37 protein-coding genes, 6 tRNA genes and 1 riboswitch (1 of these 44 running past the window's edge) are annotated in these 57,671 nt (G+C 73.0%); of the genes, 17 read left to right on the forward strand and 26 right to left on the reverse strand.

All coding sequences use genetic code 11. The features are described from left to right. Nucleotides 1–463 precede the first annotated feature (463 nt). Nucleotides 464–1,030: a MarR family winged helix-turn-helix transcriptional regulator gene (locus tag ACIPPS_RS18890; protein ID WP_401433182.1), complete on the reverse strand. Its 567-nt coding sequence runs from the start codon at nt 1,028–1,030 to the stop codon at nt 464–466. Between the two features lie 142 nt (nt 1,031–1,172). On the opposite strand from ACIPPS_RS18890, the gene ACIPPS_RS18895 reads away from it, so the two are divergent. After that, nucleotides 1,173–2,450 carry an MFS transporter gene (locus tag ACIPPS_RS18895; RefSeq protein ID WP_401434587.1) on the forward strand — a complete coding sequence of 426 codons (1,278 nt, stop codon included), beginning with the start codon at nt 1,173–1,175 and terminating at the stop codon, nt 2,448–2,450. Nucleotides 2,451–2,513: 63 nt separating this feature from the next. Here the strand turns inward: ACIPPS_RS18895 and ACIPPS_RS18900 are convergent, their stop codons facing one another. Beyond that, entirely contained in the window at nt 2,514–4,139 is a 1,626-nt protein-coding gene (locus tag ACIPPS_RS18900; RefSeq protein WP_401433184.1) for a SpoIIE family protein phosphatase, read from the reverse strand. A 106-nt stretch (nt 4,140–4,245) separates the two neighbouring features. Continuing rightward, a complete protein-coding gene (locus tag ACIPPS_RS18905; protein WP_401433186.1) occupies nt 4,246–5,646 on the reverse strand; it encodes an NAD(P)/FAD-dependent oxidoreductase in 1,401 nt (466 codons plus the stop codon). Between the two features lie 354 nt (nt 5,647–6,000). Between ACIPPS_RS18905 and ACIPPS_RS18910 the strand changes: the two genes are divergently transcribed. Next, nucleotides 6,001–6,870, forward strand: coding sequence for a TetR/AcrR family transcriptional regulator (locus ACIPPS_RS18910; RefSeq protein ID WP_401433188.1), 870 nt, complete (start codon nt 6,001–6,003; stop codon nt 6,868–6,870). A 261-nt stretch (nt 6,871–7,131) separates the two neighbouring features. Beyond that, the gene (locus tag ACIPPS_RS18915) at nt 7,132–9,222 is read left to right on the forward strand and encodes a sigma-70 family RNA polymerase sigma factor (RefSeq protein WP_401433191.1); all 2,091 of its coding nucleotides are present in this window, start codon (nt 7,132–7,134) and stop codon (nt 9,220–9,222) included. A gap of 338 nt (nt 9,223–9,560) precedes the next feature. Here the strand turns inward: ACIPPS_RS18915 and ACIPPS_RS18920 are convergent, their stop codons facing one another. Together ACIPPS_RS18920 and ACIPPS_RS18925 are read right to left on the reverse strand one after the other, a co-directional pair. Further along, nucleotides 9,561–13,097, reverse strand: coding sequence for an ATP-binding protein (locus ACIPPS_RS18920; RefSeq protein ID WP_401433193.1), 3,537 nt, complete (start codon nt 13,095–13,097; stop codon nt 9,561–9,563). Between the two features lie 247 nt (nt 13,098–13,344). Further along, a complete protein-coding gene (locus tag ACIPPS_RS18925; protein WP_401433196.1) occupies nt 13,345–15,531 on the reverse strand; it encodes an asparagine synthase-related protein in 2,187 nt (728 codons plus the stop codon). 700 nt (nt 15,532–16,231) lie between these two features. Between ACIPPS_RS18925 and ACIPPS_RS18930 the strand changes: the two genes are divergently transcribed. From ACIPPS_RS18930 to ACIPPS_RS18945, 4 genes are all read left to right on the forward strand, one after another. Further along, nucleotides 16,232–17,680 (forward strand): MFS transporter, encoded by a 1,449-nt coding sequence (locus ACIPPS_RS18930; RefSeq protein ID WP_401433198.1) that lies wholly within the window; start codon nt 16,232–16,234, stop codon nt 17,678–17,680. A gap of 124 nt (nt 17,681–17,804) precedes the next feature. Then, on the forward strand, nt 17,805–19,001 hold the full coding sequence (gene lhgO / locus ACIPPS_RS18935) for an L-2-hydroxyglutarate oxidase (RefSeq protein WP_401433201.1): 1,197 nt from the start codon (nt 17,805–17,807) through the stop codon (nt 18,999–19,001). Nucleotides 19,002–19,262: 261 nt separating this feature from the next. Beyond that, nucleotides 19,263–20,054 carry a tRNA (guanosine(46)-N7)-methyltransferase TrmB gene (gene trmB, locus ACIPPS_RS18940; protein ID WP_401434590.1) on the forward strand — a complete coding sequence of 264 codons (792 nt, stop codon included), beginning with the start codon at nt 19,263–19,265 and terminating at the stop codon, nt 20,052–20,054. Between the two features lie 55 nt (nt 20,055–20,109). After that, a complete protein-coding gene (locus tag ACIPPS_RS18945; RefSeq protein ID WP_401433203.1) occupies nt 20,110–21,426 on the forward strand; it encodes a PrsW family intramembrane metalloprotease in 1,317 nt (438 codons plus the stop codon). Nucleotides 21,427–21,579: 153 nt separating this feature from the next. On the opposite strand, the gene ACIPPS_RS18950 is transcribed toward ACIPPS_RS18945, so the two are convergent. The 6 genes from ACIPPS_RS18950 to ACIPPS_RS18975 form a co-directional block, all read right to left on the reverse strand. Next, a complete protein-coding gene (locus tag ACIPPS_RS18950) occupies nt 21,580–22,527 on the reverse strand; it encodes an aldo/keto reductase (protein WP_401433206.1) in 948 nt (315 codons plus the stop codon). 106 nt (nt 22,528–22,633) lie between these two features. Continuing rightward, entirely contained in the window at nt 22,634–23,734 is a 1,101-nt protein-coding gene (locus ACIPPS_RS18955; protein WP_401433209.1) for a M23 family metallopeptidase, read from the reverse strand. An 11-nt stretch (nt 23,735–23,745) separates the two neighbouring features. After that, nucleotides 23,746–23,893: riboswitch (cyclic di-AMP (ydaO/yuaA leader) on the reverse strand. A 308-nt stretch (nt 23,894–24,201) separates the two neighbouring features. Further along, the gene (locus ACIPPS_RS18960; RefSeq protein ID WP_401434592.1) at nt 24,202–25,290 is read right to left on the reverse strand and encodes a PP2C family protein-serine/threonine phosphatase; all 1,089 of its coding nucleotides are present in this window, start codon (nt 25,288–25,290) and stop codon (nt 24,202–24,204) included. Nucleotides 25,291–25,692: 402 nt separating this feature from the next. Then, nucleotides 25,693–26,433 (reverse strand): MerR family transcriptional regulator, encoded by a 741-nt coding sequence (locus ACIPPS_RS18965; protein ID WP_401433211.1) that lies wholly within the window; start codon nt 26,431–26,433, stop codon nt 25,693–25,695. Nucleotides 26,434–26,627: 194 nt separating this feature from the next. Further along, nucleotides 26,628–26,701: transfer RNA gene (locus ACIPPS_RS18970), tRNA-Met, on the reverse strand. Between the two features lie 71 nt (nt 26,702–26,772). Continuing rightward, nucleotides 26,773–27,252: a rhodanese-like domain-containing protein gene (locus tag ACIPPS_RS18975; protein ID WP_401433213.1), complete on the reverse strand. Its 480-nt coding sequence runs from the start codon at nt 27,250–27,252 to the stop codon at nt 26,773–26,775. A gap of 308 nt (nt 27,253–27,560) precedes the next feature. Between ACIPPS_RS18975 and sigJ the strand changes: the two genes are divergently transcribed. Then, nucleotides 27,561–28,439, forward strand: a complete 879-nt coding sequence (gene sigJ / locus ACIPPS_RS18980) for an RNA polymerase sigma factor SigJ (protein WP_401433215.1) — start codon at nt 27,561–27,563, stop codon at nt 28,437–28,439. A 239-nt stretch (nt 28,440–28,678) separates the two neighbouring features. Here the strand turns inward: sigJ and ACIPPS_RS18985 are convergent, their stop codons facing one another. Further along, complete coding sequence (locus ACIPPS_RS18985; RefSeq protein WP_401433218.1) at nt 28,679–31,732, reverse strand: ATP-binding protein; 3,054 nt, start codon at nt 31,730–31,732, stop codon at nt 28,679–28,681. Nucleotides 31,733–31,894: 162 nt separating this feature from the next. On the opposite strand from ACIPPS_RS18985, the gene ACIPPS_RS18990 reads away from it, so the two are divergent. After that, complete coding sequence (locus ACIPPS_RS18990) at nt 31,895–32,365, forward strand: pyridoxamine 5'-phosphate oxidase family protein (protein ID WP_401433220.1); 471 nt, start codon at nt 31,895–31,897, stop codon at nt 32,363–32,365. 24 nt (nt 32,366–32,389) lie between these two features. Here ACIPPS_RS18990 and ACIPPS_RS18995 read toward each other — a convergent pair whose 3' ends face one another. The 7 genes from ACIPPS_RS18995 to ACIPPS_RS19025 all read right to left on the reverse strand — a co-directional run bounded on the left by ACIPPS_RS18995 (nt 32,390) and on the right by ACIPPS_RS19025 (nt 45,136). Further along, nucleotides 32,390–33,967: a DUF2079 domain-containing protein gene (locus tag ACIPPS_RS18995; protein ID WP_401433223.1), complete on the reverse strand. Its 1,578-nt coding sequence runs from the start codon at nt 33,965–33,967 to the stop codon at nt 32,390–32,392. 434 nt (nt 33,968–34,401) lie between these two features. Beyond that, nucleotides 34,402–34,474 (reverse strand) — tRNA-Lys (locus ACIPPS_RS19000). Nucleotides 34,475–34,604: 130 nt separating this feature from the next. Further along, nucleotides 34,605–37,769, reverse strand: a complete 3,165-nt coding sequence (locus tag ACIPPS_RS19005) for an FG-GAP-like repeat-containing protein (protein ID WP_401433225.1) — start codon at nt 37,767–37,769, stop codon at nt 34,605–34,607. A gap of 270 nt (nt 37,770–38,039) precedes the next feature. Next, the gene (locus ACIPPS_RS19010) at nt 38,040–41,294 is read right to left on the reverse strand and encodes an FG-GAP-like repeat-containing protein (protein ID WP_401433227.1); all 3,255 of its coding nucleotides are present in this window, start codon (nt 41,292–41,294) and stop codon (nt 38,040–38,042) included. Nucleotides 41,295–41,548: 254 nt separating this feature from the next. Continuing rightward, complete coding sequence (locus ACIPPS_RS19015; RefSeq protein WP_401433230.1) at nt 41,549–43,831, reverse strand: DEAD/DEAH box helicase; 2,283 nt, start codon at nt 43,829–43,831, stop codon at nt 41,549–41,551. A gap of 212 nt (nt 43,832–44,043) precedes the next feature. Continuing rightward, the gene (locus ACIPPS_RS19020) at nt 44,044–44,571 is read right to left on the reverse strand and encodes a hypothetical protein (protein WP_401433233.1); all 528 of its coding nucleotides are present in this window, start codon (nt 44,569–44,571) and stop codon (nt 44,044–44,046) included. 214 nt (nt 44,572–44,785) lie between these two features. After that, nucleotides 44,786–45,136, reverse strand: a complete 351-nt coding sequence (locus tag ACIPPS_RS19025) for a metallopeptidase family protein (RefSeq protein WP_260230806.1) — start codon at nt 45,134–45,136, stop codon at nt 44,786–44,788. A gap of 104 nt (nt 45,137–45,240) precedes the next feature. On the opposite strand from ACIPPS_RS19025, the gene ACIPPS_RS19030 reads away from it, so the two are divergent. The 3 genes from ACIPPS_RS19030 to ACIPPS_RS19040 all read left to right on the forward strand — a co-directional run bounded on the left by ACIPPS_RS19030 (nt 45,241) and on the right by ACIPPS_RS19040 (nt 45,525). Then, nucleotides 45,241–45,313: transfer RNA gene (locus ACIPPS_RS19030), tRNA-Glu, on the forward strand. A gap of 39 nt (nt 45,314–45,352) precedes the next feature. Continuing rightward, nucleotides 45,353–45,426, forward strand: a tRNA-Asp gene (locus ACIPPS_RS19035). A gap of 22 nt (nt 45,427–45,448) precedes the next feature. Beyond that, nucleotides 45,449–45,525: transfer RNA gene (locus ACIPPS_RS19040), tRNA-Phe, on the forward strand. A 178-nt stretch (nt 45,526–45,703) separates the two neighbouring features. On the opposite strand, the gene ACIPPS_RS19045 is transcribed toward ACIPPS_RS19040, so the two are convergent. The 3 genes from ACIPPS_RS19045 to ACIPPS_RS19055 all read right to left on the reverse strand — a co-directional run bounded on the left by ACIPPS_RS19045 (nt 45,704) and on the right by ACIPPS_RS19055 (nt 47,762). Continuing rightward, nucleotides 45,704–46,537: a cytochrome c biogenesis CcdA family protein gene (locus ACIPPS_RS19045; RefSeq protein WP_401433237.1), complete on the reverse strand. Its 834-nt coding sequence runs from the start codon at nt 46,535–46,537 to the stop codon at nt 45,704–45,706. Further along, nucleotides 46,534–47,313, reverse strand: a complete 780-nt coding sequence (locus ACIPPS_RS19050) for a DsbA family protein (RefSeq protein ID WP_401433239.1) — start codon at nt 47,311–47,313, stop codon at nt 46,534–46,536. The genes ACIPPS_RS19045 and ACIPPS_RS19050 overlap by 4 nt, the downstream gene beginning before the upstream one ends. 65 nt (nt 47,314–47,378) lie before the next feature. Continuing rightward, on the reverse strand, nt 47,379–47,762 hold the full coding sequence (locus tag ACIPPS_RS19055) for a hypothetical protein (RefSeq protein ID WP_401433242.1): 384 nt from the start codon (nt 47,760–47,762) through the stop codon (nt 47,379–47,381). Between the two features lie 132 nt (nt 47,763–47,894). On the opposite strand from ACIPPS_RS19055, the gene hrpA reads away from it, so the two are divergent. The 3 genes from hrpA (at nt 47,895) to ACIPPS_RS19070 (ending at nt 52,331) form a co-directional block, all read left to right on the forward strand. Then, entirely contained in the window at nt 47,895–51,833 is a 3,939-nt protein-coding gene (gene hrpA, locus ACIPPS_RS19060; RefSeq protein ID WP_401433245.1) for an ATP-dependent RNA helicase HrpA, read from the forward strand. Nucleotides 51,834–51,934: 101 nt separating this feature from the next. Next, nucleotides 51,935–52,008: transfer RNA gene (locus tag ACIPPS_RS19065), tRNA-Asp, on the forward strand. A 140-nt stretch (nt 52,009–52,148) separates the two neighbouring features. Beyond that, nucleotides 52,149–52,331 carry a DUF6274 family protein gene (locus ACIPPS_RS19070; RefSeq protein ID WP_401433248.1) on the forward strand — a complete coding sequence of 61 codons (183 nt, stop codon included), beginning with the start codon at nt 52,149–52,151 and terminating at the stop codon, nt 52,329–52,331. Between the two features lie 322 nt (nt 52,332–52,653). On the opposite strand, the gene bldC is transcribed toward ACIPPS_RS19070, so the two are convergent. Further along, entirely contained in the window at nt 52,654–52,860 is a 207-nt protein-coding gene (bldC, locus tag ACIPPS_RS19075; protein ID WP_003949541.1) for a developmental transcriptional regulator BldC, read from the reverse strand. Nucleotides 52,861–53,373: 513 nt separating this feature from the next. Further along, a complete protein-coding gene (locus ACIPPS_RS19080) occupies nt 53,374–54,249 on the reverse strand; it encodes a hypothetical protein (RefSeq protein ID WP_401433251.1) in 876 nt (291 codons plus the stop codon). A 159-nt stretch (nt 54,250–54,408) separates the two neighbouring features. On the opposite strand from ACIPPS_RS19080, the gene ACIPPS_RS19085 reads away from it, so the two are divergent. Then, nucleotides 54,409–55,503, forward strand: a complete 1,095-nt coding sequence (locus ACIPPS_RS19085) for a Leu/Phe/Val dehydrogenase (RefSeq protein WP_401433253.1) — start codon at nt 54,409–54,411, stop codon at nt 55,501–55,503. 357 nt (nt 55,504–55,860) lie between these two features. Then, complete coding sequence (locus ACIPPS_RS19090; RefSeq protein WP_401433256.1) at nt 55,861–56,118, forward strand: DUF3073 domain-containing protein; 258 nt, start codon at nt 55,861–55,863, stop codon at nt 56,116–56,118. A 141-nt stretch (nt 56,119–56,259) separates the two neighbouring features. Here ACIPPS_RS19090 and purM read toward each other — a convergent pair whose 3' ends face one another. After that, complete coding sequence (gene purM / locus ACIPPS_RS19095; RefSeq protein WP_401433261.1) at nt 56,260–57,327, reverse strand: phosphoribosylformylglycinamidine cyclo-ligase; 1,068 nt, start codon at nt 57,325–57,327, stop codon at nt 56,260–56,262. A 45-nt stretch (nt 57,328–57,372) separates the two neighbouring features. After that, on the reverse strand, nt 57,373–57,671 hold the final stretch of the coding sequence (purF, locus tag ACIPPS_RS19100) for an amidophosphoribosyltransferase (protein ID WP_401433263.1). Its footprint extends 1,228 nt past the window's final position; 299 of the gene's 1,527 nt are visible here — the last part of the coding sequence; its start codon lies off the right edge, out of view — the gene reads right to left on this strand; it ends in the stop codon at nt 57,373–57,375.

Raw genomic sequence — 57,671 nt, forward strand, 5'->3', positions numbered from 1 at the left:
TCTCGGGCTTTCCTCCGGGCTTTTTCCCTTCGGTCTTGCGTTTCCGACTCTATCAGATCTTTCCGATCCGATTTCCTCGGTGCTTTCCGGCTTCTTCGGTTTCCCGTTTCGACCTTCCTGCGTTTCCGACTCTATCAGATCCTTTCGGGCCTGATTCCCAGTCAGCGGGGGTTGTCTTCGCGGCTGTTGGGCCGTTCCGACGCTCAAACTCTAGCGGATTTCCCGGGCGCCTCATAATCGAGGCTTTCGAAATGAATTTCGGCATGCCGAAATTCGTCCCGGTTGGGAGATCGTGCTGAGTTGAGGTGCCGCAGTGAGCGGCGGGAGTGGCTGTCGCAGAACCGTTCCGGCCCCGTGACAACTCGGAGAACACTACGGATACGGCGGGGGCGTGTCAACCCCCCTCCGGTGGCCCCTCCCGTGGCCCCCGCGGTGCCGATCGCCAGGCGTCCGGCCGGCCGGATCAGTCCAGGTCGGTGAGACGGCCGCCCGCGTCCGGCTGGGTGTGCTCGACCCTTCGGAGGAGGCGGATCAGCATGTCGCCGAGGCCGGCGCGCTCGTCGACCGTCAGGTCCTGGAGGAGCTCCTCCTCGAAGTCCGTCGCCATGCGCATCGCCTCCAGCCACTTCGTGCGGCCCTCGTCCGTCAGCTCCACGATCACCCGGACGCGGTTGGACTCGTCGCGGTCGCGGGTGACCAGGCCCTCGCCCGCCATGCGGTCGATGCGGTGGGTCATCGCGGCCGGGGTCAGGCCGAGCCGCTTGGCCAGCTCGCCGGGGCCCAGTCGATAGGGGGCGCCGGCCAGGACGAGGGTCTTGAGGACCTCCCACTCCGCGTTGCTGATGCCGAGGTCGGACAGCTGGCGTCCGTACGCCACGTTCATACGTCGGTTCAGCCGGCCGAGGGCCGAGACCACCTTCTCGACCTGGGGGTCGAGGTCCCGGTACTCGCGCTGGTAGGCCGCGATCTGCTCGTCGAGGGTCGGCTCCCCCAGGGACTGCGGGCCGGACTGCTCGGGGTTGTCGGACATGCGGGGAGTGTCCCACAGAGTTCGTTGGCGTTGAAGTCCTTCCATGTGTATTGTTAAGGATCTAATTTTAGTTTCGAAGTCTTCAGGGTTCAGTCCTACAGGGGTGAACCCGCGATCGAAGTGGGTGAGCGTGACCAAGGCGATGGGTGCAGCGATGCGCCGGATCCAGGCAGGCAGCGCGCTGAGCGCGTTCGGACTCGGCTTCACCGTTCCGTACCTCTATGTGTATGTCGCTCAGGTGCGGGACCTGGGCGCGACCACGGCGGGCATCGTGCTCGCCGTCTTCGCCATGGCCGCACTCGTCGTCCTGCCCTTCAGCGGACGCGCGATCGACCGGCGTGGCCCCGTCCCCGTCCTGCTCGTCGCCGCCGTGCTCGCGTCGCTCGGCGCGCTGGGCATGGGGCTCTCGGGCAGCGTGCCCGCCGCCGTCGGCTCCGCCGCGCTGCTCGGCGCCGGTACGGCCGTGATGCAGCCGGCGCTCGCCACGATGATCGTCTGGTGCTCCGACCCGACCACCCGGACCCGGTCCTTCGCCATGCAGTTCTTCCTGCAGAACCTGGGACTCGGCGTCGGTGGCCTGATCGGCGGGCAGCTCGTCGACGCCGGCCGCCCGGGCAGCTTCCTGCTGCTCTTCTCGATCGAGGCGGCGATGTTCCTCGTCCTCGGCGGCATCGTGACGACCGTCCGGATGCCGGGTTCGCCCGCCCTGCGGGACGCCCGTCCCGCCGGCGCGCGGAAGGGCGGCGTCCGGGCGCTGCTCGGCCACAAAGCCATGGTGCAGCTGTGCGTCCTGGGCTTCGTCCTCTTCTTCGCCTGCTACGGACAGTTCGAGTCGGGTCTCGCGGCGTACGGCACCGAGGCCGCCGGGATCGAGCCGTCGACGCTCGGGATCGCGCTCGCCGCCAACACGGCCGTCATCGTCGTCGCCCAGTTCGTGGTGCTGAAGTTCGTCGAGCGCCGGCGCCGCAGCCGGATGATCGCCGCCGTCGGTCTCATCTGGGCCGTGGCGTGGGTGATCGCCGGGTACGCGGGGCTCGGGCACGGCAGCCAGGCGATGGCGACCGCCGCGTTCGTCTCCACGTACGCCCTCTTCGGGCTCGGCGAGGCGATGCTGTCGCCGACCGTGGCGCCGCTGGTCGCGGACCTCGCGCCGGAGTCGATGGTCGGTCAGTACAACTCGGCGTTCGCCCTGGTCAAGCAGCTCGCGCTGGCCGTCGGCCCGGCTGTGGGCGGGCCCATGGGGGCCGCGCTGCACGGTCCGTACATCGTGACCTTCGTGCTCTTCTCGCTCGGGATCACGTTCCTGGCGGTGCGGCTCGGCCGGCAGCTCACGCCCGTGCAGGACCAGCCGTACCTCGCCGTCAAGGTCTCGCGCGTCGTCGCGAGGCACCAGCCGGAGAAGACGAGCGTCCCCGCCTAGGGAGTTTCCGGAAAGTATGGCCGTCCGCCCGCAGGGCAGGGCGCCGGACTTTCCGGACACGACCTAGTCGGGCAGGGCGAACTCGCACCAGACCGCCTTGCCGCCTCCCGGCGTCCGGCGGCTTCCCCAGGACGAGGCGATCGTCGCGATGATCGAGATCCCGCGACCCGCCTCGTCCTCCGTCTCCGCCCTGCGGCGGCGCGGCAGATGGTCGTCCCCGTCCGTGACCTCGATGATCAGTCGCCGGTCGGTACGGCGCAGCCGCAGCCGCATCGGCGGGGTGCCGTGCTTCAGGGAGTTCGCCACCAGCTCACTGGTGGCGAGGACGCCGAGATCACGCAGCTCCACCGGGAAGCGCCAGCTGGAGAGGACGCCCGAGGCGAAGGCACGCGCGCGTGGGGCCGCCTCCACACCGCCCAGCAGCTCCAGCGCCGCGTTGTGGAAGAGCTCCGCGTCGGCTCCCTTGCGGGAGGGGTGCTGGACCACCAGGACGGCCACGTCGTCGTCGTGCTCGGCGGTGACGCCGAGCGAGCGCAACAGCCGGTCGCAGACGACCTGCGGGGTGCCGAGGGCTCCGGAGAGCGCGCGCTCCAGGGCGGCGACTCCCTCGTCGATGTCCTCGCGGCGCCGCTCCACGAGTCCGTCCGTGTAGAGGACGGCGGTGGAGCCCGGCGGCAGGGCGATGGCGCCGGAGGTGTGCAGCCAGCCGCCGGTGCCCAGCGGGGGCCCGGTGGGGTCCTCGGCGCGGCGGACCGAGCCGTCCTCGTCCCTGACGAGGATCGGGAGGTGCCCCGCGGAGGCGTAGACGAGCTTGCCCTCGTTCGGGTCGTGGACCGCGTAGACGCAGGTGGCGATCTGGCTGGCGTCGATCTCGGCGGCGAGGCCGTCGAGCAGCTGGAGCACCTCGTGCGGGGGCAGGTCCAGCCGGGCGTAGGCCCGGACGGCGGTGCGGAGCTGGCCCATGACGGCGGCGGCGCGCACCCCGCGGCCCATCACGTCCCCGATGACCAGGGCGGTGCGTCCGGCGCCCAGGGTGATGACGTCGTACCAGTCGCCGCCGACGGCCGCGTCCGTGCCGCCGGGCTGGTAGGTGGCGGCGATCCGCAGGTCGTCGGGCTGCTCCAGTTCCTGCGGGAGCAGGGAGCGCTGGAGGGTGACGGCGGTCTCGCGGTGCCGGCGCTCGCTGGCCCGCAGCCGCTCGGCGGCCTCGGCGTGGTCGGTCACGTCGGCCGCGTGGACGAGGACGCCGCCGCCCTCGAAGCGCGGGGAGTCCACCGGCAGGCAGGTGACCGTGTACGAGCCGCCGTCCTGGGTCTTGCGGGACTTGACCGTGCGGGGCTTTCCGCTGCGCAGGACCTGGTCCATGAGCGGCAGCAGGCCCAGCTCCTCGGCCTCGGGACAGGCCTCGGCGACGGTGGCCCCGGCGGGGCGGGGGCCGAAGGCGGCGGCGTAGGCGTCGTTGACGTACGCGATGCGGTGCTCGGGGCCGTGGGCGAGGGCGACCAGGCCGGGGAGGCGGCCGATCATCTCCCGCGCGGAGAAGTCCTCCAGGAGGGGGACGTCGCCGGGGAGGTGCTCAGGCCGCTGCTCGTACTCACCGCGGGCCGCGGGCACGGAGCCTTCGGTCCCCCGCGCGGCCGTGCGGCGCTGCGTGCCGGGGAGTCGGGCGCTCCAACGGGTGAAGTTCACGGATCTGTATGCCTCGTGGTTTGTTGGCCGTGCTGAGTCACTCTGTGCAGGTGTGAGCCCACCTATGGTCACACGTCCAGTGTGACCGACCGCACTGACATCGGTGTCAGCCGGGCTTGGGCCCTTCCTCGGGGAGGTCGTCGGGCCCGTTCTTCGGGCCGGTCACGGGGGGCGGGGGCGCGGCGGCGAGTGCGAACTCGGCGCGCGGGTGTTCCAGCGAGCCGAGCGAGACGATCTCCCGCTTGAACAGGCCGGAGAGGGTCCACTCGGCCAGCACGCGCGCTTTCCTGTTGAAGGTCGGGACGCGGCTGAGGTGGTAGGCGCGGTGCATGAACCAGGCGGGGTAGCCCTTGAGTTTGCGTCCGTAGACGTGGGCGACGCCTTTGTGGAGGCCGAGGGAGGCGACCGAGCCCGCGTACGCGTGGGCGTACTCCTTGAGCGGCTGCCCGCGCAGGGAGGCGGCGACGTTCTCGGCGAGCACCTTGGTCTGGCGTACGGCGTGCTGCGCGTTCGGCGCGCACTCCTTGCCCGGCTCGTCCGCCGTGACGTCGGGGACGGCCGCCGCGTCTCCGGCCGCCCAGGCGTGCTCGACGCCCTCGACGGAGAGGCGTGCGGTGCACTTGAGCCGGCCGCGCGCGTCGAGCGGCAGGTCGGTGGCGGCGAGGACGGGCGCGGGCTTCACGCCGGCGGTCCAGACGACCGTACGGGTCGGGAAGCGGCTGCCGTCGCTGAGGACGGCGACCCGGTCCTCGCAGGACTCCAGCCGGGTCTCCAGCCGTACGTCGATGTTCCGGGCGCGCAGCTCGCGGATCGCGTACGTGCCCATCTTCTCGCCGACCTCGGGCAGGATCCGGCCCGTGGCCTCGACCAGGACCCACTTCAGGTCCTCCGGCTTGATGTTGTGGTAGTACCGCGCCGTGTAGCGGGCCATGTCCTCCAGCTCGGCGAGCGCCTCCACGCCCGCGTAGCCGCCGCCGACGAAGACGAAGGTGAGGGCGGCGTCGCGCAGGTCCGGGTCGCGGGTCGAGGAGGCGATGTCCATCTGCTCGATGACGTGGTTGCGCAGGCCGATGGCCTCCTCGACGGTCTTGAAGCCGATGCCGTGGTCGGCGAGGCCGGGGACCGGGAGGGTGCGGGAGATCGAGCCGGGCGCGATGACCAGTTCGTCGTAGCCGAGCTGGATGGTCCCGGTGCCCTCCTCGTCGGTGGCGAGGGTGGAGAGCGTCGCGGTCCGCTTGGCGTGGTCGACGGCGTGGACCTCTCCGATGACGATCCGGCAGGCGGGCAGGACCCGGCGGAGCGGGACGACGACATGGCGCGGGGAGATCGAGCCGGCCGCGGCCTCGGGGAGGAACGGCTGGTACGTCATGTACGGCTCGGGTGTGACCACCGCGATCTCGACGGAACCGCTTCTGAGCTCGGCCTTGAGCAGCCGCTGCAGACGCAGCGCGGTGTACATACCGACGTAGCCACCGCCGACAACGAGAATGCGCGCAGGTTCGGTCACTGTCCCATGACGCAACGCCGTTCGGGGTTTGTCCACAGCCCCGGCAAATTGTGTGACCGGAGGTGCGCGGGGGCACGGGGTGGCGCACACCGGGGGTACAGCGGGAAGTACGCAGGTCAGCCCCGGCGGGAGGGGTGGCGCGGTAGCCCGGAATCGGGAGAGTTCAGGCCCTTGCTCCGATCGGGGGGCGCACCGTGCGGAACTCCCCCTTCTGAATTGACCTCGACTCAACTATGTTCGTACCTCATCGGGGTTTCGGCTCGCGGCGCGCAGACCAGAGCGCCGCGCGGAGAGCCGGCCCCGTGTCAGGGCGGGGAGTCTCCGGGGGGAGACATCATGAGCGGGGGAACGCTTATGCACATGCAGGATTCGCGGTGGCAGGCTGTCGTCGGCACGACGGACAGCTCGTTCGACGGACGTAGTGCGGGTGTGAGCACGGGTACGGGTACGGGTACGGCCATGGGTACGGCCGCCGGCTCGGGTGCGGTGTCGGGCCCGGGTGTCGGCGCGGTCTCCGGTGCGGCCATCGGATCGTCGGCGCAGGTCGGCCGGTCGGCGCCGCTGCGGGTGGACGCCCAGCGCAATCTGGAGCACGTGCTGCGCGCGGCGCGCGAGGTCTTCGGCGAACTCGGCTACGGCGCACCGATGGAGGACGTGGCCCGGCGTGCCCGGGTCGGCGTCGGCACGGTGTACCGCCGGTTCCCGAGCAAGGACGTGCTGGTACGTCGGATAGCCGAGGAGGAGACCTCCCGGCTGACCGAGCAGGCGCGCACCGCTCTCGGGCAGGAGGACGAGCCCTGGTCGGCGCTCTCCCGGTTCCTGCGGACCTCGGTGGCCTCGGGCGCGGGGCGGCTGCTGCCGCCGCAGATACTGCGGGTCGGTGTGGACGCGGACGAGTTGCTGCTGCCGGCACCGACGGCCGAGGACGCGGCCCGGGTGCCGCACCAGCGGGGCTTCGGGGACTCGGCCGAGGCGCGGATGGCCGCGCCGCGCGCGGTGCCGGGTGCCGAGCTGGAGCACGCCGGTGCGGCGGAGCTCCTGGAGGTCGTCGGACGGCTGGTGGACCGGGCCCGTGAGGCGGGCGAGTTGAGGGCGGACGTGACCGTGGCGGACGTCCTGCTCGTCATAGCCACGGCGGCGCCCGCGCTGCCGGACCCGGCGCAGCAGGCGGCGGCCTCGGCACGGCTCCTCGACATCCTGCTGGAGGGCCTCCGCTCGCGATAGCGGGCGGTGTGGGGCCGCTCGCGGGAGCCGGCGAGGTAGGGGCCGCTCGCGGGAGCCGGCGGGGTAGGGGCCGCTCGCGGGTGTCCGGTTCGGCGGTGCGGGCCGACCGTCGAGCATGGCACGAACGAGTGAGCGGTTACGCCCGGATACGGGAAGTCGCCCCGGACGAGTGGTAAGTGGACGCGAGAGTTCAGCGGGCCGGGGCTCTGTGGCACGCTGGGCCGGTGGTCGGGTCTGAGCGTGTGTACGGGGGCTTCCGCGATGAGCGGTGACGGTCGGGACGAGCCTCTGGGCAGCGGCGGTGACACGGAGACCGGGGGCCACCCCTCGCGGCACGTACCGAGCCAGGGCGGCCCCGGCGGATCGTCCGGCGGGCCCAAGAGCCAGGTTCCGGGGTCCGGTTCGAGCACGCCTGTCGTTTCGGGTGGCTCCGGGAGCGGGTTATCGCCGGGCCCGTCCCCATCGTCGCCGTCTCCGTCCCCGTCGTCTCCGTCCCCGTCGTCGCCGACGGGTGAGCCGGTGGTGCCGCAGCAGCGGGAGAGGGGCGCTGCCAGGACGGCCGCCGCCGCGGCGGACGCGTACGACACCGTCCTGCCGCCTCCGGTGGAGCTGCCGCCCTCCGACGCCGATCTCGTCCAGCTGATGCGCGACGGCGACGACAGCGCGTACGAAGAGCTGTTCCGTCGCCACTCCGACGCCGTGCGCCGCTACGCCAGGACCTGTTGCCGCGACGCGCACACCGCCGACGACCTGACCGCGGAGGTGTTCGCCCGTACGCTCCAGGCGGTACGGGGCGGGGCGGGGCCCGAATACGCGGTCCGCGCCTACCTGCTGACCACGGTCCGGCGGGTGGCGGCGAACTGGACGCGCACACAGAAGCGCGAGCACCTGGTCGAGGACTTCGCGCTGTTCGCGGCGCAGGCCGCCCGCTCGTCCGAAGTCTCCGACCAGACGCCGTCGTTCGGGGCCGGCCTTGACCTCGGCGCGGACGTCCAGGCCATGCACGAGGCCGAACAGTCGCTGGCGATGCAGGCGTTCCGGTCGCTGCCCGAGCGGTGGCAGGCCGTGCTGTGGCACACCACCGTCGAGGAGGAGTCGCCCAGCGAGGTCGCGCCGCTCTTCGGGCTGACCGCCAACGCCACCGCCGTGCTCGCCAGCAGGGCCCGCGAGGGACTCAAGCAGGCGTACCTCCAGGCGCACGTCAGCCAGTCCCTTACGGCGGGCGGCGACTGTGCCCGCTATGCCGACCGGCTCGGCGCGTACGCGCGCGGAGGCCTGCGGATGCGGGCCGAGCGCGGGCTGCGCAAACACCTGGAGGAGTGCGCCCGGTGCCGGCTCGCCGCCGGTGAGCTGGAGCACGTGAACGCCGGGATCCCCGCGCTGCTGCCGGTCGCCGTCATCGGCTGGTTCGCCGCCGGGTTCTCGCTCAAGGCCGCCGGTGTCGTGGCGGGCGGGGTCGCGGGCGCCGCCGGCGCGGGTGCGGCCGCCGCCGCGACGGGCGCGGGCTCGTCGAGTACGGTCGGCGGGTCCTCCGCCGCCGTGGCCGAAGGGCTCGGCGCGCCCGCGAAGGCGGGTCTCGCGGCGGCCGTCGCCGTCGCCGCGACCGCCGGACTGGTCTGGGCGTTCGCCGGCGACCCCGAGCCGGTCGCGAAGCCCGAAGCCACGCCGCCGGCCGTCGCGCCCGTCGTCCCGGCGGAACCGACACCGCCGCCGAAGCCGACCCCCAAGCCCACGCCGCCCGCCCCACCCGCCGTCGAGGAGCCCGAGCCGACTCCGACCCCCACGCCCCCAACGACGCCCACGCCGGAGCGGGTGAAACCCAGCCCGACGCCGACGCCGGCGAAGCCCCGCCCGACGCCGACTCCCGCCCCGCCCAAGCCGACGCCGCCACCCACGCCGACTCCCGCCCCGCCGACCGTCTACCAGGTCAACCAGCTGGACTACGGCGTCTTCGGCGACGGCACGAAGCCCGAGGTGCGGCTCGGCGACAGCGGCTGGATGTGGCAGCGCGACGGACTGGCGATCGGCGGCACCCGGTACGGGCACGGCGTGAGCGTGCACGCGCCGTCCGCGCTCGTGATCGACCTCAACCGGCGGTGCACCAGCTACGACGCGCTCGTCGGCGTCGACGACCTGACCGCGCCGATCGGCCTCGGAGGCGTCCGCTTCTCCGTCTACGGGGACGGTGAACGGCTCTGGCGCTCCCCTGTCGTCGAGTCGGGCGATCCCGCGATCCCGGTCCACGTCGGCATCGCCGGACGCACGACGCTCCGCCTCGTCGTGGAGGAGACCTCGCCATGGGGCCGGGTCGCCGTCGCGGACTGGGCGCAGTCCCGGATCGGCTGCGCCTGAGCCGAGGGCTCGGGCAGGCTGCGGGCCGGAGACGAGGGATCAGGCGGGCTCGCGGGGCGCGAGGCGAGGGATCAGGCGGGCTCGTGGGACGTAGGCGAGGGCTCAGGCGGGCTCGTGGGACGACACGTAGCGGGCTCGCGGGGCGCGGGGCGAGGGATCAGGCGGGCTCGCGGGGCGCGAGGCGAGGGCTCGGGCGGGCTCGCGGGCCGTAGGCGAGGGATCAGGCGGGCTCGTGGGACGACACGTAGCGGGCTCGCGGGGCGCGGGGCGAGGGATCAGGCGGGCTCGCGGGGCGCGAGGCGAGGGCTCGGGCAGGCTCGCGGGACGGAGGCGAGGGCTCAGGCGGGCTCGTGGGACGACACGTACGCGTCCACCAGGGCGATGACCTCGTCGAGGGTCAGCCGGGAGCCCTCGGCGTGAGCGTGCTCCGTGGCGGCCTCGCCGAGTTCCGCGCGGGCCCGGGCCCGCACGGTCTCGACCTCGCGGAGTTCGGGGACCGAGCGGGGGATCGCCGCGCGCCAGGTGTCGACGGCGGACAGGACCCGGACCGCGACCGGGAGCGCGCCGTCGAGGCTGAGCACGGTCGCCAGGCCCTCGCCCAGCTGGGCGACGACGAAGTCGGCGCACTCGGCCTGCCGGGTGAGGCGCAGGGCCTCGACCGCCTGCGCCACGGCCTCCGCGCCGCCGCCCTCCTCCGCGAGCACGCGCGCGGAGAACCCGAGTACGGCGGCGGTGAAGTGCGGGGGCGGTGTGCCGGTGAGGACCAGCTGGTTCGCCGCGTCCATGTGGGCGCGGGCGGAGCGGACGTCGCCGCGGTAGAGGGCGAGGACGGCCCTCATGAACCGGAGAAACGTCTCCGTGTCGTCGATGTGGTGGTGCGCGGCCTCCGCCTCGGCCTCCGCCAGGCCCTTCTCGGCGGCCTCCACGTCACCTTCGCGGTAGGCGAGTTCGGCGAGCCGGGCGATCAGGAACGGGGACTCGGCGTACGCGCCGACCTCGCGGGCGAGGCCGAGAGCCTCCTCGTACGCTCCCGCCGCCTCCTTGTACCGGCCGCGCATCATGTACGCCTCGCCCGCCGCGCTCGCCACCTGTGCCCGCATCCAGCGGTCGCCGACCCGGCGGGAGAGGACGCGCAGTTCGGCCAGGTCCTCGTCCACGCCGGACATCTCGCCGGGCATGTCGATCACCAGGTGGGTACGGAACATCATGCTGACGCCGAGTTCCCACTCCCCGCCGTACCGACGGCAGATCTCGACGGCGGTGTCGAGCATCTCGCGCAGGACGGGAGGCTCCTCCGTGAGGAACGCCGTGAACGGCCACAGGAGCCCGGGGAAGCGGGCCGACTCGGGGCCGGGGTGCTCGCCGAAGGCCTTGCGCACCCGCACCACGAGCGCGGCGCCCTCGGGGTCCGCGCGCAGGTCGGCGGCCGTACGGTTCTCCACGACGAGGAAGAACGACAGCATGCGCAGCCGCATGCGGGGCCAGTGGCGGGGGTCGGCCGGGTCGGCCGGGTCCTCGCCGAGCCGGAGCGTGCGCTCGACCCAGACCAGGCCCTCGGGACGGTAGTTGCGGAGCCACCAGAACCAGCCCATGGCGAAGACGAGGCGATGGGCCGCGGCTTCGTCCGGGTCGGCGCCGGTGGCGCGGTGGAGGGCGGCGCGTATGTTGCCCAGGTCGGTCTCGATCCGCCGGATCCAGGGGAGTTGCTCGCCCGAGCGGAGGAGGGGTTCGGCGCGCTCGGCGAGGGCCGTGAAGTACGCGGTGTGGGCGGCCTCCGCGGCGGCGCGGACGTCGGGCCGTTCGGCGGCGCGTTCGACGGCGTACTCGTGGATGGTCTCCAGGAGGCGGTAGCGCATCTCGCCGTCGTCGGTGGGGGCGGCGACGACGAGGGACTTGTCGACGAGTGCGCCGAGAGTGTCGGCGGCATGCGGGGCGAGGGCCTCGGCGGCGGCCAGGTCCCAGCCGCCGGCGAAGACGGAGAGCCTGCGGAGCAGGGTGCGTTCGTCGGCGTCGAGGAGTTCCCAGGACCAGTCGACGACGGCGCGGAGCGTCTGCTGGCGGGGCAGGACGGTGCGGCTGCCGGAGGTGAGGAGACGGAATCGGTCGTCGAGCCGGTCGGCGATCTGGCGCGGGGTGAGCAGGCGGAGCCGGGCGGCGGCGAGTTCGATGGCGAGGGGAAGGCCGTCGAGGCGGCGGCAGATCTCGGCCACGGCGTCGCGGTGGCTGTCGTGAGCGGGGGTACCGGCGTGAGCGGGGGTACCGGCGTGAGCGGAGGTACCGGCGTGAGCGGAGGTACCGGCGTGAGCGGAGGTACCAGCGTGGGCGCCGCTGCCCTCGCGGCCGGGGGTTCCACCGTGGCCGGGCGTACGGCCGAAGTCGGGGCGTACGGCGCAGGCGCGTTCGGCGAAGAGCTGGTGGGCCGGGTCGGGGGGCAAGGGTTCGACCGGGCGGACCGTTTCTCCGGGAACGCCGAGAGGCTCCCGGCTGGTGGCGAGGACGCGCAGCCGGGGGCAGCGGGTGAGGAGGGCCTCGGCGAGGGCGGCGGCGGCGCCGACGACGTGCTCGCAGTTGTCGAGGACGAGGAGGAGGGAACGCGGCGCGAGGTGCTCGACGAGCCGGTGGGTGGGGTCGTCCTGGGGGACCTGGCCCTCGCGGCTGATCAGGTTGGTCTCGCGGAGCCGGAGCGCGGAGAGCACGGCACCGGGCACGGCGTCGGGATCGTCGAGCGGCGCCAGCTCCACGAGCCAGGCGCCGTCGGGGAAGGGGTCGGCGTGGGGGGCGTGGGGGGTGTGGGGGGCGTGCGGTGCATGGGGGGCATGCGGGGCATGCGGGGCATGCGGGGCGTGCGAGGGGCCGTCGCCGCCGCGGGAGCCGTAGCCGTCGCCTTCGCCGTATCCGTCGCCTTCGCGTGTGGCGGCCTCGTCCCACGTGCCCGCATGGCCCCGTCCGCCCGCGTCACCCCGTCGGCCCGGGAGAGCGCGGGCCGCGAGGGCGGCTTCCTCGGCCAGGCGGGTCTTGCCCGAGCCGCCGGGGCCGGTGAGGGTGACGAGGCGGGAGTGGGTGAGGTCGGCGCGGAGGGCGGCGAGTTCGGGCTCGCGGCCGACGAAGGAGGTGAGGCGGGGCCGGATGTTTCCGGCCTCGCGGGGCTGCGGCGCCGCTGTCGGGCGGAGGAGTTCGCGGTGGAGGGCGGTGAGTTCGGCGCCCGGGTCGGTGCCGAGGCCCTCGGCGAGCGCGCGGCGGGCGTCCTCGTACGCGGCGAGGGCGTCGGCCTGCCGGCCCTCGGCCCGCAGGGCGCGGATGAGGTGGGCGCGGAAGCCTTCGTCGTACGGGTACGCGTCGGTCAGCTCGGACAGCTCCGGTACGAGTCCGTCGACGGCGCCGCGCCTGAGGTCGGCCTCCACGCGCTGCCGGAGCGCGGCGAGTCGCTGGGCCTCGGGTCGCACGCGCGCGTGCTCGGGCAGGTCGGCGAGGGCGGGGCCGCGGAAGAGGGCGAGGGCGGTGCGGAGGAGGTCGGCCGCGCTCGCGGGGTCGTCGGCGTCGAGGCGGGCCGTGGCGTCGCGGACGTGGCGCTCGAAGACGTACAGGTCGATGTCGTCCGGTCCGGCGTCGAGGCGGTAGCCGGGGCCGGGCGTGGACTCGACGGCCTCCCGCCCGACGATCCGGCGCAGCCGCCCGACGAGGGCCTGGAGGGCGGCCGGCGCGTCCAGCGGGGGCTCGTCGCCGTACACGTCGTCGACGAGCTCGGCGACGGTCGCGGCCCGCCCGCCGCGCAGCGCGAGCGCGGCGACCAGCGCCCGGAGCCTGGCACCGCCCAGGGGGAGGGGCGTGCCGTGGGCGTCGAGCGCGAGGGTGGAACCGAGGATCAGATACCGCACGCGGGCCATTGTCGCCGCGCGCGTGCCGCTGCGCCTCGGGGTTTAACCGGGCGCGGCGCGGGGCGTCGGAACGCGGAGGTGTCGAGTGCGAAGCCGAGGGGGTACGGGAGAGCACGGGCGTCCCCGGCTTGTGGCTGGACGTGTGCGCGTGGTCGTCGGCCGGCGGTTGGCGTTCACTCGAGCGAGCGTGCTGTCACGATCACCCCGCGCCCGTCCCCACCTCCCGCCCGCCGCCGTCCCCGCCCCCTCACGCGGGCAGCGATCTCCGGGTCGCCGGGATCAGGGGGCCTACCACCGCCGTGCGTGGGCGTGGGGCCGCCGTGCCCGTCCAGCAGGTGCCTCGGCGGGCCAGGAGGCGACGGAGCCAGAGTTCGGTGGAGACCAGGTCGGCGAGGCCGTCCAGGGGGATCGGGTCGCCGTCGGCCGCCGCGTGGAGGGCCTTGCGGACCACGCGGGCCTCGATCAGGCCCGCGTCGGCGAGGAGCGGGGCGTCGAAGAGGGCCAGCAGGTTCGGGAGCGCGGCGCGCAGGCCCGCGCGGACCGCGGCGGCCGGGACCGCGGGGTTCGGGGCGCCCCAGCCCGGCGGGATGTCGTGGACGCCCGCGCCCGCGAGGACCGTGCGCAGGACCTGCGCCCGGGCGCCCGGCTGGACCCGCAGCGACTCGGGCAGGTCGCGGCAGGCCCGTACCACCTGGTTGTCCAGGAACGGGGCGTGCAGCCGCTGGCCGCGGATCTCGGCCGCCTGTTCCAGGACCCGGTGGTCGGCCGCCGCCCGGGCGAGCGCCGCACGCGCGCGTGCCTCCCCCGGCCGCTGCACCGACGTCGGCAGCGTCGCCGCCCGGGTCAGGCGAACCGATACTTCGGCCAGCGCCTCCCCCGTCAGCCACCGCGCCGCAGGCCCCGGCCGCGACCAGGTCAGCGCGGAGAGCGACGCCTCCACCGGGCCGTACGCCCCCGGCCCCGGCCGGTTCGCGTCCAGGAGCAGGGCCGCCGCCGCCTCCAGGCCGGTCCGGTAGGGCGTCCGCGCGAGCCGTCGCGCCGCCCGGTAGACCGTCAGCGGGACCAGCAGCGAACCCGCCGACGGCCCCGTGGCCCTGGCCAGCGCCGTCACCGGCCGTACGAGCGACCTGCGGCGACGATCCATCAGCAGGTCCGCGAGGCGAGCCGGGTGCGCGTCCAGGACCTGCCGGGCGCCCAGGCCCGTGAAGTGGTCCGCGCTGCCGCCCGCGAGCCGCCGCCGGTGCCGGTCGGCGACGACCAGCGAAGGCCCGGGCTCGTCGGTCAGGGGCCCCTCGAGCTCCGCGTACGGCAGCGCTTCCTCGCCCGCCGCCACGACCACGTGGTGCAGCCGCGGGTTCGCCGCGATCGACCTGGCCCGTTCCAGCTCCTCCTCGCGGTCCGGACCGCCCCCGCTCGTCAGGTCGTTGAAGGTGACCGCCAGCAGCCGCTCCCCGGCGCCCGTGCCGTGGCCGAGGATCGTCCCCGGCACCCCCGGCAGGCCGGCCGCGAGGAGCGCGAGCGTGCCGGACGCGCTGCCGCCGGAGAGGTCCGCCCCGATGCCGGGCGCGGGGCCGCCGCCCCGGGCCGCCCGCCGCTCGGCGGGTCCCATGCCGGGGACGGGCCCCGGGTCCGGAAGCGGCGCCTCCGGTGCGTGCCGGGGCGCCGTGAGTCGGGCCCGTACGGCGTCGACCAGCGCGTCCCGTACGCCCTCCACCGCCCGCCGGGGCTCGACCTCGGCCGCCGCGACGGCGAGCGAGGCCACCGCTTCGTACCCGGTGATCTCGCGCGAGCCCTCCCGGAGGATCAGCGCGTGCCCGGGCGGCACCCGTCTCACCCCCTCGTACGGTGTCGAGTCCCGCAGCGCCTCCGGGGTCTCCGGGCAGGCGAGCAGCGCGGCCAGGTGGCCGATGTCGAGCTGGGCCTCGATGAGGTCGGCGAGGGGCAGGGCGGCCGTCGCGTACGCCGTGCCGCCCGCCCACGGGGCGTGGAACACCGGCCGTGCGCCCGCCAGATCGCCGGTCACGGTGACACGGCGCCCGGCCCGTACGACGGCCGTGTAGCTGCCCGCCCAGGCGGTGAGATGGCGCAGCGCGCCCCCGCGCGCGGTGAGCAGCCCGACCCTCAGCGCCTCGTCGCTCGCGGCGCAACACCCCAGGACGGCGAGGCGGGTGTGCGCGTCGACGCTGATCACGCGGACCTCGTCGGGGCGCCAGTCGCCGACCGCCCACAGCGGATCGGGGTCGCCCCACAGCAGTTGGGCGCCCACGGGTTGCACCGTGCGCCCCTCGGACGCCGGGTCACCCACGGCACCGGCCGAACCGGCCATCCCCGGCGTCCCCGGCATCCCTGCCCACCCGCCGGCACCAGCGGTACCAGAGGTAACCGTCGGGCCGAAGGTCGCGGCGACACTGCTCCAGCCCACCAGCCATCGCATCGGCGCCTCCACGTCGGTTCAGTGGAGGAACATGCTGCCACGACAACCGCGCACGCAGGGGGCTCCGGGCGCGCGTCCGCACATGCGAATGCGCCCCTGGCATGGGCCAGTTGACAGCGGCTCGGCGACCGTCGCCATTCGGCCATTCTCAGCGGCACGGATCCGGTACCACGAGCGGTCGGCGCCCGGCCGGCGCTTCGCCGGCACGTCACCGGTCCGCCGTCCGCGTTCTCCGTCCGCGCCCCGTCGGTGTTCCCGCGGCGCTCCCGCCGGTGGGCCCTCGGCAGTCCGGGAGGCGCTGTACGCCTCCCGGAACCGTCCGCCGCCCGCGGGGAAAGGGGCGACGGTATCCCCCAGCCCACCGGTTCACAGCCCAGTGGGCCGACCCACGCAGGACTCATGGAAGCGCTCCCGCACCGAGCGGACGAGAGCGCACGGCCGGGCGCACGGCCACACACCCGGAGCACGCGCCCCGGGGCGCCCCACGAGCGCCCCGGGCGCTCCCCGAGCGCCGGACACCACGGGATCAACCGACGCCGCTACGCCATCTGTCGGCCATCCGTCTGTTCCCACAACAATCCCGCCATACGGAACACCGCCCCTTAACGGTAGGGATGCGGCGAACTACGCTGTGTTTACGAATGCCGCACGCCTATGCCCGGCGTCGTGGCGGCCGTCTGGGTGGTCGAGGGGTGGCGTCATGTCCAGGGAGCAACGCGGGCCGAACGAAAAGCTCGGCACGGTTCTCGCCCTCGCGGGAATCAGCAACGCCGGCCTCGCCCGGCGCGTCAACGACCTCGGCGCGCAGCGCGGTCTGACGCTTCGGTACGACAAGACGTCGGTGGCCCGCTGGGTGTCGAAGGGCATGGTGCCCCAGGGCGCCGCCCCCCACCTGATCGCGGCGGCGATCGGCCAGAAGCTGGGCCGGCCCGTGCCGCTGCACGAGATCGGGCTCGCCGACGCCGACCCGGCGCCCGAGGTGGGGCTCGCCTTCCCGCGCGACGTGGGCGAGGCGGTCCGCTCGGCCACCGAGCTCTACCGGCTGGATCTCGCCGGCCGCCGGGCCGGAGGCGGCGGGATCTGGCAGTCGCTGGCCGGATCCTTCGCGGTCAGCGCGTACGCGACCCCCGCCTCCCGCTGGCTGATAACGCCCGCCGACTCCTCCGTGGAGCGCCTGGTGGGACCGGCCGGAGCGCCGGTGGTGGCCGAGGGGCCCGAGACCGGTCCCCACGCGCGCGTGGGCCACAGCGACGTCGCCAAGCTCCGGGAGGCCGCCGAGGACGCGCGCCGCTGGGACTCCAAGTACGGCGGCGGCGACTGGCGGTCCTCGATGGTCCCGGAGTGCTTACGCGTCGACGCGGCACCGCTGCTGCTCGGCTCGTACTCGGACGAGGTCGGCCGGGCGCTCTTCGGCGCGACCTCCGAGCTGACCCGCCTCGCCGGCTGGATGGCCTTCGACACCGGCCAGCAGGAGGCCGCCCAGCGCTACTACATCCAGGCGCTGCGCCTCGCCCGTGCCGCCGCCGACGTCCCCCTGGGCGGGTACGTCCTGGCCTCCATGTCGCTCCAGGCCACCTACCGGGGCTTCGCCGACGAGGGTGTCGACCTCGCCCAGGCCGCCCTGGAGCGCAACCGGGGGCTCGCGACCGCGCGCACCATGTCCTTCTTCCGGCTCGTCGAGGCCCGCGCGCACGCGAAGGCAGGCGACGGCACGGCGGCGGCGGCCGCCCTCAAGGCCGCCGAGGGGTGGCTGGAACGCTCGCGGGAGGGCGACGCCGACCCGTCGTGGCTGGGCTTCTACTCGTACGACCGGTTCTGCGCGGACGCCGCCGAGTGCTACCGGGACCTGAAGGCCCCCCGCCAGGTGCGGCGCTTCACCGAGCAGGCGCTGTCCCGGCCGACGGAGGAGTTCGTCCGCTCGCACGGGCTGCGGCTCGTGGTGTCGGCGGTCGCGGAGCTGGAGTCGGGCAACCTGGACGCGGCCTGCGCGGCCGGCACGCGCGCGGTGGAGGTGGCCGGCCGGATCTCGTCCGCCCGCACCACCGAGTACGTACGGGACCTGCTGCACCGGCTCGAACCGTACGGGGACGAGCCGAGGGTCATGGAGCTGCGGGAGCGGGCCAGGCCCCTCCTGATGACCCCCGCGTGACTCCGGAGTGACCGAGACATGAGCCGCGGGTGAGACCGGAAGAGGCCCGGCGTGACGCGTGTCCCAGGGGGTTTAGCCGCTCTGTCAGTGGGCCAGTGCACTATCGGGGTGGGAGGTGGTGCAGGTGTCCACGCACGACGTCGACTGCGACGTGCTCGTGATCGGCGGCGGGATCGTCGGTCTGTCGACGGCGTACGCCCTGACGCGCGCCGCTCCCGGCACCCGCGTCACCGTCCTGGAGAAGGAGCACGGCCCGGCCCGCCACCAGACCGGGCGGAACAGCGGGGTGATCCACAGCGGGATCTACTACCGCCCCGGCTCCCTGAAGGCGCGGTTCGCCGTCTCGGGCGCGGCCGAGACGGTCAAGTTCTGCGCCGAGTACGGACTGCCCCACGAGGTCACCGGCAAGCTGATCGTCGCCACCGGCCGCGACGAGCTGCCCCGGCTCCACGCGCTCGTGCAGCGCGGCCGGGAGAACGGCATCCCCGTGCGGGAGCTGGGCCCCGCGCAGATCGCCGCGTACGAACCGAACGTGCGGGGGCTCGCCGCGATCCACGTCGGCACGACCGGGATCTGCGACTACGGAGCGGTGGCCGCGCAGCTCGCCGAGGCCTCCGGGGCGCGCATCCTCTACGGCTCCGAGGTCACCGCGGTCGACCGCAGGCCCTGGGGCGTCGCCGTCCGCACGGCGGGCGGGACGGTGGTGCGGGGGCGGGTCCTGGTGAACTGCGCGGGGCTGCACTGCGACCGGGTCGCCCGGCTCGCGGGCGACGAGCCGGACATGCGGATCGTGCCGTTCCGGGGCGAGTACTACGAGCTGGCGGACCCCTCGCTGGTCCGCGGCCTGGTCTATCCGGTCCCCGACCCGGCCTTCCCCTTCCTGGGCGTCCACCTCACCCGGGGCGTCGACGGCGGCGTGCACGTCGGACCGAACGCGGTGCCGGCGCTGGCGCGCGAGGGGTACGACTGGTCGGTCGTCCGGCCCGGTGACCTCGCGGGGACGGTGGCGTGGCCCGGTTCGTGGCAGATCGCCCGGGAGCACTGGCGCTACGGAGCGGGCGAGCTGCGCCGCTCGCTGTCGAAGCGGGCCTTCACGGAGGCCGTGCGGCGGCTGCTGCCGGCGGTTGAGGAAACGGATCTGCGGCGGGCCCCGGCGGGGGTACGGGCGCAGGCGGTGCTGCGGGACGGGACGCTCGTGGACGACTTCCTGATCCGGGAGGCACCGCGGACGGTGCACGTCCTGAACGCACCGTCCCCGGCGGCGACGGCGTCGCTGCCGATCGGGCGCGAGGTCGCGTCGAGGGCGCTGGCGCTGCTGTAGCCCGTCGGGACCCGGGCCGCGCGCCGCGCGGGCCGGGGGCCGGAGGGATCGGGCTCGGTACGGGAGCCAGAGGGCCCGATACGGGAGCCGGAGGCTCGGTACGGGAGCCGGAGGGCCCGATACGGGAGCCGGGCTCGGGCCAGGCGTCGGAGGGGCCCGGCACCGGGCCAGGCGTCGGAGGGGCCCGGCACCGGACCAGGAACGGGAGCCACCGGAGGGCTCGGACGGGGCTCGGGCCGGGCCCCGGAACGGTCTCGTAGAATTGGGCGCATTGTGTCTGAGTCTCACGAAGCCGTCACCCGCCCCGAGCCCGTCTTCCGGCGGGGCAGTCAGAGGTTCGCCGCCGGGGAAGGGCCGCTGCCCGACCCCGCCGGGTCGCACCACGAGCGGCGGATCCGCAGCTTCCAGCCGCGCCGCAGCCGCGTCACCACCGGCCAGGCCGAGGCGATGCTCAAGCGCTGGCCCGACTGGGGTCTCGACATCGACGGCAAGCACGTCCTCGACCTGGGCGAGATGTTCGGCGGCCTGCCCGTCGTCCTGGAGATCGGCTTCGGGATGGGCGAGGCCACGGCCCAGATGGCCGCCGCCGACCCCGGCACCGGCATCCTCGCCGTGGACGTCCACACCCCCGGCCAGGGCAACCTCCTCGGTCTCGCCGACCGGGGCGGACTGGAGAACGTCCGGGTCGCCAACGGCGACGCGATCATCCTGCTCCGCGAGATGCTCCGCCCCGACGCCCTCGACGGCTGCCGCGTCTACTTCCCGGACCCCTGGCCGAAGAAGCGCCACCACAAGCGGCGCCTGATCCAGCCCGAGTTCCTCACGCTGCTCGCGACCCGGATGAAGCCCGGCGCCGTGCTGCACTGCGCCACGGACTGGGAGGAGTACGCCGAGCAGATGCTCGAAGTCCTCTCCGCCCACCCCGACTTCGAGAACACCGTGCCCGACGGCGGCTACGCGCCCCGCCCGGACTTCCGCCCCCTCACCCGATTCGAGGGGCAGGGCCTGGACAAGGGGCATGTCGTGCACGACCTGCTTTTCCACAGGAAGTAGCAGAAGTAGGGGAACCCCGTCGCGGGTGTCAGTCCTGCTCGTTAGGGTCGATCACGTGTCGAATCACGTTCCCGTCCCCACCCGGGACACCGAGGAGCCGGCCTTCACGGCCGTTCCGGACCGCGCCCAGTGGCGCTACAGGCCTCGTCGCGCCTTCTGGCGCAGCAAGGTGGTCCGGGCCGTCGCCGTGATCACCGTGCTCGCGCTCTGCGCGCTGGTGATCCTCGCGATCGTTCGGGAGCAGACCGGCACCGAGGGCTTCCTCGTCGGCCTCGGCCTGGCCGTCCTGCCCGTGCCGCTGCTGCTTGCCGCCTTCCGCTGGCTGGACCGGGTGGAGCCGGGCCCATGGAAGAACCTGATCTTCGCCTTCGCGTGGGGCGCCTGCGCCGCCACGCTCGTCGCGATCCTCGCCAACTCCTTCGCGGTCCGCTGGATAGCGACCGCCACCGCCGACCCCGCCTCCGCCGAGTCCCTCGGTGCGACGGTCGTCGCCCCGGTCGTCGAGGAGAGCGCCAAGGCCGCGGCGATCCTGCTGATCTTCCTCTTCCGCAGACGGCACTTCACCGGCCTCGTCGACGGGGTCGTGGTCGCCGGCTTCACCGCCACCGGCTTCGCCTTCACGGAGAACATCCTCTACCTCGGCAACGCCTTCGGCGAGGACCAGGATCTCGGCTCCGGCGGCCTCGGCTCCATGACCGCCGGCACCTTCTTCGTACGGATCGTGATGTCGCCGTTCGCGCATCCGCTCTTCACGGTCTTCACCGGCCTCGGCTTCGCCTTCGCCGCCCTCGCCACCTCCCGCCGGAAGTTCCTGAGGCTGCGCCGGACGCTGCTGCCGATCGCCGGGCTGCTCCTGGCCATGTTCATGCACGCCCTGTGGAACGGCTCCGCCACGATCCTCGGGCCGCTGGGCTTCATCCTGGTCTACGGCATGTTCATGGTGCCCGCCTTCGGCCTGCTGACCTGGCTCGCGATATGGAGCAGGCAGCGGGAGCTGCGCACGATATCCGGCCAGCTCCCGGCGTACGCGGCGGCCGGCTGGCTCTCGCCCGCCGAGCCGCTCGCGCTCTCCTCGATGCGGGCCCGGTCGGTGGCCCGCGACTTCGCCCGCCGGACGTACGGCCCGCCGGCCGCCACCGCCGTCGGCGAGTACGAGGCGTTCGCGACGACCCTCGCCTTCCTGCGGCACCGCGCCGAGCGCGGGGCGCCGGACGCGGACTTCACGGCCCGCGAGCAGGAGCTGCTCCACCATCTCTGGCAGCGCAAGCCGGTCGCCTCCCCCGCCCTCACGTACGCGGCGCGCGCGACGGGCCGGGTGTGGGCTCCCCCGCAGTACCTCGACTACAGCGGCTACAACCCGTACCGGAGCTAGGGCCCCGCGAGCCCGGCAGGCGCCGCGAGGCCCGCAGGCCCCGCGAGGCCGACCCGCGAGCCCGGCCTGATCCGGCCCCTGCGAGCCCGGCCTCATCCGGCCTGCGAGGCCGACCTGATCCGGCCTGACCCGGCCTGACCCGGACGAGAGGTCCTAGGACGCGGACGCTTCCGTCAGGAGCGTCAGTTCGGCGCTGGTCAGTCGGAGGTCCGCGACGGCCACCAGGGCCGGGAGCTGTTCGACCGTACGGGCCGAGGCGATCGGCGCGGCGACGGTCGGGCGTGAGGCCAGCCAGGCCAGGGCGACGGTGGCCACCTCGGCCTCGTGCGCCTGGGCCACGGTGTCGAGCGCGGCCAGGATCCGGCGGCCCCGCTCGGACTCCGCGTGCGCGGCCGCACCGTGCGCGCGGACGCTGTCCACGGTCCTGCCCGGGCGGTACTTGCCGGTGAGGAAGCCGGACGCGAGCGCGTAGTACGGGAGGGAGGCGAGCCCGGCCCGCTCGGCGGTGGCCAGGAGTTCGCCCTCGTACGTGTCGCGCGAGAGCAGGTTGTAGTGCGGCTGCAGGGCGACGTAGCGGGCGAGCCCCTCGGCCTCGGCGAAGTCGAGGGAGGCCTGGAGCCGCTCGGACGAGATGTTGGAGGCCGCGACGGCCCGCACCTTGCCGTCCCGCACCAGTTGGTCGAGCGCGGTGACGATCTCCTCGACCGGGACGGTCGGGTCGTCGAAATGCGTGTAGTAGAGGTCGATGTAGTCGGTGCCGAGGCGGCGCAGCGACTCCTCGGCGGCGGCCTTGATGGTGGTCGCGGAGAGGCCCTTGTACTGGGGGTGGGCGCCGACCTTGGTGGCGATGACGACGTCGGAGCGGTTGCCCCGGGCGGTCAGCCACTCGCCGATGAGCGTCTCGGACTCGCCGCCCTGGTTGCCCTCGACCCAGGCGGAGTACGCGTCGGCGGTGTCGACGACGTTGCCGCCGGCGGCGGTGTAGGCGTCGAGGACGGCGAAGGACTGGTCCCGGTCGGCGGACCAGCCGAAGACGTTGCCGCCCAGCGCGAGCGGGAAGACGAGGAGATCGGAACGGCCCAGCGGGCGAAGAGAGGTCATGGGACGGTTCAACGACCTCCCTGGAGTGCGCTATTCCGACAGCGGTGAACCGGGAGTCCCGGCAGCCCTGGCGTGGGGGGGTGACGCCAGGGCCGCCGGAGTCTCGTCAGACCGACAGGCCCTTGCTGCCCAGCCAGGCCGCCGGGTCCACGCCCGAGCCGCCCGGGGTGTGGACCTCGAGGTGCAGGTGCGGGCCGGTCACGTTGCCGGTCGCGCCGACGCGCCCGATCGTGTCGCCGGTGCCCACGGACTGGCCAACGCCGGCCGTCATCGAGGAGAGGTGGCAGTACCAGACCTCCGTACCGTCCTCCAGCTCCAGGACGATCCGGTAGCCGTACGAGCCGGACCAGCCCGCCGACTTGATCGTGCCGCCGTGCACCGCCTTGACCGGTGTGCCGGTCGGCGCCGCGAAGTCGAGGCCGGTGTGCTGGCCGGAGGACCACATGGAGCCGGACTGGCCGTACGTGGAGGTGAGGGTGTACGAGGACGTGGGCAGCGAGTAGCTCGCGGCGAGCTTCGCCAGGCGCTCGGCCTCGGCCTTCGCCGCCGCCTCCTCCTCGGCCTTCTTCTTCGCCGCGGCCGCTTCCTTCTCGGCCTTGTCCGCCTGGGCGGCGGCCTCGACGGCGGCCTTCTCGGCGGCTGCCTTCTCCGCCACGGCCTTCTCGGCGGCGTCGGCGGAGGCTTGCTGCTGCTCGGCCTGCTGGAGGATGCGGGCGCGCAGCGCCTCGCCGGCGTCCGCGGTCGCCGCGGAGGCGGACTCGGCGCCCGCGTTCAGCTGGGCCTCGTCGGCCGGCAGCGCGAGCGTGGCCGTGAGCGGCTGGGCGTTGATCGTCCCGGAGTCCGTACCGTCCGCGCCGTCCGTGTCGGAGATGAGCGCGCCGACGCCGGGCAGTTCGGAGGCGTCCGGCAGGTTGAGGTCGGGAAGCGATATCGAGACCGGGGGCTTGTCCTTGGCGGTCGCCATGCCGCCGGCGCCGACGGCCGCGATGACACCGACGCCGAGGACGGTGGAGGAGCGGGCGAAGCCGGAGCGCTGCTTCACGACGCGGTGGCGGCCACCCGAACGGGCCTGCTGGCGCAGGGAGTCCTCGGTGGGGTTCCACTCTCCCCAGGTCGACGCTTCGTCGTCCGTCCCGGCGGCGCCACGGGCGCCGAACGCGTTGAAACCGTCAGAAAGACCCTCGGGGGCAGGGCTGTTGGACGCCACGGAGGCGCGCTCCTTTCCTTCCTTCTCGCCTACCGGGTTAGCTGACGGGTTCGGAGCAGGAAGGTCTCCTACGGGCGTTTTCGCACGAGTGCGAAGGTGCCCGATTCACCCCAAGTAGTGGTTCCCCGGTTCCCTTTCAGGATTCGGCGCGTGCGCACGGTGCCGTCTTGGACGACGGCTGGGACGACCGCGCTGCGTTATCGAACGTTAATAGACACGAGGGCTGGATTCCAAGCCGTTCCGGTTGATCATTCACAAGATTGAGCTGGTACAGGACGATTTGATCCCGCTTCAGTACGGACCTCTACTAAAGGTCGAGAACTGACTGTTCGTCAATTGTTATCGGAGCGGAACCCTTCCACTACGGATGGTCACGGCACCGCGCACGGCACCGCGTACGGCACCGCGCACGGCGCCGGTCAGCCGGTCTGCCGGTCAGCCGGTCAGCCGGTCTGCCGGTCTGCCGGTCACCGCACCACGGGCATCGTCCGGCGCCGCTCCGGCTGGCCCGCTCCCGGCCGGCTCACGGCGAGCAGCGCCATGTCATCGGTGGAGCCCCCGCCCGTGTACCGGCGGACGTCGTCGACGAGCGCGTCGAGCAGTTCCTCCGGCCCCGGGAAGATCCTCCCGGCCAGTCGCTCGGCCGGTTCGTAGAAGGCCCCGCTGGAGTCGCGCGCCTCGGAGAGCCCGTCGGTGTAGAGGAGCAGCGTGGCGCCCGGCGGGTACGGCGCCTCGTCGGCCCGGTCAGGCCAGGCGGCCAGCTCGCCCATGCCGAGCGGCAGCGCGGGCTCGGTCGGCACCAGATGCGACAGGGCGCCGTCCGCGTGGAGCAGCAGCGGCTCGGGGTGGCCCCGGTTGACGACCCGTACCCGCCCGGCCCCACGCGGGATCTCGGCCAGGACGGCGGTGGTGAACCCCTCGAAGGCGTCCAGCCCGTCCCGGCGGGTGCCCTCGCGGGCCAGCGCGCGCTCCAGTCGCTGCGCGACGCCTTCGAGGGTCGCCTCCTGCTCCGCCGCCTCCCGGAAGGCGCCGATCACGACGGCCACCGCCTCCACCGCTTCGAGCCCCTTGCCGCGGACGTCACCCACCACGAGCCGTACCCCGTACGGCGTGTCCTGGACGGCGAAGAGGTCGCCCCCGATGAACGCGTCCGCCTGCGCGGCCTCGTACCGGGCCGCGACATGGAGCCCGCCGATCCGCTCGGCGGGCGTCGGCAGCACGGCCTTCTGCGCGGTCTCCGCGATGACCCGCGCCGACGCGAGCCGCTCACCGCTGCGCCGCACGACCCGGTTGATCAGCAGCGCGAGCACGGAGACGGTGACGACGGTGAACGTCTCGGTGAGGGCGGGAACGTCGTTGGCGGTCTGGTTGTAGAGGTGCAGCCCGATGCTGGCGAGGACGGCGGCGATGCCGGTGAGCAGCGTCGTCAGCATCGAGAAGAACGGGGCGGCGATGAGCGGCGCGGCGGAGAACATCGGGGAGGCGGTGTACGAGGCGGGGGTGGACAGGTCGAAGACGACACCGCCGAGGATCACCAGCGGCGGCAGGGCCCGGATGAACCGCCGCGCCCGCTCGGCCCGCCCCCGCCGAGGCCGCGGCGAGAGCCCGTCGACGACCTGACCGTTGCCGACCTGACCGTCGGCGACACGACCGTGGCCGACCCGGCCGTTGCCGGCCCGACCGTCGGCGGCCCGACCCTTGGGGGCCCGACTCTTGCCGGCCCCACCGTTGCCGGCCCGACCCTTGCCGGCGGAATCGCCGCCGACGGGTCCGCCTCCCCGGCCCTGGACCGGCCCTTGTTCCTGCCCCTGCCCCTGGCCCTGCCCCACCTGTGCTCTCCTGCCCGGTCCGTACACGGCACGGCGACGGACGGTACCGCGCCCTCCCCAGGGTGGCGGGAGCCGCGCCGCTCGGCGACCCCCGCTCGGCCGTGTGGGGGACGCGGACCGGGCGCGCGGCTACAGGTTCCGCTCCGCGTAGGTCTTCATCGCGTCCCGGACGAGTACGGCGGTGCCCTCGCCGTGCTGGTCGTAGGTGGCGGTGAAGCGCGGGTCGTCGACGTACATCTGGCCGAGCCCGGTCACGTACTCCTTCGACGGCGCCGTCGTGATCGACAGCCACGCGACGTGGCGCCGGGCGATCTCCTGGACCTCGTCACTGTCGGCCGCGAGACCGTCGTGCGCCGCCCGCCCGAAGTCGCGGGCGATGGCGGCCTGCCGGTCCATGAAGTCCCGCTTCTCCTCGGCGCTGAGCGAGCGCCACCAGCGGTCGCCCTGCTCGTAGGCGTCGCGACCCCAGCGCCGGCTGACCTCCTCCTCGTACCGCGTGTGGTCGAAGCCGTCGAGAACTTCCTCTGCCATGAGCGCTTCCCCTTTCTCTGTCTTGTGGAGCGTGGTCTTCACCGCCGCGATCTGCCGCCCGATCCGCTCCCGCTCCTGTTCGAGCAGAAGGAGATGCGTGCGCAGCGCGGCGGACGTGTCCCGCTGCCCTTCGAGGACCTCGCCGACGGCGGGCAGTGAGAGCCCCAGCTCGCGCAGGAGCAGGATGCGCTGCAGCCGCACGAGCGCCGCCTGGTCGTAGTACCGGTAACCGTTGGCGCCGATCCGGCTGGGTTCCAGCAGCCCGAGCTCTCCGTAGTACCGGAGGGTTCGGCTGGTGGTGCCCGCCTTCTTGGCGATCTCTTGGATCGACCACTCCATACCGAGAACGCTAGATCTTGACGTTGCGTAAAGGTCAAGCGCGCAAGCCGGCGAGGCGGGCGGCGGGGGCGGCGAGGCGGGCGGCGGGGGCGGCGAGGCGGGCGGCGAGGGCGGCGAGGCGGGCGGCCGGAGCGGGGGACGTACGACGAAGGCCCGAATCCAGTGACTGGATCCGGGCCTTCGTTGCTACTGAGTAGCGGGGACAGGATTTGAACCTGCGACCTCTGGGTTATGAGCCCAGCGAGCTACCGAGCTGCTCCACCCCGCGTCGGTGAATATGACCTTACGGCATGGGGCGCGGATCCCCTAATCCGTATCCCGGCAGGGGCCCGGCGGCTCTCAGCAGCCGCAGTCGTCGGAGTCGACGGGGGCGGTCAGCGGGTCCGCGTCCTTCTTCCCGGGGCCTTCCCACGTCTCGTACGCGAAGCCCTCGCGGACCCAGTACTCGAAGCCGCCGAGCATCTCCTTCACCTGGTAGCCCAGCTGCGCGAGAGCGAGCGCGGCGCGGGTGGCGCCGTTGCAGCCGGGGCCCCAGCAGTACGTGACCACGGGGACGGTCGTGTCGAGCAGCTGCTCGGCCTGCTCGGCGATGAGCGCGGTCGGCAGGTGGACGGCTCCGGGGACGTGGCCCTGGTCCCAGGAGGCGGTCGAGCGGGAGTCGAGGACCACGAAGCCGGGGTCGCCGTCGGCGGCGAGGGCGCTCGCGACGTCGGAGACGTCGGCGTGGAAGGCGAGGCTGGCGGAGAAGTAGGCGGCAGCGGCCCGGGGAGAGGCGGGCGGGGTACGAAGTACGGCGTTGACCTGCGCGGTTGTCGTCATGCGTGAAAATCTACGGTCGACGATCAGCGCGTTGAAGTGGCACTTCCCGGCGGTGGGCACCCTCCGCCGGGGAAATCCCGGCGTTACGCGGGGGGCGGCAGGGGATCTCACGCAACGGACGGTTCCGGAGGGGGGCTCCGGATGTGCGGTGGGGCCTCCGGCTGTCCGGAGACCTCTCCGGCTGTCCGGGGGCTCCTCCGGAGTGGTCCGGGGCCCGGTTCCGGGCGGGGCGGACGTGTCACGTTTCGACGGCGCCGTCCGTCATGACGATGACGGACTCGACGAGTTTCGACGAGGGAGACGCACCGATGGACGACAAGGACCTCCTGGCCTCACGGTTCGAGGCCGACCGCACGCATCTCAAGGCGGTGGCCTACCGGATGCTCGGCTCGCTGAGCGAGGCGGAGGACGCCGTCCAGGAGGCGTGGTTCAAGCTCAGCCGTTCCGACATCAGTGACGTACGGAACCTCAGCGGCTGGCTGACGACGGTGGTGGGCCGCGTCTGCCTGGACATGCTGCGCTCGCGCGCCTCGCGCCGTGAGGATCCGCTGGAGTACTACGTCCCCGATCCGCTGTTGCGCCGCGCGGGCGGCCCCACGACCGACCCCGAGGAGGAGGCGCTGCTCACCGACTCGGTCGGTCTCGCGCTGCTCGTGGTCCTCGACACGCTGGGACCGGCCGAGCGCCTCGCCTTCGTCCTGCACGACATGTTCGCGGTGTCCTTCGACGAGATCGCCCCGATCGTGGACCGCAGCCCGGCCGCGACGCGCCAGCTGGCCAGCCGGGCGCGCCGTCGTGTCCAGGGGGCGGCGCCGGGCCCCGCGCCGGACCTCTCCCGCCAGCGCGAGGTGGTCGACGCCTTCATGGCGGCGTCGCAGGCCGGTGACTTCGAGGGCCTGCTCGCGGTCCTGGACCCGGACGTCCTGCTGCGGGCGGACGGCGGCAAGGCGCTCGCGGCGGCGTCGAAGCTGGTGCGCGGTGCGGAGGCGGTCATCAGCCAGGCGCTCACCTTCGCCCGCTTCCGGCGCGAGTACCGGGAGGTCCTGGTCAACGGCGCGCCGGGCGTCGTCTCCTACGTGGACGGCGGCCGGGTGGCGGGCCTCATGGCGTTCACGATCGTCGGCGACCGCATCACACAGATCGACATCATCGCGGACCCGGAACGACTGGAGTCGCTGGGCATCTGAGGGCGGCCCACACCTTCGCCGGTCCGGACGCCCGGACCGCTCCAGCTGATGGGTGGTGGGTGGCGCGCGGGCCGGGGGGACGGTGACGCCCGGACCCGGGGGGACAGTGACGCCCGGACCGGTGGGGACAGTGGCCGCCCGGACCGGTGGGGACAGCGACCGCCCGGACCCGGGGGGGGACGGTGGCGCCCGGCCCCGCGCCGGTGCGCACCGGCCCTCCAGGCGGCCGTGACGTGACGTCAGGCGTCGGGGATCGCGCGCGGCCCGGGTGTGGTCGGGGCCGGCTCTCGTACGAGGCCCAGGGCGGCCAGCGCGGTCGTACCCGCCGTCGCGTGGGCGCCGCCCGCGAGGAGCAGGGTGCGGGCCGACTGATAGGGGCAGCCGGCCGCCTCGAAGGCGGTCGCGGCCGCGAGCTGGCGCGGGAGGTCGCCGTCGAGGAGCGCCGACGTCCGGTCCACGTGGGCGGTGGCGACCGGGTTGCCCGCGACCGTCTTGCGTGCCGCGTCGAGCCGGGCGCGGGCATCCGGGTGCCCGGCGAGCACCGAGGCCTCGGCCCGGAGCGTCACGTACCAGTGCAGCCACACCCAGGAGAGCCACTTCCACACCCGCTCCGGCTCGGGCGCGACCCGCTCCAGCGCCGCGTCCGGGTCGCCGTCGTGCAGCAGGAGCAGGGCGTCGAGGACGGCGCCGTAGCCGTGGCGGTACTCGTCCCCCGTACCCGCCCGGTCGACCGTCGCGAGCCAGCCGGCCCGGGCCTCGTGGTCGCCGCGCAGGCCGTGGACGAGGGCGACCGACGCGGCGGCCGGACCGAGGGAGAACGACCGGCGGCGCCCGCTCCGCTCCCACGCGTCCAGGAACCGCACGCTGCCCGCGAGCACCTCGTCGCCCCGGCCGGCGAACGCGTCGGCGACCAGCAGCCAGGACAGGGCGTGGTGGCCCACCTCGGCCAGGAGCGGGTGCTCGGCGAGCCGCCCGCCCCACCGGCGGGCGGCCGGCAGGTCCCCCACGCCCAGCGCGGTTCCGGCGGCCATGGCGAGGGCGTCCAGCAACTCGTGCGTACGGGCGGGGGCGTGGGCATCGGGCCGCCCACCGGAGGCCTGCGCCAGGAGCTCGATGCGGCGGCGGGCGGCCGCTGCGGCGGCGAACGACTCCCCGGCCCAGCACTGGGCGCCGGACAGCGCGTCGAGGGCGGCGGACTCCGCGACCGGGTCGCCCGTGCGGCGGGCGAGCGCCACGGCCCGCTCGGCGCGCGCGACGGTCTCCGCCGCCGTGTTGTCGGTGTCGCCCTGGACCGCGCCGAACGCGTCCGCGACGACCGCCGCCTCGGCGAGCGCGACGGCCGCCTCGGCGGCCGGGTCGGCGCCGGCAAGCTCGCGCGCGGAGCCGAGCAGGGCGGTCACGTCGTCGACGGCCGGGAGCACGGCGAACTCGCTGGAGAAGCGGTACGCGACGGTGGCGGCGGCCGCCAGGTCGCGGCCGGCCCCGGCGGTGTCCCCGGCCCTGCGCGCGGCCTCGGCGGCGGCGCGGTGCAGCCGGAACATGTCGTCGCCGAGCCTGCGGCACCCGGCGACGGCGGCCGCCTGCCGCAGGGCCCCGGCTTCCGTACCGACAGGGCCGGGGACCCGCACGCCCGCCGCCCCGCCCGCCAGCTCGGCCGCCTGTTCGTACCGCTGCTGGGCCTCACCCAGCAGGTTGCGGGTGAAGGCCGAATCGGCGAGGGAGAGCGCGAGGCGGTGGGCGTCCGCGCGGCGGTCCGGGCGGTCCGCGGACCAGGTCAGAGCGGCGCGGAGGTCGTCCGCCACGGCGTCGAACCGCACGCGCCAGTCGACGCCCCGCGTGCCCGGCCCGCCGAGGGAACCGGTCCCACTCGGCCCGCCCAGCCCGTCCGACCCACCCCACTCCCCCAGTTCCGCCGCTCGGGCCAGGCACCAGTCCACGTGCCGGGTGCGGACGGTCGTCAGTTCGTCGGCGTCGGCCAGCCGTTCCGTCCCGTACTGGCGGATGGTCTCCAGCGCCTGGTACCGCGTACCCGTCTCGGACGGCGTGACCGCGAGCAGGCTCTGCTCGGCGAGCCGGCCGAGGCCGTCGGCGACGACCGTGGGGTCCAGCGGGGCGAACCCGGCCACCTCGGCCGCGGCCTCGGCCGTGAACGGCACGACGAAGACCGACACCCGGCGCACCAGCGCCCGGTCCACCGGTTCCAGCAGGTCGTGACTCCAGTCGAGGACCGCCCGCACCGAGCGGTGCCGGTCGGTGGCACGGGGGCCGCCCGCGAGGATGCGCAGCTGGTCGGTGAGGCCGGCCGTGAGGCCGTCGAGTCCGAGCGTGGCGCACCGGGCCGCCGCCAGTTCGATCGCGAGCGCCATGCCGTCGAGCCGTTCGCAGAGGGCGACGACCCGTTCCCGTACGCCCGGATCCGTCAGCAGCCCGACCACGCCGACCGCGCCGACGGCCCCCGCCCGGTCCAGGAACAGCGCCACCGCGTCCGACGCGTCGGCGCCGGCGCGGGACAACGGCGGTACGGGGAAGACCCGTTCGAAGGGCACAAGCAGGCGCGCCCGGCTCGTGACGAGCACGCGCACCGCCGGGCAGGCCGTCAACAGCCGTTCCAGGAACGGCGCGACCCCGCCGTCCCGTACCTGCTCGCAGTTGTCCAGGACGAGCAGCGTCCGGTGGTCCGCCAGGGCGGCCAGTACCGCGTCGTCGATGCCGCTCCCGGGCTGCTCCCCCACGCCCAGGGCCGCGGCGACCGCCGCGCCCACCCGCTCCGGATCGGTGACCGGGACCAGGTCGACGAACCACACGCCGTCGGCGAACTCGTCCGCCAGGTCGGCCGCGACCGCCAGCGCGAGCCGCGTCTTGCCCACCCCGCCCGGCCCGACGGCGGTCACCTGCCGGTGCGCACGCACCGCCTCGGCCAACTCCGCCCGCTCCCGCACCCGGCCGATGAAGGCGGTCAGCGGGGCCGGGAGGGGGGCGGTTCGGAAGCGCCCGGATCGCGCGTCGGCGCGGGACTGCGCGCCGACACGGACGCGTTCGTCGGCGCGCGACCGCTCCTCGGCGCGCGACTGCTCCTCCGCCCGGGCCAGCTCCTCGGCGCGGGCGCGTTCGATCGCGTGCCGGGCGAGCGCGCGCCGGTCCGGTACCTCCAGCTTGCGCAGCAGCGAGGAGACGTGCGACTCGACGGTACGTACGGAGATGAACAACCGGGCGGCGATCTCCGCGTTGCTGAGGTGCTCCCCGAGCAGCGCGAGGACGTCGGCTTCCCGAGCCGATATCACGGGAGTGGACATCGGCCCATTATCCGTGGCGGGTCGGTGGCACGTTCCGTGTCCGGCACGGAAGCGCCCGGCCCCCGCCCGGACGGAAGGTGTGACCGGAGCGCGGAACGCACAACGCGCCACCACGCCCACCACGCAACCACGCCACCACGCCACGACACTTCAGGAGCGACCATGCCCGAGACCGCGCCGCCGCCCCGCTCGCGCCCCGAGCGCCGCCGCGACACCGAACACCGGCTCACCCACGACGTGGACCTCTGGGTGGCGAGCGCCTCGGCGGACGGCGCCCCCTACCTGGTGCCGCTCTCCTTCGACTGGGACGGCGAGGCCCTGCTCACGGCCACCCCGGCGACCGGTCCGACCGGCCGGAACATGGCCGCGACCCGGACCGTACGGCTGGCGCTCGGCGGCACCCGTGACGTCACGATGATCGACGGCGACGTCGAGGTCCTGGCGCTCGACACGGTCTCGCGGGAGCGGGGCGACCGGTTCGCCGCCCGCACCGGCTTCGACCCGCGCACGGCGGGCCCGTCGTACCGCTGGTTCCGCATCACCCCGCGCCGCGTCCAGGCCTGGCGCGAGGTCGACGAGCTCCCGGACCGTGATCTGATGCGCGACGGCCGCTGGCTGACCGACCCGGCGTGAAGTCGCCGCCCCGGACCGGTTCGGTCAGCGCACGAACGGATTACGTCCCACGTCCGCAGGGACCCGCTCCCGTACCGGAGTGCTGTCCGGGCCGGGTACGCGCAGGCCGGGGATCGGGACGTCGCGGACGCGGTGGAGCAGTACGGCCCCGTCCTCGTTCCGCACCTGCTCGTACCCGTGGTCGAGCAGGAGCGCGATCCGCTGCCGCTGTTCGGCGAGGGAGGCGAAGGGGAAGGTCCGGTCGTTCACGCGGAGCAGGACCCAGTCCGCGCCGCGCGGCGTCGCGTCGACGAGGACGACGTGCGTACGGGCCGTCAGGTGCGGGGCCACGGTGTTGTCGGCCTCCACCGTCGCGCCGTCGGGGATGAGGTCGGCGGCCCGGGCGAGCGCGCGTTTGTCCGGCCGGGGCTGCCAGGAGCCCGGGTTGAGCGGCAGGCCGAGCCCGGCGACCAGGGCCGCCGCCGTGCTCAGCGTGACCGCGCCGACGGAGAGCCGGGCGGCCCGGGGCCGCCACGCCGGACGGGGTCGACCGGCGGCGCGGTGCAGCCGCGCGAGGGTCTCCAGCGCGGCGGTCAGCAGGATCGGCCAGAGGAAGGCGTCGTAGTGGTTGACGACCGGCCAGTGGTTCGGGTTGTCGGAGAGCATGCGCTCCGCGAGCAGGGGTACCGCGAGCAGCAGCGTGGCCGACCCGACCGGCAGGAACGCGAGCGTCGCCAGGAGCCACGCGAGCATGAGGACCTTGACGAACGGCGTGACCGCGACCTCCGCGAGCACCCACGGCTCGGTCAGCACGCGCAGCGCGGCCTCCCCGCCGTCCGCGCCGAGCCGGCCGTAGCTCCAGTAGTAGCCGGGCGGGCTGCCCATGGCCGGGAGGAACCAGCCGACCACCAGCGCGACGACCAGCGGTCCGCCCACGAGCAGGGCGACGCCCACCGCCCGGCCGGCGGTCTGCCGGGCGCGGTGCGCGCGCACGGCGAGGACCAGCCCGAACGCCCCGACCACAAGACCCATGTCCTCCTTCACCAGGCAGAGCGCGGCGGCGCACAGGGCGGCGACGCCGTAGCGCCGCGCCAGGCCGCGCTCCAGCATCAGCAGCGTGAGCGGTACGGCGAAGGCGACCTCGTGGAAGCCGGTGTACGAGGAGTTGAGGAGCGGCCAGCCCGTCGCGTAGACCAAGCCGCTCACGTCGGCAGCCCGCCGGGCGAGGGCGGTGGCGGCGAGGCCGGTCGGGGCGCCGGGGCCGGCCGGGACGCCGGCCGGGCTCGTCCCGTCGGCCTGGGCGAAGCAGTGCCGCGCGATCCGGCGGATCACCGGGACGCCCGCCGCGAAGAGCGCGGCCTGCGCGAGGATGAGCGCGCGCGGATCGTCCCAGACCCAGTAGAGCGGGGCGAGCAGTGCCAGGAGCGGGGTGAAGTGGTCACCCAAGAGCGTGAAGTCCGGCGGGAATTCATGGTGGACGTTCTTGATCGGCGACCGGGGCGGATCGAAGTGCGCGTACGCCCGTACCGCCTGGTCGAAGATCCCGAGGTCGAAACCGGTCACCCGCAGCGCCGTCCAGGACTGCAGGCCCAGCGCGAAGCACACGAGAAAACAGACCAGCACCGTGGCGACTCCACGCCACCGCGCCGGTATGGCGACCTGACGCCATCGCGCCCTTGTTCGCCCCCCGCGAGGAGCCACTCCGGGAGCACCCTCCGAGCCGAACGCCCGCCCCTCCTCCGCAACCGCCCCGGCCCCCTCGCGCTCCCCAGCACCCACACGCGCCCCAGCGCCCCCCGGCGCCTTCCGCTGCTCCGGAAAAAGACCCGTGGCCTGGAGGTCCGTAACTGGAAGCTCCGTAACCGGAAGCTCCGCAACCGGGAGGTCCGTGGCCTGAAGGTCGGCGACCTGGTTCGGCTCGCGGCGGCTCGGCGGGGCACTCATGCCCCGAAGCTACGTGGCGCCCTGGTCAACTGCCAACGACGGAGCGCCCCGACCGGCGAAAACGGTCGAGGCGCTCCCGGCGGGCCGGAGGGCACTCCCTCCCCCGCCACACGTAGGCCGTGTGGGACTCGAACCCACAACCAACGGATTAAAAGTCCGCTGCTCTGCCAATTGAGCTAACGGCCCTCGGCACAACACCCCCGAGCATAGCCGTATCGCTCCCAGGAACCGATCGGGTATCCGACACGGCCCCGTCTCCCCCCGGGCCCCCCGGTGGCCCTCCCGTCGTGCGGGCGGGCCACCAGGGGCGGGTGCGTCAGTACAGGCCCTTGAAGCCGTTCCAGCCGGCCGTGCCGATCATGACGCGGGCCCCGTAGAGACCGTTGCCCAGGTTCGTGTACCGCCACAGCCTGCCGGTCGTGTCCCGGGCGAGCAGCTCCGCGCGACCGTCGCCCGTGATGTCGCCGACACCCACCAGGGAGTTGTACGCACCCCAGCCGGCACCGACCTTCACCCGGGCCGTCACACCACCGTTCGCCGTGCCGTAGTAGCGCCACAGCACACCCGACGCGTCCATGCCGAGCAGATCGCCCCGCCCGTCACCGTTCAGGTCACCCGCACCGACGATCTTCCCGTACAGCTTCCAGTTCGTCCCGACCTTCACCCGCGCACCCAGACGGTGATCCGCCGTACCCGGGTAGAAGTACATGTCACCCGTCGACGCCTGGCGCGCGATCAGGTCCTTGAACCCGTCGCCGTTCACATCACCCGACGACGTCAGCACGTCGTACTGACCCCAGCCCTTGCCCACCGACGTGTACAGCGAGGACGCCGACACCACCGCGTCACACCCCGGCCGGTACGACCGCAGCTCGTCACCCACGCGCACGTAGACGTCGTTGCATGAGTCACCGTTCACGTCACCGCCCGGCACCAGCACGGCCGTCGACGGGAACGCCGCCCCCGTACCGGCCGTCCGCGCCGCCACACCACCCGCACCGTCGCCCTTGTACAGCGACACCAGACCCGCCGGATCCATCACCAGCAGATCACCGAAACCGTCACCGCCCCGCATGTCCCGCCAGGCCGGCACGGCACCGCCGGTCACGGACATGCCGCCCGTGGCCGTCAGGTCCCGGCCCACGCCGTCGGCCGTGTTCGCACTCAGCGACCAGGTGTACGCGCCGTTCGGGACGAGCTTGCCCGCCGCCGTCCGGCCGTCCCACGTGACCGCGATCCGGCCGCGCGTCTCGCCACCGCCGTACGTCCGGACCACGTCGCCGGTCGCCTTCCGGCGCAGCGTCAGCTGCCAGTACGACGTCGGCTTCGACAGCGACCAGGCCGCCTTCCAGCCGTCCGTCGCCACGGCGCTCGCGGGCGCGTGCGTCGCGGTCGCCGTCAGGTCGGAGGTGGGCACGCCGGTCCACACCGCGTGGATCCGGTTCTCGGCGTCCTTGTACGCGACGGCGCCGCCGAGGCGGTCCACGGTCCACGCCTCGCGGCGGGCCCCCTGCACGGAGTCCACCAGCGCGCGGGGCGCGGCGGCCGTTCCGGTGTGGAAGTCGATCAGCCGGAGCGAGCCCGCGCCCTGGTCCACGACGAAGCCGTCGCCCAGCAGGCCGCCGTTGTACGACCCCTTGGGCAGCGCGATCTTCGTGCCCTTCTGGAGGTCGACGACGCCCTGCTTGGAGAACTGGGCGCACGACCAGTACAGCCAGCGCCCGGCGACCTGAAGCTCCGTCGCCTGGCAGTCGGCGCCGGTCGGGACGGCGCCGAGGTCCTTGCCGGTGGTCAGGTCCGTACGGGACACCTGGCCGGGCGTGGCCGTGCCGGCGAACAGCGTGTCGCCGCGCAGGGCCGCCGCGGTCTGCGGCTGCGTCCGGGCGACGGGCGAGGTGCCGGGGGCGGCGTCCAGGTCGAGGACGAGGGTCTGCTCGCCGGGGACGAGGTCGCCGGGGATGCTCGGGCGACCGCCCTGGAAGACGGCCCACCGGCCGGAGGCGTCGGCGATCCGGCCGCTGTTCCTGCCGGTGGCGGCCCGGGTGGTCTCCTTGGCGGAGCGCCGACCGACGACGTCGAGGCCGCTGCCGGACGGGCTGCCGGCCAGGTGGACCGTACGGCCGTCACCGGAGTCGAACAGCGGGGTCGTGCTCTCCAGCCGCTCCTCGGACCCGAGGGTCACGGGCGCCGACTGGCCGACGTGCAGCGGGCCGACGGGCAGGTCGCGGGAGTGGAAGCCGCGGCTCGACCCGCCGTCCTGCTCCAGGGTGGAGAGCCGGCCGGCGCCGACGGCGAGCGACTGGACCTCCGCCGCCAGCGGTTCGACCCGGTGCAGCTTCTCCAGGACCGGGGCGCCGTCGCCCTTGCCCGGGACGGCCTTCAGCAGGGCCCAGTCGGTGGCGGATGAGCCGCCGACGACCGCCGCGCCGACGCCGCCGACGACCTGGTTGATCTCGCGCTCGGCCTTCTCCAGGAGCGTCTGCCTGCGCCCGTCCGGAGCGAAGGCGACCAGCTCCCGCCCGAGCGAGGCGTCCGTGCCGGAGACGTCTTCGGCGGCGAGGATCCACTCGCCGACCAGGCCGATGCGCGCGGTGCTCAGACCCTCGGGCACCGCGAACGTCCGCTCGGCGCCGTTCAGGGCGGACCGCTCCCTGACGTGCGCCTGGCGGTTCCGGTCGACCCACGCGATCCGGTCGGCGCTCAGCGCCACCGGCGCGACGAGGAGGCTCTCCCCGACGGAGGTCGGCGCCTCGATCACCGTCATCTGCCCGGTCCGCAGGTCGACGACGCCGAGGTCGGTCGGGTTGTACGGGTCGCCGGACCGGCCGAAGCGGATCACGGCCGCGGTGGAGTCGCCCGCGACGAGCCGCGCCATGTGGAGGTCGGCGCCCTCGGGGAAGCCGGTGACGGGGACCCGGGTCTCCGTCGCGTCGCCGACCCACCGCAGGTAGTAGCCGACGGTCGCCTGCGTCGACTCATCGGACTCGTACTGCTGGAAGAGCAGGGTGTCGCCGAGCAGACCCCGCAGGCTCGCGTCGCGCGGCAGGACAAGCGGCTGCTCGGTGCCGGTCGTGAGGTCACGGACGGCGTGCGTGCCGGGGCCGGGCCGGACGTAGGCGTACCGTCCGCCGACCCCGGCCTCGGCGAAGGCCGCGTTGCCGGAGCCGTATCCGAGGGAGACGGTCCGGCCGGTCGCGAAGTCGGTCCAGTGGAGCTCGCCGCCGGAGGACGGGTCGGAGTCCTCGGTCTCGTGCACATAGCCGTTGGCGGAGACGCCGGAGACGATCGCGTGCCGGGGCACGCTCCGCCAGCCGGGCGTGATGTCGAGCTGGTCGCCGGGCGGGACGGAGGCGGGTGCGGCCGACGGCGCGGCGACCGGCACGGCGGTGGCCGGCGTCGCGCCGATCACCGAGGCGATGAGCGTGGCGGCCACGACGGCCGTACGCGAGCGGCGTTCACGCGCGCGTGAAGAGCGTGCCACAGAGGGTCCCTCCCCGGGAATCCTGAAAGATGAGGAAACAGGGCGGATCCGGAATGACAGCACCGTGCGCCGGGCCCCCTGGCCGACGCTCCCCACCCATGTCAACAGCGCCGACAGTAACAGCAGCGACCGACACCCGGCCGTCCCGTTTCGCACCTGCGCCCCGCGGTCTCGCGCCCCCTTGGCGCCCCCCTGCCGCGAAGGCGTTCGACGCAAGCGGGGCCCGTACGGGAACAACTCCCGTACGGGCCCCGGACTAGGCTCCCGCCGTCACGACAGCGTCTTGTACATCTGCCAGCCGGCGCCGATCTTGACCCGGGCCGCGAACAGGCCCGTGCCGGTGCCGTTGTAGCGCCACAGCACACCGGCCGTGTCCCGGGCGACCAGGTCCGCCCTGCCGTCACCGGTGATGTCGCCGACGGCCGCGAGCGCGTTGTAGCCCTGCCAGCCGGCGCCGACCTTCACACGGCCCGCGAACGCGCCCTTGCCGTTCCCGTGGTAACGCCACAGGATGCCGGCCGTGTCCCGAGCCAGCAGGTCACCGGCCTTGTCGCCGTTCAGGTCACCGACGCCGACGACCGCGTTGTAGATCTGCCAACCGCCGCCGATCTTCACGCGGCCCTTGAACCTGCCCGCGCCGTCGTCGGCGTACATCCACAGCTCGCCGGCCGGCGTGCGCGCCAGCAGGTCGGTCCGCCCGTCACCGGTCAGGTCGCCGGGCGCGGTCAGGGCGTCGTAGATGTTCCAGCCCGAACCGATCGTCAGCTTCGGCCCGCTCGGCGCGAAGGCAGCCCCGCAGCCACCGTCGTGCCGCGTCAGCACACCCGCGGAGCTCCGCACGAGCAGGTCGTTGCACCGGTCACCGGACAGGTCCCCGAACGGCACGACCGTCGACGTCGCCGGCCATCCGCTCGCCGACGCCCCGGTCCCGAGCCCACCGGCCCCCGTGCCGGTCCGCACGGTCAGCGCACCGGCCGCCGTCAGCCCGAGCAGGTCGCCCTTGCCGTCACCGCTGTAGTCGCGGGCGGGCGGCGTCGCCGCGGGCGCGCCACCGGTGACGGTGACGGAGCCCTTCACGGACAGGTCGGAGCCGACACCATCGGCCGGCTTCGCGGTGAGGGTCCAGATGTACGAGCCGTTCCGGGCGGCCTGGCCGGATGCGTTCTTCCCGTCCCAGGCCGCTTCGATCCGACCCCGGGCCTCGGCGCCCGAGACGGTGCGGACGACGGTCCCGGTGGCCTGCTCCGTCACGGTGAGCTGCCAGGCGCCGGTGGGCTTGGAGGTCCACCAGGTGCCGGCCCAGCGCGCCGAGGAACCTGCCAGGTCGAGCGCGCTGCCCGTGACCGTGGAGTCGATGACGGAGACGGCGGGCGCGGGCACGCCGGTGCGGACGATACGGACCCGCTCGTCGGTCCCCACGTGAGCGACGTGCCCGCCGAAGCGGTCCACCGTCCAGTCGAGGCGAGCCTTCGTGTTCGGCCCGAGGTCGGCGGCGCTCACCAGGGTCCGCTGCGGCACGTCGGCGGCGGAGCCGGAGGCGGGGAGCCCGGCGTGCAGGTCGTAGAGGCGCAGGCCCGCCTCGGCGTCCTGCTGGACGAGGTAGCCGTCGCCGAGCAGCACATTGCGGACGTTGCGGCCCGGCACGTCCATGGTCCGGTTGGTCAGCCGGTCGTAGACGCCCGAGCCCGCGCCGGGGCCGTAGCCGTAGTCGGTCGCGTCGCAGGACCAGTAGACCCAGCGGCCGGCGGCCTGGAGCTGGGTGGGCACGCACTGGTTGCGGGTGGTGAAGGCCTCGCCGGCGGCGCCGGACGGCAGGGTCTTCGAGGTGACGGTCTTGCTGCCCTTGGCGACGCTCCACAGGGTGGAGCCCCACAGCGCGGCCACGGCGTCGGTCCGGCGTTCGAGGACGGCCCCGCCGTCCGGCTTCCGGAACTCCACGACGTACGGTTCGGAGCGCTCCACCGTGGTGGGGCTCGCGACCAGACCGAACCGGCCGGACAGACCCGTCAGTTCGGGGCTGATCATGCCCGTGGTGACCTGCGGCCCCCAGGTGCTCGCGCCGTTCTCGAACAGCATGGTGGCGTCCCGGTACGTGGCGTCCCGCCGCCCGTGGAAACCGTCACCGCTCGCCCACAGCACGGCGCAGCGCTCGGTGGTCGACTGGCAGTCCCCGTCGTCGCCGCTCATCAGGCCGTCCACGGTGGTGCGGACCGGCTGTGGCTGCCCGGCGGAGCTCAGCCAGGTGCTGCGGTAGACGCCGTAGTAGTCGCCCGGCTGGAAGTAGGTGCTGTTCTCGGCCGTGGTGAGGATGCCGCTGCCCAGGGAGAGGCCGTAGATCCGGGCGGGCATGGGCTCCACGGTGGTGAGGCGGCTCACCTCCACGCCGCCGTCGGCGGTGGGGGAGAGCCGGTGCACGGCCCAGTCGATGTTCCCGCGCGCCTCGGCGGTCTTCGCGCCGGCGACCAGGGCGCTGCCGTCGGGCGCGAGGACGACCTGCTCTTCCGCGTACTGGAGGACGGTCTCGACCGATCCCTGGTCGTCCGTCACGCGCCACAGCTCGGAGCCGCGGTAATCGCCCTCCTGGGCCCTCCGCGCCGGGGCCTGGAACACGTGGGAACCGACGGTGAAGAGGTTTCCGGACGACTCGACGGTGCGGAGCACGGTGCCCGGCGTCTTCCGGTCGAGGACGTCGACCTTGTTCCGTCCGGTGCGCAGCCGCAGGATCGTTCCGGCGCCGAGCCGGAAGCCGTTCACCTCATAGGACTGCTCCGGGAGGTCGGGGAGCGGCTCGGCCACCCCGTCCGACAGGTCCACGAGGGCCCAGCGTCCCCACCCCTCGGTGGAGTCCTTGTACGTGAGGACGAGCGACGTGGCGTCGGCGTCCTCCACGCCGCCGAGGACGGCGCCCTCGGGGATGCCGGTGACCGGCGTGTCCGTCACCTGGCCGCCCTCGGACCGCAGCAGGTGGTAGCCGGTGGGGGCGTCCGCCTCGCCGGTCCGGGTCAGCACCGTGTCGCCGTGGGTGCCGACATACGTCTGCCCCTCGGGGAGCGCGATGTCGGCGAAGACCGCGCCGGCGCCCTTCTGGAGCGTCACGTGCGGGGCGGGGGTGGCGGAGTGGACGGCGACCGTGTCGGAGCCGTCGCCCCAGTGGCCCCCACCGTCGATGGGCAGCTTCTGGTACCAGTCCCAGTAGCCGCTCTCGTAGTCGTAGCGCGGCGCCTCGGGCAGCGTGACGGCGAGCGGGGTGGCCTTGCCGGTGGCGTAGTCGATCCACTGGAGGCGGACGTCGCCCTCCTGGGCCAACAGGTAGCCGGTCTCGCCCGCGTTGAGGATCGAGGTGGCGCGCGGCGAGAAGCGTGGTGCCGCCGGCACCACGGTGACGTCGGAGGCCGTGTCGGCCACCGCCGGGGGCGCCGCGATCCCGGCGGACGTCGCCGCCGTCACCGTCGCGAGTGCCAGAACGAGGGCGGCGCGGGTGCGGCGGCTGGCGCCGCCCGTCCGGCCGAAGCCCTTAACGGTCAAAGAAGGTCCCTCCCCAAGACGCGGTCAGGAGGACGCGGCGGCGGCGTTCCGGCGGCGCGCGTGCGGGCAGAAGATCCTCTTCCCCGTCCACCCCCTGAGCGAGCGTGACCCTATACCAGTCCGCGCCGCGAATTCGACTCTGTTTCGAACCCGTTCAAAGCAGCAGGGCCCGTACGTCACCGAAGTGTCGTACGGGCCCTGCTCGCAGGCTCGCTCAGCGTGGACTCAGCCGTCGCTCAGCGTGTCGTGCCAGGTCAGCCGTTGCGCTTCCAGCGCGGCTTCTCGTCGCGGCGGCCGAAGGAGCCGCCCGTCGAGCCGGTGCCGCGGTGGTCGCCGCCGCGGTGGTCGTCACGACGGCCGTACGGGCGGTCGCCGCCCGAGCGGAAGCCGCCCGAGGGGCGGTCGTCGCGGCGGTCGCGGTTGAACGGACGGTCGCTGCCGCGGTGGCCGCCGGTCGGGCGGTCGTCGCGACGGAAGCCGCCACCACGGTTGTCGTCACGACGGTCGTTGTCCCGGCGGAAGCCACCGGAGGAACGGTCGTCGCGGTTGAAGCCGCCCGAGGGACGGTCGTCGCGGCGGAAGCCGCCACCACGGTTGTCGTCACGACGGTCGTTGTCCCGGCGGAAGCCACCGGACGGACGGTCGTTGTCCCGACGGAAGCCACCGGAGGAACGGTCGTCACGGTTGAAGCCGCCCGAGGGACGGTCGTCGCGGCGGAAGCCGCCACCACGGTTGTCGTCACGACGGTCGTTGTCCCGGCGGAAGCCACCCGACGGACGGTCGTTGTCCCGACGGAAGCCACCACCGCGGTTGTCGTCGCGGCGGAAGCCGCCCCCACGGTTGTCGTCACGACGGTCGTCGCGGCGGAAGCCGCCACGGTCACCGCCGCGGTCACCGCGGTCGCCACCACGGTCACGGCGCTCGTAGTTGCCCCGCTCGTCGCGGAAGGCCGGGGTGCGCTCCTCGCGGCGCTCCTGGACCGGCTCGGCGACGACGGCCGCGGCGACCTCGGCCTCGGCGGCCTCCGTCACCTCGGCGACCGCGGCCTCCGGGTCCTCGCCCCGCTCGCGCGCGGAACGGGCGACCAGGCGGTCGGCCTCCTCGCGGAGCTCGGCGGCGCGGCGCGTCAGACGCTCCAGCTGCTTGGTGAGGTCGGCGACCTCACGCTCGGCCTGCTTGGCGGCGTTGTTGGCGGAGTCGGCCTGGACCTCGGTGAGCGAACGCGCACCGGTGATCTCGGCGACCTCCGGGTCGAACGCCCCGGCCCCGCCCACGATGTGGCGCGAGGCATCGACGCCCGCGTCCTCCATCAGGCGGAAGATCTGGCGGCGCTGGTGCGGCAGGGCCAGGGAGACCACGACGCCCGAGCGGCCGGCACGGGCGGTACGGCCCGAGCGGTGCAGGTAGTCCTTGTGGTCGCCGGCCGGGTCCACGTTCAGGACCAGGTCGATGCCGTCGACGTGGATACCGCGGGCGGCGACGTCGGTGGCGACCAGCGCGTTGACGTAGCCGTCCTTGAAGTCGGCGAGCACGCGGGTACGGGCACCCTGCGTCATGCCGCCGTGCAGCGCGTCGGCCTTCACACCGGACTCGACGAGCTGCTCGGCGATGCGGTCGGCGCCCAGCTGGGTGCGGACGAAGATGATCGTGCGGCCCTTGCGGGCGGCGATGGCGGCCGTGACCGGCGCCTTGTCCTTCGGCTTCACGACGAGGACGTGGTGGGTCATCGTGGTGACGTTGCCCTGGGCGCTGTCGACCTCGTGGCTGACCGGGTTCTTCAGGTAACGCTTGACCAGCGTGCCGATCTCGTTCTCCATCGTGGCGGAGAAGAGCATGCGCTGGCCGCCCTCGGGGACCTGGTCGAGCAGCTCGGTGACCTCGGGCAGGAAGCCCAGGTCGGACATCTGGTCGGCCTCGTCGAGGACGGCGACCTGGACGTTCTCCAGGGAGCAGGCGCCCCGGTTGATGATGTCGCGCAGGCGGCCCGGGGTGGCGACGAGGATGTCGACACCGCGCTCCAGGGCGTAGATCTGGTTGCCCATGGACGTACCGCCGCAGACGACCTTGATCTTCAGGCCGAGCACGTCGCCGTACGGCTGGAGGGCGTCCGCGACCTGCATCGCGAGCTCACGGGTCGGGGTGAGGATGACCGCGCGGGGCTTCTTCTTCTCGGTGTGCCCGCCGGCCAGCTGGGCCAGGGTCGGCAGACCGAAGGAGAGGGTCTTGCCGGAGCCGGTACGGCCACGGCCGAGGATGTCCTTGCCGGCCAGGGCGTCCGGGATGGTCGCGGCCTGGATCGGGAAGGGGCTGGTCACACCGTTCTGCGCGAGCTTGCGCACGACGCCCTCGGGCAGGCCCAGGTCGGCGAAGGTGAGAGTCGGCTCGGTGGGCTCGGAGGCCTCGGCCTCGGAGGAGTCGGCCTCGGGGGCCTCGTGCACGTCGGAAGCCTCGGTGTCGACGGTCTCGGTGGCCTCTACGGCCTCGACGATCTCGTCGTTCTCGGGCAGGACGGCGTGGTCAGGACTGAAAATGGACATGCGAAATGCGAAACCTTCCGGAGTCTCGGCACGCGCCCGTCAACTCCGTGAAAATCGCAAATCGACCGCCTCAATGCGGTCCAGCCACGGCTAGGGAGAGTACGCGCCACGCGGCGCTCTTCTGTGTCGGCGCCGGGCAATGGGATCAAACGATCTACCACCATACGCACCCTCCCCCCCCTATGGCAAACCGGACTCCGTCACACCGGCCCTCACGCCGGTCCGACCTGCGGTGATGCCTCCGGCTCCACCGGCGCGCCCGGCCCGTCCGCGGCCCGCATGGCACCCATGTGGGTGTCCGCGCCCGGCGTGGCGGTGGGCGAGTCCGTGGGCTCCGGCGTCGGCTCCGGAGTGGGCGTCGGGCTCGGCTCCACGCTCGGGGTCGGCGTCGGCTCCGGCGGGTCCACCGGCGGCGTGACCTCGCCGCCCGGCGCAGTCGGCCCGCCCGCGCCGCCGCCCGTGCCCGCGGGCTCCTGGCCGCCCGGCTTCGGCCTGCCCACCGAGCCGCCGCTCACGGGCGCGTCCACCGGGGGCTTCCCGGAGGCCGTCGGGGAGCCGCTCGGCACCGGCGACTCGGTCCCGGCGCCGGCCGCGTCGGGGCCGCTCCGCCCGGACGTGTCCCGGCCGGTCCCGCCGTGCCGGTCCGCGCCCCCGGCGCTCTCGCCGGACTCGGCCGCCTCGCCCTGCTTCCCCGCGGACTTGCTCGGCGCCGGCTTCGCGCCCTCGTCACTCACACTCATGCAGCCGCTCAGACCGGCACAGGCCGCGACGGCCAACGCGGTCGCGGCCCATCTCACGCGGGTGGGCAAATGGCGCACGGAGGGCACCTCCAGGACACAAAGGGCGGGAACAGCGGGCGGAATACCGTGTTTCGCTGCCCAACTCCCTTTGCACCGCAAGGGACACGCCCCCACGGCGACCACCTCCCCCGCCGCCCGTTCGGGCGTGGCCCCGTCAGCCGTAGCCCAGCGCGTGCAGCCGTTCGTCGTCGATGCCGAAGTGGTGGGCGATCTCGTGCACCACCGTGATCTCGGTCTCCGCGACCACGTCCTCCCGCGACTCGCACATCCGCAGCGTCGGCCCCCGGTAGATCGTGATCCGGTCCGGCAGCACCCCCGCGTACCACTCGCCCCGGTCCGTCAGCGGAGTCCCCTCGTACAGCCCGAGGAGCTCCGGATCGTCCGGCGCGGGCTCGTCCTCCACGAACACCGCGACGTTGTCCATCAGCCGCGTCAGCTCCGGCGGGATCCTGTCCAGGGCCTCGGCGACCAGCTCTTCGAACTCCTCACGCGTCATCTCCAGCACCCGGCCATTGTCCCCCCAGGTGAAACCGTTTTGGCGATAGCGGCCGGCATCCCATATGCTTCTCACGTCCCCGACGCGCTGAGAAGCGCGCAGGTGAGCCTCTAGCCCTCATCGTCTAGTGGCCCAGGACGCCGCCCTTTCAAGGCGGTAGCACGGGTTCGAATCCCGTTGGGGGCACGCACCATCCTGTGCGAGACTGGTTCTCGCACATCGCAAGGTCCTGTGGAGCAGTTGGTTAGCTCGCCACCCTGTCAAGGTGGAGGTCGCGGGTTCAAGTCCCGTCAGGATCGCTGAGGTCAGCAATGATCTCGTGGCTGGGTAGCTCAGTTGGTACGAGCGATCGCCTGAAAAGCGATAGGTCGCCGGTTCGACCCCGGCCCCAGCCACCAGCAGAAGGCCCCGTTCGAAAGAACGGGGCCTTCTTCGTGTCCGCGGACGGCGGTACGGGAGCAGCTGAGGCGTCGGGGGCACGCGCGCCCCCCGCGCACCCCCGACGCCCTCACGCCCCCGACGCCCTCACGCCCCCGAGGCCCTCACGCCCCCGACGCCCTCGGACACACCGCCCTCTCAGGCCTCCCGGCCCCGCCGCACGCGCCAGCCGCGTACCGCCAGCACCACCGCCACCACCGCGACGACCACCACCAGCAGGGCCCAGTCCGGCACCGAGCGGCCCACCGACGCCACCCGCTCCTCCACCGCGAACGAGTCGTCCACCGACAGCAGCCCCGGCAGCGCGGTCGTGCCGTCGAAGAGCAGGAAGACCACGCCGAGCACCACGAAGAAGAGGCCCGAGAGGAGCGAGGTCGTGTGCAGCTCGAAGCGGCCGGCCCGGACGGTACGGCCGCGCAGCCAGCGGCGCCGGCCCAGGTCGTACCGCTCCCACAGCAGCGCCAGCAGGAACAGCGGCACCGCCATGCCCAGCGCGTACACGGCGAGCAGCAGACCGCCGTACGCCGGGCCGCCGCTCAACGCGGCCACCGTCAGGACGCTGCCGAGGATCGGGCCCGCGCAGAAGCCGGCGAGGCCGTAGACCAGGCCGAGGGCGTAGACGGAGACCGCCGTCGTGGGGCGGATCCGGCCGCTGACCTCGGCGATCCTGCGAGAGGCGAAGCCCATCCCGAGGACCTGGAGGACCCCGAGCACGATGATCGTCCAGCCGCCGACGGCCACCAGCAGGTCCCGGTGGCCGTAGAAGAGCCGGCCGGCGAACGAGCCGGCCGCGCCGAGCGGGACGAGGGTGGTCGCCAGTCCTCCGTAGAAGATGCCGGTACGGGCCAGCAGCCGGCTCCTGGAGTCGATCGAGTACGCGAAGAAGGCCGGCAGCAGCAGGGCGCTGCACGGGCTGAGCAGGGCGAGGAGGCCGCCGAGGAACGCGGCCAGATAGCCGATGTCGGCGGTCACTCCCCCGCCCCGCCCTTCGGCGCGGGAGCCGACTTCGCCGTCCTCGCCGCCGCGTCGATGGCCGCCGTGAAGGTCTCCATCGGCTGCGCGCCCGCGATCGGCCGCCCGTTGACCAGGAACGACGGGGTGGACGTCGCGCCGATCGAGTACGCCTGCTCCTGGTCCTTGCTCACCGCCGCCCGGGCCGCGGCGCCGTCCGTGTCCTGGGCGAACCGCGCGAGGTCGGGGACGCCGGCCTCCTTCGCGAGCGCGTTCAGCTGCTCCTTGCCGAAGCCCTTCTCCTTGGCGCCCTCGGCGTACGCCGCCCGGTGGAACTCCCAGAACCGGCCCTGCTGCCCGGCCGCCCACGACGCCCGGGCCGCCGCCTCCGACTCCTCGCCGAAGATCGGGAAGTTCCGCCACTCGATGCGCAGGGTGCCGTTCTCGACGTACTTCCTCACCAGCTCGGGCTCGGTGTCCCGGGCGAACTTCCCGCAGTAGCCGCACTTGAAGTCGGCGTACTCGATGAGCACCACGGGCGCGTCGGCCCGCCCCAGGGCCAGCTTGTCGGCGGCGTCGCGGCGGGCGTAGGCCTCCAGCTGCGGGTAGACGCCGGCGTTCGGGTCGGCGGAGACCTCGGCGGCGGACGAGCCGGACGCGCCGCCGGAGTCGGGCCGAGTCGCGGTGAACGAGACGACTCCGAGCAGCACGGCGGCGACGGCCACCCCGGAGACGATCATGATCGGCTTGGTCCTGGACGTCGTGGTGGGCTTGGACGTCGTGGTGGGCTTGGACATGCGGAAGCGCTCCTGAACAGGGAGGGAGAAGAGGGGGACGGACGACACGACGGACGGACGGCCCTCTAGACGCGCAGGATCGACAGCTCCACCGGTGACGGGGGCACGAGCTCCGGCGGCTCGGGCCCCGGCGGCAGCACGCGTACGGCCTGGTCGCAGCCCCAGGCTCCGGCCCCGGTCGGGCGCTCGGCCGCCAGTGCGGGCAGCAGCTCGCCGAAGCCGTGCGCGCGCGGCGGGGTGGCCGGCCGGCCGGCGCCGTCGACCGCGTGCCCCTGGCCGCAGCCCGGCGCCCCGCTGCCCTCGGCGGTGACCACGGCCGCCGGTGCGGACCCGGGCTTGTACGCCGACGCGTACTCCGCCACCGCCGTACCCGCCCCGCATCCCAGCACCCCGAGCACCACGCCCACCAGCGCGGCGAGCGCCGCGAGCGCGCGGACGGTGCGGGTCATGAACGTGCCTCTCGGGTCTCCGGACCGGATCTCCACGCCGAAGCGGCCCCGGCGTGCCCGAAATATTACGGGTCGCACCGCAGGGAAATCGGTTCGCCCGTACTCGGCCCGGGGTGCGATCCTGGATTCCGTATGTCTACTTCCTTCGCCGCCCTCCAGTCCGTCCTGGCCGAGGTCTCGCTGCGGGACGCCCACCGGCTCGGCCGCCGACTCGAAGGCGCCCGCCGCATCCGTAAGCCCGAGGCCCGTGAGGCCGTCCTGGACGAGATCGCCGCCGAGGCCGGCAAGGCCAAGGAGCGCGTCGACGGACGGGCCTCCCGCGTGCCCGCGGTCACCTACCCCCAGCAGCTGCCCGTCTCGCAGAAGAAGGACGAGATCCTGGAGGCGATACGTGACCACCAGGTCGTGATCGTCGCCGGTGAGACGGGCTCAGGAAAGACCACGCAGATCCCCAAGATCTGTCTGGAGCTCGGCCGGGGCGTCCGGGGCATGATCGGTCACACCCAGCCCCGCCGGATCGCGGCCCGCACCGTCGCCGAGCGCGTGGCCGAGGAGCTGCGGACCCCGCTCGGCGAGGCCGTCGGCTGGAAGGTCCGCTTCACCGACCAGGTGAACCCCGACGCGACCTTCGTGAAGCTGATGACGGACGGCATCCTGCTCGCCGAGATCCAGACGGACCGCGAGCTGCGCGCCTACGACACGATCATCATCGACGAGGCCCACGAGCGGTCCCTCAACATCGACTTCCTGCTCGGCTATCTGGCCCAGCTGCTGCCCAAGCGCCCCGACCTCAAGGTCGTCATCACCTCCGCGACCATCGACCCCGAGCGCTTCTCCCGGCACTTCGGGGACGCGCCGATCGTCGAGGTCAGCGGCCGGACGTATCCGGTCGAGGTCCGCTACCGGCCCCTCCTCGAAGAGGACTCCGAGGACGCCGACCGGGACCAGATCACCGCGATCTGCGAAGCCGTCGACGAGCTCCAGGCCGAGGGCCCGGGCGACGTCCTGGTCTTCCTCTCCGGCGAGCGGGAGATCCGCGACACGGCGGACGCGCTGCTGAAGAGACAGCTGCGCAACACCGAGGTCCTCCCCCTCTACGCGCGCCTCTCGCACGCCGAGCAGCACCGGGTCTTCCAGGCCCACTCCGGCCGCCGGATCGTCCTCGCCACCAACGTGGCCGAGACCTCGCTGACCGTCCCCGGCATCAAGTACGTGATCGATCCGGGCACCGCCCGCATCTCCCGCTACTCCCACCGGACCAAGGTCCAGCGCCTCCCGATCGAGCCGGTCAGCCAGGCCAGCGCCAACCAGCGCAAGGGCCGCTGCGGCCGAACGTCCGACGGCATCTGCATCCGGCTCTACTCCGAGGACGACTTCCTCTCCCGGCCGGAGTTCACGGACGCCGAGATCCTCCGCACGAACCTGGCGTCCGTCATCCTCCAGATGACCGCGGCCGGCCTCGGCGAGATCGAGAAGTTCCCCTTCATCGACCCGCCGGACCACCGCAACATCCGCGACGGCGTGCAGCTCCTCCAGGAGCTCGGCGCGATCGACCCGGCCGAGAAGGATCCGAAGAAGCGGCTGACGCAGCAGGGCCGCAAGCTCTCCCAGCTCCCCGTCGACCCCCGCCTGGCCCGGATGGTCCTGGAGGCCGACAGGAACGGCTGTGTACGCGAGGTCATGGTGATCGCGGCCGCGCTCTCCATCCAGGACCCGCGCGAGCGCCCCGCCGAGAAGCAGGCCCAGGCCGACCAGCAGCATGCCCGCTTCAAGGACGAGACGAGCGACTTCCTCGCCTTCCTCAACCTCTGGCGCTACGTCCGCGAGCAGCAGAAGGAGCGCGGCTCCAGCTCCTTCCGCCGGATGTGCAAGCAGGAGTACCTGAACTTCCTGCGCATCCGCGAGTGGCAGGACATCTACGCGCAGCTGCGCACGGTCGCCAAGCAGATGGGCATCCACCTCAACGAGGAGGACGCCCCCGAGCAGTCCGTGCACACCTCCCTCCTCGCCGGTCTGCTCTCGCACATCGGCATGAAGGACGTGAAGGACGGCGCGAAGAACGAGTACCTGGGCGCCCGCAGCGCGAAGTTCGCGGTCTTCCCGGGCTCGGCGCTCTTCAAGAAGCCCCCGCGCTTCATCATGTCCGCCGAGCTGGTGGAGACCTCGCGGCTGTGGGCGCGGGTCAACGCGAAGATCGAGCCCGAGTGGATCGAGCCGCTCGCCCAGCACCTGATCAAGAAGACGTACAGCGAGCCGCACTGGGAGAAGGACCAGGCGGCCGTGATGGCGATCGAGAAGGTGACGCTCTACGGCGTGCCGATCGTCACCGACCGCAAGGTGAACTACGGGCGGATCGACCCCGAGGCCTCCCGCGACCTGTTCATCCGCAACGCGCTGGTCGAGGGTGACTGGCGCACGCACCACAAGTTCTTCGCGGACAACCGCAAGCTCCTCACCGAGGTCGAGGAGCTGGAGCACCGGGCCCGTCGGCGGGACATCCTCGTCGACGACGAGACCCTCTTCGACTTCTACGACAAGCGGGTCCCCGAACACGTGGTGTCGGGCGCCCACTTCGACTCGTGGTGGAAGCACAAGCGGCACGAGGAACCGGAGTTCCTCGACTTCGAGCGCGAGATGCTCATCAACGAGAAGGCCGCCGGGGTCACCAAGGCGGACTACCCGGACACCTGGCGGCAGGGGCCGCTGAAGTTCCGCGTGACGTACCAGTTCGAGCCGGGCGCGGACGCCGACGGTGTGACCGTCCACATCCCGCTCCAGGTCCTCAACCAGGTCACGGACGAGGGCTTCGACTGGCAGATCCCGGGGCTGCGCGAGGAGATCGTCACGGAGCTGATCCGTTCGCTCCCGAAGCCGATCCGCCGCAACTACGTGCCGGCGCCGAACTTCGCGGCCCGCTTCCTGGACAGCGCCGTGCCCCTGCAGGAGCCGCTGACGGTGACGCTCGCCCGCGAGCTGCACCGGATGGTCGGCGTCCCCGTCTCCCCGGACGACTTCGACCTGTCCCGGATCGCCGACCACCTGAAGATCACCTTCCGGATCGTCGACGAGCGGCGCCGCAAGCTGGCCGAGGACAAGGACCTGGAGGCGCTGAAGCTCACGCTGCGCCCCAAGGCCCGCCAGGCCCTCTCCCAGGCCGCCGCGGCCGCCACGAGCGGCCCTGACGGCTCCGGGCAGTCCCTGGAGCGCACGGGGCTCACCGACTGGACCGTCGGCACCCTCACGAAGGTCTTCGAGACCCGGCGGGCCGGCCAGCCGGTCAAGGCGTTCCCCGCGCTCGTGGACGCCGGTGACACCGTCTCCGTACGCCTCTTCGACACGGAGGCCGAGCAGGAGCGGGCGATGTGGCAGGGGACGCGGAAGCTGATCCTGCTGAACATCCCGGTGAACCCGGCGAAGTTCGCCTCGGACAAGCTCACCAACCAGCAGAAGCTCGCTCTGTCCCGTAACCCCCACGGTTCCATCCAGGCGCTCTTCGACGACTGCGCGACCGCCGCGGCGGACCGGCTGATCGCCGACCACGGCGGGCCGGTCTGGGACGAGGAGTCCTTCCGGAAGCTGTACGACAAGGTCCGCGCCGACCTCGTGGACACGACCGTACGGACGGTGGGCCAGGTCCAGCAGATCCTGGCCGCCTGGCAGGCCTGCGAGCGCCGTCTGAAGTCCACCAACAGCCTGGCGCTGATCAACAACCTGGCGGACGTGCGGACGCAGCTTGCCTGGCTGATGCCGGCGGGCTTCGTCACGAGGACGGGGCTGCGGCGGCTGCCGGACCTGATGCGCTATCTGGTGGCCGTGGACCGCCGCCTCCAGCAGATGCCGACCGGCGTGCAGCGGGACACCACCCGCATGGAGAAGGTCCACGAGATGCTCGACGAGTACGCCTGGCTGCTCGAACAGCTCCCGAAGGGGCGGCCGGTGCCGAAGGAGGTCACCGACATCCGCTGGATGATCGAGGAGCTCCGGGTCAGCTACTTCGCCCACGCGCTGGGCACCGCCCACCCCGTGTCCGACAAGCGGATCGTGAAGGCGATCGACGCCGCCGCCCCGTAAGGGTGCGGGCGGCCGGGGGTGTCGCCTTGCGCCGGTTCGACCAGACCCTCTGACCTGCTGTACAGTCTTGTTCGCAGCCCCCGCTGAGGGCTGCGAATCATGGTCCTGTGGAGCAGTTGGTTAGCTCGCCACCCTGTCAAGGTGGAGGTCGCGGGTTCAAGTCCCGTCAGGATCGCTCGCGAGAAGGCCCACATCGAAAGATGTGGGCCTTCTGCGTTGCCACGCTTCGTTGTCTCCCGGTGTATTGACGCCGTCGGCCGGACCCCGGTACCCAGGCATGAGGGAATCGGGGGCCCACACCGGAGGTGTTCGCGCATGGCCGCGGCGTCCGCAGCGAGACACGAGATACGGGCGCTGCTGCGCGCCCATCTGGCGGCCGCGTCCCGCTACCGGCACGTCACACGCCACTGTCCCGCCTGCCACCGCCTCCAGCGGCTCGCCATGGAGCTGGACCGGACCCCCGAGCAGGCCGAGGACGAAAGTCCCACCAGCCCATGACCAACGGCGGGTTGAGGACCGCCGCGGGAGTGGCAGGCTGTTCTTTGGCAAGGCTTCGCCAGTGTGACGGGAGTCACCGAACGAGTTTTACAAACCCCCGCACTTACACCCTCCCTACACCGGCCCCATTTAATATGTGCAATTGCACTGCACAGCAAGGGTCGTGGGCCGGCACAAAAAAGATCGCGCTGGACCCGGCGGAGTCCAGCGCGATCGATGACGAAGAGCCTGTTGGGGCAGGCGCCAGGTCGGCAGAGCTTGGGTGGGCGGTCCAGGTTGGGGGACCCGGAATTGCCCGGCGTTACGGGGTGTTGCGCGTACCTCAGGCCTCGCTGCGCTGCTGCGGAATGCCCGCGAGCAGAGCGCGGACCTCAGCCTCGCGGTAGCGGCGATGTCCACCCAGCGTGCGGATGGACGTGAGCTTCCCTGCCTTGGCCCAACGGGTCACCGTCTTCGGGTCCACGCGGAACATCGTGGCAACCTCGGCGGGGGTCAGCAGCGGCTCGGCATCAGGGGTGCGAGCGGTCATGAGCGGCCTCCTCGGGAGAACCGAACCTTCTCGGTTCTTTCCTCTAAATTCTGCACCTTGACCCGCGTTGCCCGAAATGGCGGACGCGAGCCGAGTCGGTTATAGGACGAACGGCTTGTCCTCGGCACTACAACTACACCATCCGTCCAGCCACGTCGGCCAAACCGATGGAATTGCCCTCGCAGGTGTTCATCAGCGGCGGAAGTCGATGGACCATGCCATAACGGACAGTCACGCCACTGTGACGATCAGTCACAGAGCGATCAGGAGTCCTCAGACCCCCCATAGAGTGCAATGCTGAGCGTTCCGCCCACAGTTGGACGGAAGGAACCCTCCCCGGACTCCTTGTCCTATTTTGGCACGAGGGAGGGTGAAGGACGCAAGGGCGCAGTAAGTGCTATCCGTCACGCTTGAGCCAAAGGCCCGGATCGGGACCTACGTCCCGGGCGGGAACGCACGTACGTCACATCGTTCAAAGATCATTTACATCAGGTCGGCATGTCCTGTCGATGGTCAGTTCGCGAACTGCAGGTTGCGGATCTCCCGCCAGCGCTCCGCGAGCCGGCCGTACGCCTCGCTCGCCGCGTCCCCGTCGCCCTCCCGCAGCGCCGCGATCCCCTCCGCGACATCGGCCACCGACCGGTCCGCCGCGAGCCGCTCCGGCGACAGCGCGTGCACCAGGCCGCCGTAGTCCAGCTCCACGAGCGCCCGCGGATGGAACTCCTCCAGCCACCGGCCCACCTCGATCAGCCCCTCGGTCAGGGGCCCCTCGTCGACCGACTCCCGCAGCGCCCGCAGCGCCCGCGCGAGCCGCCGCCGCGCCTGCGCCATCGGCGTCCGGTACCGGAAGACCGGCAGCTCGCCCTTGGCCCGGTCCCCGGGCACGTACTCCCGCTCCTCGTCCGCGAAGAGCGTGAACCAGCGCACCGGGACCTGCCAGACCGCCGTACGGATCCACGGGCGGGCGTCCGGGTTCCGCTCCCGCCAGCGCTCGTGGTCCGCCGCCACCTGGGCGCGCACCACCGGCGGCAACATCGCGTCGAGCACCGGCCCCGGCAGCGGCGGCCGCCCCGGATCGCCGTTCCACGCCCGCCCCAGCTCCTCCATGGCCAGCCAGCCCCGCATCCGGGTCCGCCACGGGCAGACCACGACCACCCCGTCCACCTCCGCCACGAAGGCGTCGCCGCTCTCGTGGACCGGCACCGGGACCGGCGGCATCGGCAGCAAGTCCGCCAGCGAGCGGCGCAGTTCGTCCTGGGCGCCCGGGGTGTCGGCACGGCGGGCGTACTGCGCCCAGTGCCCCCGTTCGGGCTCCGGGAAGGCCCCCAGGGGCTCGTAGACCCGCAGATAGGAGGCGTACGGGACGAGGACCGAAGAGGCGACCGACATGTCGCGATCCTTCCACGGAGCTACTCCGGGAGGGGGTGATCCTGGGCACTGGGGCGGATCTACGCGCGCGTAGGACTTACTCTCTTGCCGAACCGGTCCCGCCACCACCCGCATGGGGGGACCGGCGAAACCGCCGCTTCGTACTTGGGAGTCACCACCGTGACCGATGTGACCGGCGTTCCTGCTGCTGACGTACTGCACACTCTGTTCCGTTCGGAGCAGGGTGGCCACGAGCAAGTCGTGCTCTGCCAGGACCGCGCCTCCGGCCTCAAGGCCGTCATCGCCCTCCACTCCACCGCCCTGGGCCCCGCCCTCGGCGGCACCCGGTTCTACCCGTACGCCTCCGAGGCCGAAGCCGTCACCGACGCGCTGAACCTCGCCCGGGGCATGTCCTACAAGAACGCCATGGCCGGGCTCGACCACGGCGGCGGCAAGGCCGTGATCATCGGCGACCCCGAGAAGATCAAGACCGAAGAGCTGCTGCTCGCCTACGGCCGCATGGTCGCCTCCCTCGGCGGCCGCTACGTCACGGCCTGCGACGTCGGCACCTACGTCGCCGACATGGACGTCGTCGCCCGGACGAACCAGTGGACCACCGGCCGCTCCCCCGAGAACGGCGGCGCCGGCGACTCCTCGGTCCTCACCGCCTTCGGCGTCTTCCAGGGCATGCGCGCCTCCGCCCAGGCCCTCTGGGGCGACCCCACGCTGCGCGACCGCAAGGTCGGCGTCGCGGGCGTCGGCAAGGTCGGCCACTACCTCGTCGAGCACCTGCTCACCGACGGCGCCCAGGTGTACATCACCGATGTGCGCGAGGAGTCGGTGCGCCGGATCACCGAGAAGTTCCCGCAGGTCACGGTGGTCGCGGACACGGACGCCCTGATCCGCGTCGAGGGCCTGGACATCTACGCCCCCTGCGCGCTGGGCGGGGTCCTGAGCGAGGAGACCGTTCCGTTCCTCACCGCGAGCATCGTCTGCGGCGCCGCCAACAACCAGCTCGCCCACCCGGGCATCGAGAAGGACCTCGTGGAGCGCGGGATCCTCTACGCGCCGGACTACGTGGTGAACGCCGGTGGCGTGATCCAGGTCGCCGACGAGCTGCACGGCTTCGACTTCGACCGGTGCAAGGCGAAGGCCACGAAGATCTTCGACACCACGCTGGAGATCTTCGCGCGTGCGAAGGCGGACGGCATCCCGCCGGCCGCGGCCGCCGACCGGATCGCCGAGCAGCGGATGGCGGACGCCCGCCGCGGCTGACCATGGCCGATTCTTGACGGACCGGCCCGCGGACCGGCTGTGGACCCCTCGCAGCCCGCCTGCGGGCCGCTCTCGATTGGGGTGAACCTTGTAGGTTCACCCCAATCGAGAGATGACTCACCCTGGTCGGCGGGTCGGCCCTCAAGAAGAGGTTAAAATCGCGATTGACCAGCGAGGACAGGGCACCTCGATGGTTCTGTACCGGGGCATGTGATGCGTGCGGCGTACCGTATGGCCACGGAAGCAGGTACCGTTGAAGCCCTACGGACCGGTCTCTCCACCGAGAGCCCGTTCCGAATCATGAACGCGTGTCAAGACTCTGGGGCCGCCGAGCCCCGTCACCGAGGGGGTCGAGCCATGGGGCGCGGCCGGGCAAAGGCCAAGCAGACCAAGGTCGCCCGCCAGCTGAAGTACAGCAGCGGCGGGACTGACCTGTCGCGTCTGGCCAACGAGCTGGGCGCTTCGACTTCGAACCAGCCGCCGAATGGCGAGCCGTTCGAGGACGACGACGAGGAAGACGACCCGTACGCGCAGTACGCGGATCTCTACAACACGGACGACGAGGACGAGGACGACGAGTCCGGTCCCGATGCGTCGTCCCGGCGTCGCGCTTGACCTCTTAACAAGAGCGCTGCTCAACACCGAACCCGGTCCGGATACCCGGACCGGGTTTCTGTGCGTTCGCGGGACGGCCGACGAGGGCCGGCGGATACGCCGGGTGGGCGGGCCCGGAGGCCCGCCCACCCGATCAGGCCATCAGACCGCGTAGTCGCCGACGAGCTCGGCGCCCGTCGTGTGCGCACCGCGCTCGGTGATCTCGCCCGTCACCCAGGCCTCGACGCCCCGGTCCTCCAGCGTCGCCAGGACCACGTCCACGGACTCGGGCGGAACGACGGCCATCATGCCGACGCCCATGTTCAGGGTCTTCTCCAGCTCCAGGCGCTCGACGGCTCCGGCCTTGCCGACCAGGTCGAAGATCGCGCCCGGGGCCCAGGTCGAACGGTCGACCGTGGCGTGCAGGCCGTCCGGGATCACCCGCGCCAGGTTGGCGGCCAGGCCGCCGCCCGTGATGTGGCTGAAGGCGTGCACCTCGGCGGTCCGGGTGACCGCCAGGCAGTCCAGCGAGTAGATCTTCGTCGGCTCCAGCAGCTCCTCACCCAGGGTCCGGCCGAGCTCCTCGACGCGCTGGTCGAGGCTCATACCTGCGCGGTCGAAGAGGACGTGCCGGACGAGCGAGTACCCGTTGGAGTGAAGGCCGGAGGACGCCATGGCGATGACGGCGTCACCCGTACGGATGCGATCGGGGCCGAGCAGACGGTCCGCCTCCACCACGCCCGTACCGGCGCCGGCGACGTCGAAGTCGTCCGGGCCGAGCAGGCCGGGGTGCTCGGCGGTCTCGCCGCCGACGAGGGCGGTGCCGGCGAGGACGCAGCCCTCGGCGATGCCCTTGACGATCGCGGCGACCCGCTCGGGGTGCACCTTGCCGACACAGATGTAGTCGGTCATGAAGAGCGGCTCCGCGCCGCAGACGACGATGTCGTCCATGACCATCGCGACCAGGTCGTGACCGATGGTGTCGTAGACGCCCATCTGGCGTGCGATGTCGACCTTCGTCCCGACACCGTCGGTGGCGGAGGCGAGCAGCGGCCGCTCGTAGCGCTTGAGGGCGGAGGCGTCGAAGAGGCCGGCGAAGCCGCCGAGGCCCCCGAGGACCTCGGGGCGCTGCGTCTTCTTCACCCACTCCTTCATGAGCTCGACGGCGCGGTCGCCCGCTTCGATGTCGACGCCCGCGGACGCGTAGCTGGCACCGGTGGTCTGAGACATGGGTTCAGAGCTTTCGTGTCGTACTGCGGGGTGTGCAGCGGGGTCTTACGGGCGGCGCAGCGCGTCGGCTGCCGCGGTGGCGGCGGGGCCGGCGGCCAGCTCCGTCTCCAGGAGCTGCTTGCCGAGCAGCTCGGGGTCCGGAAGCTCCATCGGGTACTCGCCGTCGAAGCAGGCGCGGCAGAGGTTCGGCTTGGCGATGGTGGTCGCCTCGATCATCCCGTCGATGGAGATGTACGAGAGCGAGTCCGCGCCGAGCGACTTGCCGATCTCGTCGACCGACATGCCGTTGGCGATCAGCTCCGCACGGGTGGCGAAGTCGATGCCGAAGAAGCAGGGCCACTTCA

Source organism: Streptomyces sp. NPDC090127 (assembly GCF_044746945.1).
In the GTDB taxonomy this organism is placed as follows: Bacteria; Actinomycetota; Actinomycetes; order Streptomycetales; family Streptomycetaceae; genus Streptomyces.

Coding starts and splice junctions, on each gene's coding strand:
- ACIPPS_RS18890 (WP_401433182.1), bottom strand. CDS start 1,030: ATGTCCGACAACCCCGAGCAGTCCGGCCCGCAGTCCCTGGGGGAGCCG.
- ACIPPS_RS18895 (WP_401434587.1), top strand. CDS start 1,173: ATGGGTGCAGCGATGCGCCGGATCCAGGCAGGCAGCGCGCTGAGCGCG.
- ACIPPS_RS18910 (WP_401433188.1), top strand. CDS start 6,001: ATGCACATGCAGGATTCGCGGTGGCAGGCTGTCGTCGGCACGACGGAC.
- ACIPPS_RS18915 (WP_401433191.1), top strand. CDS start 7,132: ATGAGCGGTGACGGTCGGGACGAGCCTCTGGGCAGCGGCGGTGACACG.
- ACIPPS_RS18925 (WP_401433196.1), bottom strand. CDS start 15,531: ATGCGATGGCTGGTGGGCTGGAGCAGTGTCGCCGCGACCTTCGGCCCG.
- ACIPPS_RS18930 (WP_401433198.1), top strand. CDS start 16,232: ATGTCCAGGGAGCAACGCGGGCCGAACGAAAAGCTCGGCACGGTTCTC.
- ACIPPS_RS18950 (WP_401433206.1), bottom strand. CDS start 22,527: ATGACCTCTCTTCGCCCGCTGGGCCGTTCCGATCTCCTCGTCTTCCCG.
- ACIPPS_RS18965 (WP_401433211.1), bottom strand. CDS start 26,433: ATGGAGTGGTCGATCCAAGAGATCGCCAAGAAGGCGGGCACCACCAGC.
- ACIPPS_RS18975 (WP_401433213.1), bottom strand. CDS start 27,252: ATGACGACAACCGCGCAGGTCAACGCCGTACTTCGTACCCCGCCCGCC.
- sigJ (WP_401433215.1), top strand. CDS start 27,561: ATGGACGACAAGGACCTCCTGGCCTCACGGTTCGAGGCCGACCGCACG.
- ACIPPS_RS18985 (WP_401433218.1), bottom strand. CDS start 31,732: ATGTCCACTCCCGTGATATCGGCTCGGGAAGCCGACGTCCTCGCGCTG.
- ACIPPS_RS18990 (WP_401433220.1), top strand. CDS start 31,895: ATGCCCGAGACCGCGCCGCCGCCCCGCTCGCGCCCCGAGCGCCGCCGC.
- ACIPPS_RS19015 (WP_401433230.1), bottom strand. CDS start 43,831: ATGTCCATTTTCAGTCCTGACCACGCCGTCCTGCCCGAGAACGACGAG.
- ACIPPS_RS19020 (WP_401433233.1), bottom strand. CDS start 44,571: ATGAGTGTGAGTGACGAGGGCGCGAAGCCGGCGCCGAGCAAGTCCGCG.
- ACIPPS_RS19050 (WP_401433239.1), bottom strand. CDS start 47,313: ATGTCCAAGCCCACCACGACGTCCAAGCCCACCACGACGTCCAGGACC.
- ACIPPS_RS19055 (WP_401433242.1), bottom strand. CDS start 47,762: ATGACCCGCACCGTCCGCGCGCTCGCGGCGCTCGCCGCGCTGGTGGGC.
- hrpA (WP_401433245.1), top strand. CDS start 47,895: ATGTCTACTTCCTTCGCCGCCCTCCAGTCCGTCCTGGCCGAGGTCTCG.
- ACIPPS_RS19070 (WP_401433248.1), top strand. CDS start 52,149: ATGGCCGCGGCGTCCGCAGCGAGACACGAGATACGGGCGCTGCTGCGC.
- bldC (WP_003949541.1), bottom strand. CDS start 52,860: ATGACCGCTCGCACCCCTGATGCCGAGCCGCTGCTGACCCCCGCCGAG.
- ACIPPS_RS19080 (WP_401433251.1), bottom strand. CDS start 54,249: ATGTCGGTCGCCTCTTCGGTCCTCGTCCCGTACGCCTCCTATCTGCGG.
- ACIPPS_RS19090 (WP_401433256.1), top strand. CDS start 55,861: ATGGGGCGCGGCCGGGCAAAGGCCAAGCAGACCAAGGTCGCCCGCCAG.
- purM (WP_401433261.1), bottom strand. CDS start 57,327: ATGTCTCAGACCACCGGTGCCAGCTACGCGTCCGCGGGCGTCGACATC.